Source organism: Kribbella sp. NPDC050241, from assembly GCF_044459685.1.
Classification (GTDB): Bacteria; Actinomycetota; Actinomycetes; order Propionibacteriales; family Kribbellaceae; genus Kribbella.
Genome location: NZ_JBITJE010000003.1, coordinates 1 through 57,211 on the forward strand (window position 1 = coordinate 1; position 57,211 = coordinate 57,211).

The 57,211-nt window shown below is 69.3% G+C and carries 50 protein-coding genes (1 of these 50 cut by a window edge); 23 read left to right on the forward strand and 27 right to left on the reverse strand.

Annotated features, from left to right (window positions below; translation table 11 throughout):
- The 4 genes from ACIBG5_RS14595 to ACIBG5_RS14610 all read right to left on the reverse strand — a co-directional run.
- The coding region (locus ACIBG5_RS14595; RefSeq protein ID WP_396392046.1) for a FecCD family ABC transporter permease at positions 1-845 on the reverse strand (845 nt) is incomplete at its 3' end.
- Complete coding sequence (locus tag ACIBG5_RS14600; protein ID WP_396392047.1) at positions 842-1,903, reverse strand: FecCD family ABC transporter permease; 1,062 nt, start codon at positions 1,901-1,903, stop codon at positions 842-844. The genes ACIBG5_RS14595 and ACIBG5_RS14600, both read right to left, overlap by 4 nt.
- A gap of 1 nt (position 1,904) precedes the next feature.
- Positions 1,905-2,930 carry a Fe(3+) dicitrate ABC transporter substrate-binding protein gene (locus ACIBG5_RS14605; RefSeq protein ID WP_396392048.1) on the reverse strand — a complete coding sequence of 342 codons (1,026 nt, stop codon included), beginning with the start codon at positions 2,928-2,930 and terminating at the stop codon, positions 1,905-1,907.
- Between the two features lie 43 nt (positions 2,931-2,973).
- Complete coding sequence (locus ACIBG5_RS14610; RefSeq protein WP_396392049.1) at positions 2,974-4,161, reverse strand: C45 family autoproteolytic acyltransferase/hydolase; 1,188 nt, start codon at positions 4,159-4,161, stop codon at positions 2,974-2,976.
- Positions 4,162-4,362: 201 nt separating this feature from the next.
- Between ACIBG5_RS14610 and ACIBG5_RS14615 the strand changes: the two genes are divergently transcribed.
- A complete protein-coding gene (locus tag ACIBG5_RS14615; RefSeq protein ID WP_396392050.1) occupies positions 4,363-5,304 on the forward strand; it encodes a MurR/RpiR family transcriptional regulator in 942 nt (313 codons plus the stop codon).
- A gap of 15 nt (positions 5,305-5,319) precedes the next feature.
- On the opposite strand, the gene ACIBG5_RS14620 is transcribed toward ACIBG5_RS14615, so the two are convergent.
- A complete protein-coding gene (locus ACIBG5_RS14620) occupies positions 5,320-5,895 on the reverse strand; it encodes a Chromate resistance protein ChrB (RefSeq protein WP_131362706.1) in 576 nt (191 codons plus the stop codon).
- 10 nt (positions 5,896-5,905) lie between these two features.
- The gene (locus tag ACIBG5_RS14625) at positions 5,906-7,711 is read right to left on the reverse strand and encodes an FAD-binding protein (RefSeq protein WP_396392051.1); all 1,806 of its coding nucleotides are present in this window, start codon (positions 7,709-7,711) and stop codon (positions 5,906-5,908) included.
- Between the two features lie 119 nt (positions 7,712-7,830).
- Between ACIBG5_RS14625 and ACIBG5_RS14630 the strand changes: the two genes are divergently transcribed.
- Positions 7,831-9,027, forward strand: a complete 1,197-nt coding sequence (locus ACIBG5_RS14630; protein WP_396392991.1) for an RNA-guided endonuclease InsQ/TnpB family protein — start codon at positions 7,831-7,833, stop codon at positions 9,025-9,027.
- A 36-nt stretch (positions 9,028-9,063) separates the two neighbouring features.
- Here ACIBG5_RS14630 and ACIBG5_RS14635 read toward each other — a convergent pair whose 3' ends face one another.
- The 4 genes from ACIBG5_RS14635 to ACIBG5_RS14650 form a co-directional block, all read right to left on the reverse strand.
- Positions 9,064-9,783: a VIT1/CCC1 transporter family protein gene (locus tag ACIBG5_RS14635; protein WP_396392052.1), complete on the reverse strand. Its 720-nt coding sequence runs from the start codon at positions 9,781-9,783 to the stop codon at positions 9,064-9,066.
- 73 nt (positions 9,784-9,856) lie between these two features.
- Entirely contained in the window at positions 9,857-11,620 is a 1,764-nt protein-coding gene (locus ACIBG5_RS14640) for an aldehyde dehydrogenase family protein (RefSeq protein ID WP_396392053.1), read from the reverse strand.
- Positions 11,621-11,628: 8 nt separating this feature from the next.
- Entirely contained in the window at positions 11,629-14,109 is a 2,481-nt protein-coding gene (gene acnA / locus ACIBG5_RS14645) for an aconitate hydratase AcnA (protein ID WP_396392054.1), read from the reverse strand.
- On the reverse strand, positions 14,106-15,173 hold the full coding sequence (locus ACIBG5_RS14650; RefSeq protein ID WP_396392055.1) for an isocitrate/isopropylmalate dehydrogenase family protein: 1,068 nt from the start codon (positions 15,171-15,173) through the stop codon (positions 14,106-14,108). The genes acnA and ACIBG5_RS14650 overlap by 4 nt, the downstream gene beginning before the upstream one ends.
- A 117-nt stretch (positions 15,174-15,290) precedes the next feature.
- On the opposite strand from ACIBG5_RS14650, the gene ACIBG5_RS14655 reads away from it, so the two are divergent.
- Complete coding sequence (locus ACIBG5_RS14655; RefSeq protein ID WP_396392056.1) at positions 15,291-16,004, forward strand: GntR family transcriptional regulator; 714 nt, start codon at positions 15,291-15,293, stop codon at positions 16,002-16,004.
- Entirely contained in the window at positions 16,001-16,996 is a 996-nt protein-coding gene (locus ACIBG5_RS14660) for a GDSL-type esterase/lipase family protein (RefSeq protein ID WP_396392057.1), read from the forward strand. Before ACIBG5_RS14655 ends, ACIBG5_RS14660 begins: the two co-directional genes overlap by 4 nt.
- Before the next feature lie 1,224 nt (positions 16,997-18,220).
- Here ACIBG5_RS14660 and ACIBG5_RS14665 read toward each other — a convergent pair.
- Both ACIBG5_RS14665 and ACIBG5_RS14670 read right to left on the reverse strand, forming a co-directional pair.
- Positions 18,221-21,208, reverse strand: coding sequence for a glycine--tRNA ligase (locus ACIBG5_RS14665; RefSeq protein ID WP_396392992.1), 2,988 nt, complete (start codon positions 21,206-21,208; stop codon positions 18,221-18,223).
- A 53-nt stretch (positions 21,209-21,261) separates the two neighbouring features.
- A complete protein-coding gene (locus ACIBG5_RS14670) occupies positions 21,262-21,798 on the reverse strand; it encodes a TetR/AcrR family transcriptional regulator (RefSeq protein WP_396392058.1) in 537 nt (178 codons plus the stop codon).
- Positions 21,799-21,885: 87 nt separating this feature from the next.
- Between ACIBG5_RS14670 and ACIBG5_RS14675 the strand changes: the two genes are divergently transcribed.
- The 4 genes from ACIBG5_RS14675 (at position 21,886) to ACIBG5_RS14690 (ending at position 25,357) form a co-directional block, all read left to right on the forward strand.
- On the forward strand, positions 21,886-22,422 hold the full coding sequence (locus ACIBG5_RS14675) for an LLM class flavin-dependent oxidoreductase (RefSeq protein WP_396392059.1): 537 nt from the start codon (positions 21,886-21,888) through the stop codon (positions 22,420-22,422).
- Between the two features lie 114 nt (positions 22,423-22,536).
- Complete coding sequence (locus ACIBG5_RS14680) at positions 22,537-23,544, forward strand: methyltransferase (protein ID WP_396392060.1); 1,008 nt, start codon at positions 22,537-22,539, stop codon at positions 23,542-23,544.
- Positions 23,541-24,350: an alpha/beta fold hydrolase gene (locus ACIBG5_RS14685; protein WP_396392061.1), complete on the forward strand. Its 810-nt coding sequence runs from the start codon at positions 23,541-23,543 to the stop codon at positions 24,348-24,350. The genes ACIBG5_RS14680 and ACIBG5_RS14685 overlap by 4 nt, the downstream gene beginning before the upstream one ends.
- Positions 24,351-24,730: 380 nt before the next feature.
- Positions 24,731-25,357: a superoxide dismutase gene (locus tag ACIBG5_RS14690; protein ID WP_360457298.1), complete on the forward strand. Its 627-nt coding sequence runs from the start codon at positions 24,731-24,733 to the stop codon at positions 25,355-25,357.
- 42 nt (positions 25,358-25,399) lie between these two features.
- Here the strand turns inward: ACIBG5_RS14690 and ACIBG5_RS14695 are convergent, their stop codons facing one another.
- Positions 25,400-26,188, reverse strand: coding sequence for an alpha/beta fold hydrolase (locus ACIBG5_RS14695; protein WP_396392062.1), 789 nt, complete (start codon positions 26,186-26,188; stop codon positions 25,400-25,402).
- Positions 26,185-26,958 carry an alpha/beta fold hydrolase gene (locus ACIBG5_RS14700; protein WP_396392063.1) on the reverse strand — a complete coding sequence of 258 codons (774 nt, stop codon included), beginning with the start codon at positions 26,956-26,958 and terminating at the stop codon, positions 26,185-26,187. Before ACIBG5_RS14700 ends, ACIBG5_RS14695 begins: the two co-directional genes overlap by 4 nt.
- A 209-nt stretch (positions 26,959-27,167) precedes the next feature.
- Between ACIBG5_RS14700 and ACIBG5_RS14705 the strand changes: the two genes are divergently transcribed.
- Positions 27,168-30,806 carry a GH116 family glycosyl hydrolase gene (locus ACIBG5_RS14705; RefSeq protein ID WP_396392064.1) on the forward strand — a complete coding sequence of 1,213 codons (3,639 nt, stop codon included), beginning with the start codon at positions 27,168-27,170 and terminating at the stop codon, positions 30,804-30,806.
- A gap of 9 nt (positions 30,807-30,815) precedes the next feature.
- Here the strand turns inward: ACIBG5_RS14705 and ACIBG5_RS14710 are convergent, their stop codons facing one another.
- Together ACIBG5_RS14710 and ACIBG5_RS14715 are read right to left on the reverse strand one after the other, a co-directional pair.
- A complete protein-coding gene (locus ACIBG5_RS14710) occupies positions 30,816-32,072 on the reverse strand; it encodes an RNA polymerase sigma factor (RefSeq protein ID WP_396392065.1) in 1,257 nt (418 codons plus the stop codon).
- A gap of 136 nt (positions 32,073-32,208) precedes the next feature.
- Positions 32,209-32,586, reverse strand: a complete 378-nt coding sequence (locus ACIBG5_RS14715) for a YciI family protein (RefSeq protein WP_396392066.1) — start codon at positions 32,584-32,586, stop codon at positions 32,209-32,211.
- 127 nt (positions 32,587-32,713) lie between these two features.
- Here ACIBG5_RS14715 and ACIBG5_RS14720 point away from each other — a divergent pair, with 127 nt between their 5' ends.
- Positions 32,714-33,124: an SgcJ/EcaC family oxidoreductase gene (locus ACIBG5_RS14720; RefSeq protein ID WP_396392067.1), complete on the forward strand. Its 411-nt coding sequence runs from the start codon at positions 32,714-32,716 to the stop codon at positions 33,122-33,124.
- A gap of 5 nt (positions 33,125-33,129) precedes the next feature.
- Here ACIBG5_RS14720 and ACIBG5_RS14725 read toward each other — a convergent pair whose 3' ends face one another.
- Together ACIBG5_RS14725 and ACIBG5_RS14730 are read right to left on the reverse strand one after the other, a co-directional pair.
- Complete coding sequence (locus ACIBG5_RS14725) at positions 33,130-34,575, reverse strand: LCP family protein (RefSeq protein ID WP_396392068.1); 1,446 nt, start codon at positions 34,573-34,575, stop codon at positions 33,130-33,132.
- A 129-nt stretch (positions 34,576-34,704) separates the two neighbouring features.
- Positions 34,705-35,379: an SDR family NAD(P)-dependent oxidoreductase gene (locus ACIBG5_RS14730; RefSeq protein ID WP_396392069.1), complete on the reverse strand. Its 675-nt coding sequence runs from the start codon at positions 35,377-35,379 to the stop codon at positions 34,705-34,707.
- Between the two features lie 135 nt (positions 35,380-35,514).
- Here ACIBG5_RS14730 and ACIBG5_RS14735 point away from each other — a divergent pair, with 135 nt between their 5' ends.
- A complete protein-coding gene (locus ACIBG5_RS14735; protein ID WP_396392070.1) occupies positions 35,515-36,465 on the forward strand; it encodes an NAD-dependent epimerase/dehydratase family protein in 951 nt (316 codons plus the stop codon).
- Here ACIBG5_RS14735 and ACIBG5_RS14740 read toward each other — a convergent pair.
- Both ACIBG5_RS14740 and ACIBG5_RS14745 read right to left on the reverse strand, forming a co-directional pair.
- Complete coding sequence (locus tag ACIBG5_RS14740; RefSeq protein WP_396392071.1) at positions 36,448-37,323, reverse strand: hypothetical protein; 876 nt, start codon at positions 37,321-37,323, stop codon at positions 36,448-36,450. The two genes, ACIBG5_RS14735 and ACIBG5_RS14740, sit on opposite strands and share 18 nt — an antisense overlap.
- A gap of 35 nt (positions 37,324-37,358) precedes the next feature.
- Positions 37,359-38,294 carry a TetR/AcrR family transcriptional regulator C-terminal domain-containing protein gene (locus ACIBG5_RS14745; RefSeq protein WP_396392072.1) on the reverse strand — a complete coding sequence of 312 codons (936 nt, stop codon included), beginning with the start codon at positions 38,292-38,294 and terminating at the stop codon, positions 37,359-37,361.
- Between the two features lie 97 nt (positions 38,295-38,391).
- Here ACIBG5_RS14745 and ACIBG5_RS14750 point away from each other — a divergent pair, with 97 nt between their 5' ends.
- The 5 genes from ACIBG5_RS14750 to ACIBG5_RS14770 all read left to right on the forward strand — a co-directional run bounded on the left by ACIBG5_RS14750 (position 38,392) and on the right by ACIBG5_RS14770 (position 43,614).
- Positions 38,392-39,207, forward strand: a complete 816-nt coding sequence (locus ACIBG5_RS14750) for an ABC transporter ATP-binding protein (RefSeq protein ID WP_396392073.1) — start codon at positions 38,392-38,394, stop codon at positions 39,205-39,207.
- 12 nt (positions 39,208-39,219) lie between these two features.
- Positions 39,220-40,191, forward strand: coding sequence for an ABC transporter substrate-binding protein (locus ACIBG5_RS14755; RefSeq protein ID WP_396392074.1), 972 nt, complete (start codon positions 39,220-39,222; stop codon positions 40,189-40,191).
- Positions 40,192-40,196: 5 nt separating this feature from the next.
- The gene (locus ACIBG5_RS14760; protein WP_396392993.1) at positions 40,197-42,281 is read left to right on the forward strand and encodes an iron ABC transporter permease; all 2,085 of its coding nucleotides are present in this window, start codon (positions 40,197-40,199) and stop codon (positions 42,279-42,281) included.
- Between the two features lie 43 nt (positions 42,282-42,324).
- Entirely contained in the window at positions 42,325-42,906 is a 582-nt protein-coding gene (locus ACIBG5_RS14765; RefSeq protein WP_360458196.1) for an HhH-GPD-type base excision DNA repair protein, read from the forward strand.
- Between the two features lie 117 nt (positions 42,907-43,023).
- The gene (locus ACIBG5_RS14770; protein WP_396392075.1) at positions 43,024-43,614 is read left to right on the forward strand and encodes a TIGR03086 family metal-binding protein; all 591 of its coding nucleotides are present in this window, start codon (positions 43,024-43,026) and stop codon (positions 43,612-43,614) included.
- On the opposite strand, the gene ACIBG5_RS14775 is transcribed toward ACIBG5_RS14770, so the two are convergent.
- Positions 43,564-44,802: an FAD-dependent monooxygenase gene (locus ACIBG5_RS14775; RefSeq protein ID WP_396392076.1), complete on the reverse strand. Its 1,239-nt coding sequence runs from the start codon at positions 44,800-44,802 to the stop codon at positions 43,564-43,566. The two genes, ACIBG5_RS14770 and ACIBG5_RS14775, sit on opposite strands and share 51 nt — an antisense overlap.
- A 267-nt stretch (positions 44,803-45,069) precedes the next feature.
- Between ACIBG5_RS14775 and ACIBG5_RS14780 the strand changes: the two genes are divergently transcribed.
- The gene (locus tag ACIBG5_RS14780; RefSeq protein WP_396392077.1) at positions 45,070-46,032 is read left to right on the forward strand and encodes a hypothetical protein; all 963 of its coding nucleotides are present in this window, start codon (positions 45,070-45,072) and stop codon (positions 46,030-46,032) included.
- Positions 46,033-46,131: 99 nt separating this feature from the next.
- On the opposite strand, the gene ACIBG5_RS14785 is transcribed toward ACIBG5_RS14780, so the two are convergent.
- Both ACIBG5_RS14785 and ACIBG5_RS14790 read right to left on the reverse strand, forming a co-directional pair.
- Entirely contained in the window at positions 46,132-48,153 is a 2,022-nt protein-coding gene (locus ACIBG5_RS14785; protein WP_396392078.1) for an FAD-dependent oxidoreductase, read from the reverse strand.
- Complete coding sequence (locus tag ACIBG5_RS14790) at positions 48,150-48,692, reverse strand: PadR family transcriptional regulator (RefSeq protein ID WP_396392079.1); 543 nt, start codon at positions 48,690-48,692, stop codon at positions 48,150-48,152. The genes ACIBG5_RS14785 and ACIBG5_RS14790 overlap by 4 nt, the downstream gene beginning before the upstream one ends.
- Positions 48,693-48,790: 98 nt before the next feature.
- Here ACIBG5_RS14790 and ACIBG5_RS14795 point away from each other — a divergent pair, with 98 nt between their 5' ends.
- Positions 48,791-49,309: a cation:proton antiporter regulatory subunit gene (locus tag ACIBG5_RS14795; protein WP_396392080.1), complete on the forward strand. Its 519-nt coding sequence runs from the start codon at positions 48,791-48,793 to the stop codon at positions 49,307-49,309.
- A gap of 1 nt (position 49,310) precedes the next feature.
- Positions 49,311-50,528: a cation:proton antiporter gene (locus tag ACIBG5_RS14800; RefSeq protein WP_396392081.1), complete on the forward strand. Its 1,218-nt coding sequence runs from the start codon at positions 49,311-49,313 to the stop codon at positions 50,526-50,528.
- Between the two features lie 445 nt (positions 50,529-50,973).
- Here the strand turns inward: ACIBG5_RS14800 and ACIBG5_RS14805 are convergent, their stop codons facing one another.
- Genes ACIBG5_RS14805 through ACIBG5_RS14820 form a run of 4 tightly spaced genes read right to left on the reverse strand, consistent with a single transcriptional unit; the run spans position 50,974 to position 54,114 of the window.
- Positions 50,974-51,531: a YdeI family protein gene (locus ACIBG5_RS14805; protein WP_396392082.1), complete on the reverse strand. Its 558-nt coding sequence runs from the start codon at positions 51,529-51,531 to the stop codon at positions 50,974-50,976.
- Positions 51,532-51,578: 47 nt separating this feature from the next.
- Entirely contained in the window at positions 51,579-52,064 is a 486-nt protein-coding gene (locus ACIBG5_RS14810; RefSeq protein ID WP_396392083.1) for a methylated-DNA--[protein]-cysteine S-methyltransferase, read from the reverse strand.
- Complete coding sequence (locus ACIBG5_RS14815; protein WP_396392084.1) at positions 52,061-52,615, reverse strand: GNAT family N-acetyltransferase; 555 nt, start codon at positions 52,613-52,615, stop codon at positions 52,061-52,063. The genes ACIBG5_RS14810 and ACIBG5_RS14815 overlap by 4 nt, the downstream gene beginning before the upstream one ends.
- Positions 52,612-54,114 (reverse strand): AlkA N-terminal domain-containing protein, encoded by a 1,503-nt coding sequence (locus tag ACIBG5_RS14820; protein ID WP_396392085.1) that lies wholly within the window; start codon positions 54,112-54,114, stop codon positions 52,612-52,614. Before ACIBG5_RS14820 ends, ACIBG5_RS14815 begins: the two co-directional genes overlap by 4 nt.
- A gap of 123 nt (positions 54,115-54,237) precedes the next feature.
- Between ACIBG5_RS14820 and ACIBG5_RS14825 the strand changes: the two genes are divergently transcribed.
- From ACIBG5_RS14825 to ACIBG5_RS14840, 4 genes are all read left to right on the forward strand, one after another.
- On the forward strand, positions 54,238-54,978 hold the full coding sequence (locus ACIBG5_RS14825; RefSeq protein ID WP_396392086.1) for an SDR family oxidoreductase: 741 nt from the start codon (positions 54,238-54,240) through the stop codon (positions 54,976-54,978).
- 31 nt (positions 54,979-55,009) lie between these two features.
- Positions 55,010-55,822, forward strand: coding sequence for an LLM class flavin-dependent oxidoreductase (locus ACIBG5_RS14830; protein ID WP_396392087.1), 813 nt, complete (start codon positions 55,010-55,012; stop codon positions 55,820-55,822).
- Positions 55,823-55,896: 74 nt separating this feature from the next.
- Complete coding sequence (locus tag ACIBG5_RS14835; protein ID WP_396392088.1) at positions 55,897-56,907, forward strand: LacI family DNA-binding transcriptional regulator; 1,011 nt, start codon at positions 55,897-55,899, stop codon at positions 56,905-56,907.
- Positions 56,908-56,949: 42 nt separating this feature from the next.
- A protein-coding gene (locus tag ACIBG5_RS14840) for a glycogen debranching protein (RefSeq protein ID WP_396392089.1) crosses the window boundary here: on the forward strand, positions 56,950-57,211 show its 5' end (the start). It continues 2,387 nt past the right edge of the window; 262 of the gene's 2,649 nt are visible here — the first part of the coding sequence; its start codon is at positions 56,950-56,952; its stop codon lies off the right edge, out of view.

The following is a 57,211-nucleotide window of genomic DNA, read 5'->3' on the forward strand; positions in this document are numbered from 1 at the left end:
CGGCGGGCCATGTGCGGGGCGATCAGTCCGACGAAGCCGATCGTGCCGGACACCGCGACCGCGGCCGAGGCCAGCGCGACCGCGAACAGCAGCAGCACCCGGCGGGTTTTCTCGACCGGTTCGCCGAGCCCGGCGGCCAGGTCGTCGCCGAGGCCGAGGACGTCGAGCTTGCGGGCCCAGATCACGATCAGCGGCACCAGCACCAGCACCCACGGCAGGATCTGCAGCACCGAGCCCATCGACCGGCCGAACAGGCTGCCGGTCAGCCAGATCAACGCCGCGGACACATCCAACGGGTTGCGCACCAGCAGGAACCGGATCCCGGCCTCGAACGCCGCGGAGACCGCGATCCCGACCAGCGCGATCCGTACCGGCGTCGCGCCGCGGCGATAGGCCAGCAGATACACCAACGCGGCCGCGGCCAGGCCACCCACGAACGCGGCCGGGACGACCGCGAACACCGGCACACCCGGAATCGCCAGCAGCAACACCATGCCCGCGAACCCGGCCCCCTTGGTCACACCGACCACATCCGGCGCGGCCAGCGGGTTACGGATCACACCCTGCATCACCGCACCCGACACGGCCAGCGCGATCCCGACCAGCCACGCCAGCAACACCCGCGGCAACTGGAACTGCACCACGATCTGCGCGGCCTGATCGCCGGTGTCACCGATCACCGCATGCATGACGTCACCCATCGACACAGCGGTCGCGCCGACACTGAGACTGTAGAAACTCAGCACCACCGCCAACACACCCAGCCAGGCCATCAAGGCACCCGGATGCCGCCTGGCCAGAGAAGTCCGGCGCACATGCTGGGCCACAATCGCCGTACTGGTCATGAGGTCACCTTCTGCCGACGGGCCAGATACACGAAGATCGGTGCGCCGATCAGGGCGGTCACCACACCGGCCGGGACCTCGAACGGCGGCTTGACATAGCGCGACAAGATGTCGGCATACAACACCAGCACCCCGCCGCCGACCGCACACAACGGCAACAAAACCGTGTAACTCGAACCCACAATCCGGCGCATGATGTGCGGCACGATCAACCCGATGAACGCCACCGGACCGGCCACCGACACCGCCGCGCCACACAACACGATCACCAGCGCCGACCCGATCATCCGGGTCCGTTCGACGTTCTGGCCCAGACCACGCGCCATGTCATCGCCCAGCGCCAGCAGATTCAGCGGCCGTGCCATCGAGAACGCACCGATCAAACCCAGCACCAACCACGGCAGCAGGTTGCGAACGTCCTGCCAGGTACCGAAGTTGACCCCGCCGACCAGCCAGAACAACACGCTGTCGGTCGAGTTCTCGTCGAAGATGATGAGCACCTGCGTCAACGAGATCAACAAGCTGCTGGCCGTGACACCTGCCAGCGCCAGCCGGACCGGACTGACCCGGCCGCTGCCCGACCCGGCCAGCAGCATCACCGACACACCGGCCACGGCCGCACCACCGAACGCCAGCAGGATCGTCGGCGCACCGCTCAGCGACGGCACCACGGTGATCGCCAGCACGACCACGAACACAGCACCGGCGTTGACGCCCATGATCTCCGGCGCCGCGAGCGGGTTCGCCGCGACGGCCTGCATCAGCGCGCCCGCCACCGCCAGGGCGGCGCCGACGCAGAGCGCCAGCACCACCCGCGGCAGCCGGATCGACTGAAGGATCAGCTCATCGGGCTGGTCGGCCTTGATGAGCGCTCCCGGCAGCCGCGCCAGCGAGATGTGCTGACTGCCGATCGACAGTCCCCACGCGACGCCGGCCACGACCACCACCAGCAGCACCAGAGTCACCCAGGTGACCCGCTGCTTGTTGGTGACGATCTTCGGACGCTTGTGTACGGCGTCCTCGGAAGGTTTGGGCGCAGTGCCCACGGACAAGGACATGTCACTTCCCGTAGAGGAGTTTGACGGCTTCCTGAGCGACCACTTCGGAGGCGATCAGACCTCGCGACCGGGACCACTCGTTCGGGTCGACGTCGAAGGTCGCGTTGTTCTTCACCGCCGGGATCTCCTTCCACAGCGGGCTCTTGGTCCACTGGTCGCGCAGCGTCGGTCCTTCGTTGGCGGCGATGAACATCACGTCCGGCTTGTTGGCGACGAGCGTCTCCAGCGTCAGCGAGACCGAGGCGTCACCGGAATCGTCCGGCAGCGACGACTGGATCCCGATCACCGACAGAACACCCGGCGTGTAGCCCTTCGGCGGGAACCCGGTGAAGCCCTTCTCGGAGGCGCGCACGAACAGCGCCTTGCGGCTCTCACCCGCGGGCGCCTTGGCCTTCAGGTCGGTCATCAACTTGGCGTGCTCGGCGAGCCGGGTCTTCATCTCGTCACACTTGTTCAACGCGATGGCGGTCGACATCTCACTGTCCAGCACCTGCTGGTAGTTCCCGTTCAGGCTGGGGTAGGCGATGGTCGGCGCGATCTTGGACAGCTGGGCGTAGATCGCCTTGTGCCGTCCGCTGTCGGCCACGATCAGGTCCGGCTTCAGCGCGGTGATCACCTGGATGTTCGGCGTCGCCCGCAGGCCGACCGACTTGTACTCGCCGACCTTGTCGCGCAGGGCGGCGATGATCCGCTTCGGCTGGTCGTCGTCGGCGACACCGACCGGCGACATCCCGACCGCGACCAGGGCGTCGACGAAGGAGTACTCCAGCGCCACCACCTTGACCGGGTTGCCCGTGATCGTGGTGGTGCCGAGGTCGTGCTTGACGGTACGGGTCGCTTTCCCGCACTGCTCCAGGTTGACATCCGGGCTGACGCCTTCGGCAGCCGCGGCGCGGTCGGCGTTCGGCGCCGCACCGGTGGAGGGTGAGGCCGCGGCGCCGCAGCCGGACAGGGCGACCGCGGCAGCAACTGCGGTCAGAGTGACGGCGGCGAGGACGCGCCGCAAACTCGAGGATCGGTGGACCATGGCATTCGCTCCTGATGTCGACAATGCCTTGCAGGGGTGGGTTTCATCCGGCCACGGCGAGGGACAGCGCCGGGTCGTCGACGTCCGGCCGGTCGGAGAGACCGGGGCCGTCGTAGAGGTTCCAGGGAGCCTGCTGATAGCTGTTGCTGCAGGGCAGGCCGGGGGTCAGCCGGTAGGTGCCAGTGGTCAGATCGACCAGGCTGGACACGATCGTGGCGTAACGGTTGAGCTCGTGCCGGCGCGGATCGACGTGCTGGCAGACGGCGTTGGGGTGACTGAAGTGGTCGCTCATCGTCGTTTGCACGATGGTCTCGACAGCCTTCTCGGTGGTGCCGTCGCGGCGGACCTGACGCAGGCCCTCCTCGACGCGCGGCACCCGGTAGAGCGAATCCACCGAGAACGGCTTGTAGGTCTCGTTGATCTGGGGTGGGACGAAGGCCTGGAAGTGGTTGCCGTGCACCAGCAACCCATCGGTCGGATACATCCAGCCGTGCCGGCCGGGTGTCGTCTCCACGTCGATGGCGAATCCGTCGCGGTGGGTGAGGAGCAGGTTGCTGGACAGGCTCTGCCGGGCGTTGAAGACCACCTGCAGCGCGTCGTACATGTCCCAGCTCTCCAGCACCATCCGGCGTACGAACGTGCCAGGGACATTGAGGCCTGAACCGAACCCGGCGCCGAGGCCGTTGGCGTTCAGCGCGAGGCCGATCGAGTTCGCACCGTGCCGGGCCAGTTGGCCGGCTTCGACATGACCGATCACGGTCGGCTTGCCCGGTTGGGAGATCCGCAGGAGTACGACGGTGTCCGCCACCCCGGCCCACAGGTCCCAGTTCTGCCCGGCCCAGACATGTCCGAGCGGGTTGGCCTGCTGGAGGATCGCGAACGACGTACAGCCGTCATCACGCTGTTGCGTCGCGGCGTCGTCCTCGAACGGGTTGCCCCGGGTCAGTTCGCCACGGCTGTTCAGCGCGAGGATCTCCGCGAAGGTGCGTCCGGAGCCCTCGGCGATGCCACGGACCTCGTCCAGCAGTTCGGGCGCGACTGGCTCGATCACCGGGACCCAGCGCGGAGCCCGCTCCAGTACCTCGGCCCAGGGCAGCCCGGTGGCGCGGGGAACGGACTCGGCGTAGAACGCCAGCGAGCGCTCGATCAGCGCTCGTGCGCCCTCGCCGTACTGCCGGCCGCGGTCGCGGGCGTCGGCGCCGGAGATGTCGATCGTCGGAAGCTGTGACACGGAAGTCGCTCCAGGGAGAGGACGGAAACCGGACTCGAACCGTTTGCCTGTTCGTTGTGTTCACTACGAATATTCGTCTGACGGTAGTGATTGCTACAATCGCTGTCAACGGGTCGCGACATCGTTTACCTGGCGGTGACAAACCGATCCGGGTGACATGATCTGCGTACTGACAGGCACAATTGGGAGCCGGAGGACACCGTGGCCAAGACAAAGGCACCCACCCTGCCGGAGCGGGTGGCGAGCCGGATCGACGCACTGACCGCGACCGAGCGGAGGATCGCCGAGTACCTGTCGGCCCACCCTCAGGAGGCCGCGTTCTCCTCCGCCGAGGAGCTCGGGCGCGCCACCGGCACCAGCGACGCCAGCGTCGTCCGGACCGCCAAGGCGCTGGGTTTCGACGGCCTGCCGGGCCTGAAGCGATCGCTACAGGGCGAACTGCAGGCCCTGCTGACTCCCGCCAACCGGCTCAGCAACAGCCTCGAGTCGTTCGACGACGGCGCCGAAGGGATCCTCACCGCGACCCTGCGCGACCACGTCGAGCGGCTCCAGCAAGCCGAACGTTCGATCGACCCACAGGCGTTCGAGCACGCCGTCGAGCTGATCGACCAAGCCCGCGAGACCGTGATCTGCGGCTTCGCCGGCCTGGACGGGATCTCGGCGTACACCGCGACCCACCTGAACCGCATCGGCCGCCGCGCACGGACCGCGACCGACACCGGCTACCGGCTGGCCGACCGGTTGCTGATGCTCGGCCCGGAGGACGTGGTGATCGTGATCGCCCACAACCGGATCATCGTGGAGACCCGCGTCATCCTCGACCTGTGCGCCGAGGTCGGTGCCCGCGCGGTGCTGATCACCGACACTCTCGGTGAGGCGTTGCGCGACCAGGTCGACGCGGTGCTGTCGGCGCCGACGAGCCGTCCGGGGACGTTCACCAGCCAGGCGACCGTGCTGATCCTGCTCGAGGCACTGGTGATCGCCGTGGCCGCACGCGACCAGAGCCGTTCGCTGGAGACCACCGACCGGATGAACCAGTTGCGCGAGGAGCTGATGGGCTTCTCCCGCGCCGACGAGGTGGCCCTGAATCTGCCGTCCCAACGGCGCGCCCGCAAGCGCACCAACCGGACCGAGAGCGCCTGAGCGCACCCGCTGCGGTCAGACCGTGCCCTCGGTGCGTTCGTAGACGTCCGCCTCGAACTCCTCCAGCAGACGCTCACAATCGGCCACCTTGGCCCGGGCCAGATCCTTGCCCTCGGCATCCATCCAGTCCCGGCCCTCCACCTTGGTCAGCCAGCGGCGGAGCTTCTCCAGGTCCTGGCGGATCTCCTCGGCCTCCTCGAAGGTGTAGTTCTCCCGGAACCGCTCGAACTCGATCTCCTTGACGAACTTGGTCTCGCACTCCTCGACGATCTCGGCGTACTCCTTCGCGGACTGGCCACGGAAGCCGTCCACGAACTGCTCGCGGGCGTCGTCGTCGACATCGGTCAGGGTGAGGAAGACGCTCGAGCCACCCAGCTCGGTCACCTTCTCCCGCACCTTCTCCATGCCGGCGCGCAGCTCGTCGCGGTCCGGCAGCACGCACACCGCCTGCTGCACGTAGAACCCGCCGAGCCGCTTCAGCTCCCGCCACACCGCCACCCGGGCCCGCGAGGACTCGCTCGGCACCTTGTAGATGAGCAGCAGCCAGCTCTCCGCTGCGGGACTCTTGGGCTTGGTACGACGGGTTGCCATGCCGGACAGGTTATCCGCTGACACGACTCCGGATCCCCTCGACGAGAAACGGCATCACCTCCCGCCAGTCCGCGACCAGACCGACGTCGCAGTGCGCGAAGACCTCCGCCGCCGGATCGGTGTTGATGGCCACGACGGTCCCGGCCCGGCTCGCGCCGGCCAGGTGGTTCAGGTTCCCGGACAGCCCGACCGCGACGTACATCCGCGGTGCGACGCTGCGTCCGGTGATGCCGATCTGCCGGCCGTGCGCCATCCAGCCTTGGTCGGTGACCTTCCGGGTGGCGGCGAGCTCGGCGCCCAGGAGGACGCGCATGGGCTCCAGTTCGGCGTACGTGTCGGGTGAGACGCCTCGGCCGACGCTGATGACGACCTCGGCCCGATCCAGTGCGTCACCTTCGTTGCCGGTACGGCGTTCTGCTCGGCGCAGTGCTGGGTCCGCGGCCACCGGCAGCGTGTGTTCCTTGAGTGTGCGGTCGGCTCTCGGCGTGCGCAGTGGCAGCAGACCGGTCCGGAGGGTGGCGATCTGTGGTGAGCCGTGGCTGATGATCTCGGCGAGGGTGCCGCCGCCCGACGGCTTCAGTCCGGCGAGGCGGGGCGTCGTACCGCCGGTGACGTTCAGGCTGACGAGGTCCGACATCAGCCCGGCCCCGGAGGCGACCGCGAGCCGCGCGAGCACTTCGCGATCCCACGGCAGCGCGGCGCCGAGCACGGCCCACGGCTGCCGGTCCGCGATCCAGTTCGCGAGTGCTGCGGCGACCGGCCGGGGCTCGTCAGCGGTGAGCATGACCACCGAGTCAGCTCCCCACCGTGCGAGATCGTCGGTGCTGTCGGCTGTTCTTACTGCGGTCACGGATCCGCCGACCTCGGCTGCAAGCGTCGCCGCCGCACCCAGCAGGGCCCGAGTGCCTGCTTCTGGTCCCGGCCCGACCAACACCATCACCTCAGCTCCCGGCCCTCCGGGCCGGTCGCCGGGAGAAGAGGAAGGAGATATCGCCGGGTGGGGTGCGTCCGGGACGGGGTCGGATGCGGCCGGGGCTTTGGGGGTGAAGGAGCCTCGGGACAGTAGCTCTGTGATGGCTCGGGTGGCTTGGGTTCGAGGGTTGCCTCGGAAGATGACGGGGTCGCGGGTGAGAGGGGCGGGGTGGACCTGGGCGACCTTGGTGGGGCTGGCGGAGAGACCCCAGTCGGCCGGGGCGAGGTCGGCGGTGGTGACTTGGCGGATCGTGTCCGTCGGCGGCCAGGTCTCGGGCGGCGCCTTGCAGGGGTCGCAGGAGCGTTCGGCTACTGCCACGACGGCGGGGAGGTCGACGACAACTGATTCGGTGCCTGTGTCGTACTGGACCGTGGTCCGAAGCTGCCTTCCGCTGGAGTCCGGCTCTAGAGTCAGGACCGGACCAGTGAACGGCAGACCCAGGATTTCGGCGAGCATCGCACCCACCGCGCCGGTGCTGCCGTCGACCGAGCTCGCTCCGACCAGGATCAGGTCCGGCGGTTCATCGAGCAGCGCAGCAGTCGACGCCAGAGCGCGAGCCGTGACAAGACAGTCCGATCCGGCCAACGCCGGATCCGTCAGGTGCACTGCATCGTCGATTCCCCAGGCCAGCGCCTCACGCAGTACGTCGGCCGCCACAGGCGGACCCATGGTGACAGCCGTACTGCGGCCGCCGGACTCCCGGGCCAGCCGGACCGCCTGAGCGACCGCCCGGCGGCACCACGGGTTCATCTCGGTGATCGCGCCGGCCCGTTCGAGCCGGCCGTCGGCGTCGAGGCGCCCACTGTGATCACCCTTCGGCACCTGCTTCACCAGGGCCGTCACGATTAATGACCTGCTCATCAATTGGGTCGCAGGAGCCTGTCTTTCAGGACTGGAGGCAACCGCGACTCCCTCCTCTCGGAGATCGGAGACTGTCGGTCCAGACTGATTGGGTGGGTCGTATGTCCCGGTTCCGCATTTACCCGACTCCCGCGCAGGAGACTGCGTTGCTGCAGCAGTGCGGACACGCCCGGTACGTGTGGAATCTGGCGCTTGAGCAGTGGTCGATGTGGACCCGCGACAGGAACGCGACGCCTGGTTACGTCGAGCAGGCTCGGCAATTGACCGAAGCACGAGCGATGTTCGGGTGGCTGCGGGCGGGATCGCAGACCGTCCAGCAGCAGGCACTGCGAGACTTCAGCCAGGCGGTGATGAACTTCTACGCAGGGACCCATCGGCGGCCGACCTGGCGGAAGGTCGGGAGGCACGAAGGGTTCCGGATCGTTGGATCCCAGGCTCGCCGGATCGTGAAACTGAATCGGAAGTGGGCCGCGGTCAATGTGCCGAAGGTCGGCTGGATACGGTTCCGGCTCTCCAGACCGGTTCCCGCCGCGAAGTCGTACCGCATCACGTACGACCGGGCACGTCGATGGCACGTCGCGTTCGCCGCCGTACCGCCGCCGGTGCCTGGACCAGGCACGGGAGAGGTCGCTGGCGTGGACCGCGGCATCATCGTCTCCGCCGCCGTGTCCACAGGTGAGCTCCTGAGCTGCCCTGGGCTGGCGGAGGTCGAGCAGAGGCGGCTCAAGCATCTGCAACGTCGCCTCGCACGATGCCGTCTTGGCTCCAAGCGCCGTCAGCGGGTGAAGGCTACGATCGCCAAGCTGTACGCGCGGGCTCGCGACCGTCGCAAGGACTGGGTCGAAAAGACCAGCACGGACCTCGCGCGAAGGTTCGACGTCATCCGCGTGGAGGACCTGCGGATCGCCCAGATGTCGAGGCGCCCCAAGCCCAAGCCCGATCCCTGCCGACCCGGCACCTACCTGCCGAATCGCCGCCGTGCCAAGGCTGGTCTCAACCGGGGGATCCTGGCCAATGGCTGGGGCCAGCTGGTGCGTCGTCTTGAGCACAAGGCCGCTGGCCGTGTTGAGAAAGTCAACCCTGCATACACGTCGCAGACCTGTAGCGTCTGCGGGCACCGCGCATCGCAGAACCGCGAGAGTCAAGCGGTCTTCCGGTGCGTAGCCTGCGGACATCGGGCGAATGCGGATGTGAACGCAGCAGTAAACATCGCGGCCGGACGGGCCGTCAGCGCACGTCGAGAGACGCCGGTCCGGGTCTCGCTGAAGCGTGAACCTCAACTCACTACCTCCGCGTAGCCGTTGGAATCCCAGCCCTGCAGGGCTGGGAGGACGTCAAGACAACCCGGTCCCTACTGCCATCCCGATCGCGAAGGTCACCGCGGCCGACACACCACCCAGGAGCAGTTGCCGCCCACCGCCGTACCAGAACGGCCGCGCGGTGATCTTGCCGACGATCCCGCCGGTGACGACCAGACCGAGCGCGCTCAGCAGCAGCGCGGGCAGCACGGACCCGGCCCCGAAGATGAACGGGATCAGCGGAACCAGCGCACCAAGGGCGAAGGCGGCGAACGAGGACCCGGCCGCCAGCCACGGCGACGGCAGGTCGTTGGGGTCGACGCCGAGCTCTTCGCGCACATGGACGTCGAGCGCCACGTCGGCGTTGACGGTCAGCTCGCGCGCCACCTGGGCGGCGAGCTCCGGGCGCAGGCCCTTCGCCTCGTACATCATCGCGAGCTCGCGCTCTTCTTCCTCCGGGTGGATCTGCAGCTCGCGCCGCTCCACCTCGATCTCGGCCTTCATCAGCTCGGTCTGCGACGAGACCGAGGTGAACTCACCGGAGGCCATCGAACAGGCCCCGGCGACCAGGCCGGCCAGTCCGGTCATGATCACGACCTTGCCGGTCGCCCCGCCGCCGACCACACCGGCGACCAGGGCGAAGTTCGACACCAGGCCGTCCATCACGCCGAATGTCGCCGGCCGCAGCCAGCCACCGGTCACGTCACGGTGCGAGTGGTGGATCTCCGACGGTGTCTCCGCAACTTCCGCGGTCATCTCCATACGTCCTTCCGAGTGAGGTGAGCGCAACCTTAGTTAATCTGCATCACCTGTTACATAAGTCTATTCGTTACTTTCCTGATGCGGCAACGGCTCCGCGGTCCGCAGCTGAGAGATGCGCCACCGTCACGCCGGTCGCGGTCATCGTCCGGGTCACCGCGCGGCCGCCGTACACCCAATAGATGGTCAGTTCGCCGTCGCCGCGGTTGATGAACTGGTGCGGTACGCCGGCCGGCACCCAGGTCGCGTCGCCGGCCTCCAGGTCGATCCGCTCGTCGCCGATCACCGCGGTCGCCTGCCCCGCGAACACGAGCACCGACTCCTCGACGTTGTGCGAGTGCAGCGGGATCCGGGTGCCGACCGCGAAGACCGTCGTACCGGTGGTGATCTTGTTCGACTCGCTGTTCCAGGCACCGACGTACGGAACGGTCCGGACGCCGCTGCCGCGGTCGAAGACCTCGACGTCGTCCGGCTTGATCACCAGCCGCGGCGCCGGATCGCCCGACCAGACGGTCTTGAGGTTCATGAACTCGCGCATCCCGTGCGCTCCGAGCTCGCGGCCGTAGCCGGACCGTTTGATCCCGCCGAACGGCAGCCGCGGATCCGACGCGACCATCGCGTTCACGAACACCGCGCCCGCGTCCAGGCGACGGACCAGCTCGGACGCCCGCTCCTGCGCGGTCCACAACGAGGCGCCCAGCCCGAACTCGGTCTGGTTGGCCAGCCGGATCGCTTCGTCGGCGTCGCGCACCCGCGTGATCGCCGCGACCGGCCCGAACGTCTCCTCGTCGAACGCCGCCATCCCCGGCAGCACGTGGTCGAGCACCGTCGGCTGGTAGTAGAAGCCAATCCGATCGGCCACTTCTCCACCGCGCACGAGCGTCGCTCCGGCCTCGACGGTACGGCGTACCTGATCGTGCAAGGTGTCGCGCAAACCAGCCCGGGCCAGCGGACCGATCGTGGTGCCGTCGTCGACCGGATCACCGACGACCAACCTGCCGACGGCAGCGGAGAAGCGGGCGACGAACTCGTCGGCGACGGACTCCTCGACGATGAACCGCTTGGCGTTGACGCAGCTCTGCCCGGCGTTGAGGAAGCGTGCGGTGACCGCCGTGGTCGCCGCGACCTCCAGGTCGGCGTCGGCCAGGACGATGAACGGGTCCGAGCCGCCGAGTTCGAGCACCTGCTTCTTCAGCGCCCGGCCCGCCTGCTCGGCGATGATGCTGCCGACCTCGGTCGAACCGGTGAACGTCACCGCCGCGACCCGATCGTCCGCGATCAGGCCGGCCACCTGGTCGGTCTCGACCAAGAGCACTCCGACCAGACCATCAGGCACTCCGGCGTCCCGCAGTACCGACTCGATCGCCAGCGCGCAGCGCGGGACCGAGTTGGCGTGCTTGAGGATCGCGCCGTTGCCCGCGGCCAGCGCCGGCGCGATGAACCGGAAGAACTGCCAGAACGGGTAGTTCCACGGCATCACCGCGAGTACGACGCCCAGCGGATCGACCTCGACCCGGCCTTCCGCGGTGATCGTCTCCGCGGCCAGGAACCCGGAGGCGTTCGTCGCGTAGTACTCGCAGTTGATCGCACACTTCTCGATCTCGGCCGCTGCCTCGGCCAACGGCTTGCCCATCTCGCTGGTGATCAGCGCGGCCAGCTCGGCCTTGCGATCCCGGAGTGTGCCGGCCAGGGACTCCAGCAGTTCGGTACGCCGCTGCACCTCGGACCACCGCCAGCTGCTCTGAGCAACCACCGCGGCGGTGAGCATGCGGTCGACACGGTCCGCGTCGTACGGATCGAAGGTGGCGAGTTGCTCGCCGCTGGCAGGGTTCATCGAGACGATCACTGGGCTTGTCCTTCGCTCAGTCGGTGCAGCACGTACGGCAGCACACCGCCGTGGAGGTAGTAGTCGTGTTCGCGAGGCGTGTCGAGACGGATCCGCAGCCGGTAGCTCTTACCCGCGCAGGACGCGGTGGCGAAGCCGTCCTCGCCGAGGCGGATGTCGATCGGGTCTTCGCCGGTCAGGTCGTCGCCTTCGCCCGGCAGGAACTCCAGCGGCAGGATGCCGAGGCCGACCAGGTTCGACCGATGGATGCGTTCGAACGACTGCGCCAGCACCGCCCGCACCCCAAGCAGAGCCGGGCCCTTCGCGGCCCAGTCGCGGGACGATCCGGTGCCGTACTCCTTGCCGGCGAGAACGACGACCGGTAGGCCGGCCGCACGGTAGGCCTCGGCCGCGTCGTAGATCGAGGTCAGCTCGCCGTCCGGTCCACGAGTGACCGGACCTTCGGTACCCTGGGCAAGCTGGTTGCGCAGCCGAACGTTGCCGAAGGCACCACGCATCATCACCAGATGATTGCCGCGCCGCGAGGCATACGTGTTCAGCTGGTGGCGCGGCACACCATCGTTCATCAGATATCGACCAGCGACGCTGTCCGGAGGGATCGCACCGGCGGGTGAGATGTGGTCCGTGGTGACCGAGTCACCCAACCGCACGAGTGCGCGGGCACCGATCAGGTCACCAGGGCTCGCCTCCCTACCGAAGTACGGCGGCCGCTGCAGGTACGTCGAATCGCCCCACGCGAAGGTTTCCCCAGCCGGAGCGTCCAGTCCTTGCCACCGCTCGTCGCCCGTGAACAGCTCGTCGTACGCGTGGTCGAAGAGGTCGGGAGTCACGGTCGCGCCGATCACCTCGTCGATGCCGGTCGGCCAGATGTCCTTCAGGAAGACCGGCTGTCCGGACGGGTCGGTGCCGAGTGGTTCGGTGAGCAGGTCGATGTCCATCCGGCCGGCGAGGGCGTAGGCGATCACGAGCGGCGGCGAGGCGAGGTAGTTCAACCGGACGTCGGACTGGATCCGGCCCTCGAAGTTGCGGTTCCCGGACAGCACGGCGGCGACGGTGAGATCCTGCCCGCGAACCGCCGCGCCGACCTCGTCGATCAGCGCACCCGAGGCCCCGATGCAGGTCATGCAGCCGAACCCGGCCAGGTGGAACCCCAGCTTCTCCAGGTACGGCGTGAGTCCGGCGGCGCCGAGGTAGTCCATCACGACCCGCGAACCAGGCGACAGGGTCGTCTTCACCCAGGGCTTGCTGGTGAGACCGCGCTCCACCGCGTTCCTGGCCAGCAGCCCGGCGGCGACCATCACCGAGGGGTTGGAGGTGTTCGTGCAGGAGGTGATCGCTGCGACGACGACCGCGCCGTGCCCCGGGACGTCCGTCGTACGCCTACCGGCGGGGAGTTCCAGAGCCGCCGCCTGCTTGGCGTCGGCCAGGGCGACGCGCTGCTGCGGACGGCGCGGACCAGCGATCGACGGCACCACGGAGCCGAGGTCGATGTCGACGTACTCGTCGTACCGAAGCTCCGCCGATGGGTCGTGCCAGAGGCCCTGTTCCTTCGCGTAGGACTCGACCAGCGCGACCTTCTCCGGCGAGCGGCCGGTGAAGCGCAGGTACTCCAGCGTGCGGTCGTCAATCGGGAAATACGCCGCGGTCGAGCCGAACTCCGGGCTCATGTTCGCGATCGTCGCCCGGTCCGGCACCGGCAAGCCGGCCAACGCGGAGCCGCCGAACTCGACCAGCTTGCCGACGACACCATGCGCGCGCAGTGTCTCGGTGATCGTCAGCACCAGATCGGTCGCGGTCGTCCCGACCGGCAGTGCACCGGACAGCCGCACGCCGACGACCGGCGGCAGCACCATCGACACCGACTGACCGAGCATCGCGGCCTCGGCCTCGATGCCACCGATCCCCCAGCCGAGAACGCCGAGCCCGTTGATCATCGTGGTGTGCGAATCCGTGCCCAGGCAGAGATCCGGGAAGACCCAGCCATCGCGCTCCTCGACCACCCGGGCCAGGTGCTCGAGGTTGATCTGGTGCATGATCCCGGCACCCGGCGGAACCACCTCCAGCTGCTGGAACGTGCGCTGACCCCAGCGCAGGAAGCGATACCGCTCGGCGTTGCGCTCGTACTCCAGCTCGACATTCAGCTGTAGTGCGTCCGGCCGTCCGAACACGTCCGCGATCACCGAATGGTCGACCACCAACTCGGCCGGGATCAACGGATCGACCAGCGCCGGATCGTTGCCGCGGGCCACCATCGCGTCGCGCATCGCGGCCAGATCGGCCAGCACGGGTACGCCGTTCGTGTCGTGCAGGAACACCCTGGACGGGAACACCTCGAGTTCACCGACCGCACCCGGCTCCCAGTTCCGCAGTACGTCGCTCGCCGTGCCGTGCCGCAGCGCGTTCTCCAGCAGGATTCGCAGAGTCCGCGGCAGGTGATCCGGAGCGACGCCCCGCAAGGACTGGGTCCGGGCGGTCATGCCGACTCGTTGATCGCAGCAACGACAGCGTTGGTGAACTCCGTCGTACCGGCGGTGCCGCCGAGATCCGCCGTACGGACGCCACGCGCGACTGTCGTCCGGAGCCCGCGATCGACCAGCGTCGCCGCCTGCTTGGTGTGCTCGCTGCCGAGCCAGTCCAGCAGCATTGCGCCGGAGGCGATCATGGCGGTCGGGTTGGCGAGGCCGCGGCCGGCGATGTCGGGCGCCGAGCCGTGCGCGGCCTGGGCCATCGCGCGGTCGTGCGAGGCGTTGATCGACGGCGCGATGCCGAGCGAGCCGGCCAGTTCACCGGCCAGGTCGGACAGGATGTCGCCGAACATGTTCTCGGTCACGAGTACGTCGAAGTCGGCGCCGTGCCGGACCAGGTGCACGGTCATCGCGTCGATGTGGAAGTCGTCCACCTCGACCTCGGGGTACCCGGCCGCGAGCTCGCGGCAGATCTCCAGGAAGAAGCCGGTGCTGGTGCGCAGCACGTTGGCCTTGTGCACGATCGTCAGGTGCCGGCGCCGACGGCTCGCCAACTCGAGGGCCTGCCGTGCGATCCGCTCGATCGCCGGCCGGGTGAAGATGCCCATCGCGATCGCCACATCCGCGGTCGGCATGAACTCGCCGGTGCCGCGATAGGTACTGCGGTCCGCGTAGAAGCCCTCGGTGTTCTCCCGGACCACGACCAGGTCGAGGCCAGGCACCAGCGCGGGGGTTCCTTCGAAGGCTTTGGCCGGGCGGATGTTCGCGAACAGGTCGAAGTGCTTGCGCAGGAACCCGCTCGGGTTCAGCTTGGCCCGGTGCTCGGCGGGGTACGCCGCGCTGTCGTGCGGGCCGAGCAGCCAGCCGTCGAGCTTGTCGAGCGTCTCGACCGTGACGTCGGGCAGCGCGCTGCCGTGCGTCTCGATCGCCGCGGCACCGACCGGGAGCGGAACCCATTCGACGGGTTCGGCACCGGTGGCGGCCAGCGCCGCGTCGAGCACCTGGACGGCGGCGGGAACGATCTCGGGTCCGATGCCGTCGCCGGGGAGCACGCCCAGCCGGTAGTGATCAGCCATGGGAAGGAGTGTGAGTCGTTATAACCTTCTACGTCAAGATCTCCCCAGGGATCGTCTCAAGGCTTGATCTCAAGGTATTCTCTGCCTCAGTTTTGTTATAACCACGGAGGTTCGCCTGTGTCCGAGGTCAAGACGGCCACCAAGGCCGAGGTCGCCTACGAGCTCGTCCGCGACCAGCTCCTGCGCGGCGATCTGGTCCCGGGATCGGTCATCCAGCAGGCCGCCCTGGCCCACGACCTCGGCATCAGTACGACGCCGCTGCGCGAGGCACTGCGCCGGTTGATGACCGAGGGCCTGGTCGAGCTGGACGCGCACCGCGACGCCCGGGTCACCCGGCTGACCGCCGAGGAAGCACGCGACCTGGTCGAGATCCGGCGGTCGCTCGACCCGTTGGCGGCCGGGCTCGCGGCCGAGCGTCGTACCAGGCAGGATCTGGACCGGATCCGGGAGACCGCCGACAAGCTGTTGCCGCTGCGGGCCGACCCGGCGTCGGCGGAGCTAGCGACCCACCGGCAGTTCCACGTCGCGATCTACACGGCCTCGCACAACCAGTTGCTGGTCCAGACCCTGGACGGCCTGTGGGACAAAGCGGACCGTTACCGCAGGCTTGCCCTCGAGGACGGCCGGACCGAGGAGGACCTCGACCGCACCCACGCCGAGCATCTCGCGATGGTCGACGCGATCGCGGCTGGAGACTCCACCACGGCCGCCGCGGTCATGCTCGCCCACGTCGACGCCAGCCTCGGTGCGCGCGCGGTCGCCCGCCTCACGTCCGCCGCCGCACAGCCTGTCGCCCGGTCACTCCGGGGCATCCGAGGAGCGCGCACATGACCGAGGCCCTCTGGACCGGCTACCAGCATCGTGAGGTCGACTCCGACGGCTGGACGACGTTCTGGCGCCTCGACCCGCGCGGCCACGACTTCCACCTCACCGACTGGACCGGGTATCCGGACCGCGAGGGCCACCGCCTCTGGGACCGCGCCGCGACGCCCGCGGGCGTCCGGGCCGCATGGAGTACGACGGCCTCCTCAGTGCGACTGGAGATCCGGGCGGCGCTCGGCATCTACGCGAAGCTGGCACCGGTGGACGTCCTGGTCGATGGCGAGCTGCATCGGCGCTGCGAGGTGCGGGAGGGCGAGCAGACTCTGACTGCCGACCTGCCGGGGCGGCCCGCCGAGGTGGAGATCTGGCTGCCGCAGGCCGGGATGATCGGCTTCCGCGGGCTCGCGTTCGACGGCGACGCCGAGCCGGTGGCGCCCAGCGGTCCGCGCTGGATCACCTACGGCAGCTCCATCACCCAGTGCAGCGGCGCGTACGGCCCGTCGGAGACTTGGCCGGCCTTGGTCGCCCGTCGGCACGGCTGGGATCTGGTCGCCCTCGGCTTCGCCGGCGAATGCCACCTCGATCCGATCGCGGCCCGCACGATCCGGGATACTCCGGCGCGACTCATCTCGATGTGCCTCGGCGTCAACATCTACGGCGGCGGGACCTTCAGTGGCCGGACCCTGCCCGGCCAGGTCGAGTCGTTCGTCTCGACCGTCCGCGCAGGTCACCCCACGACGCCGATCATCGTCATCACTCCCCTGCTCGCCCCCAACCTCGAGGGCAAACCCAACGCGGTCGGCCTCACCCTCGACGACATCCGCGACTGCGTCGAGCTCGGCGCCCGCGTCGATCCCGCCGTACGCCTCATCGACGGCCGCGACATCCTCACCACCACCGAGGCCCTCGCCCTCTACGCCGACGACCTCCACCCCGGCCCCCACGGCTACCACCTCATCGCCGACCGCCTATCCCCGCACCTCTCCCACCCCCTGACCTAACGCCCCACCCCACCCACCCGACGCGTCGAATCGTGGATTCCGGCGTCGAATCGGCGACGTTCGGGACCAAGATCCACGAATCGACACCGCGACCTTCCCGGTCTGCGGTCGCGAGCGGCGGCGGTCTCGGGGTGGCTGCGCGCGGAACGCGACCTGGGACAAGAGGCGGCCCCTGGGACAGGAAGCGGGGACCTCGGACAGGAAGCGGGGACCTCGGACAGGAAGCGGGGACCAGGGACAGCTGGTGATGTGGCCTACGCCGCCAGATGGTGTTCATGCCCCCGGCGGCAGCGCCGTACGGCGAACAAGTGGCGGCTGGGGAATCGCGAGGGGTGTCCGCAGATGCGCATGCGGTCGCGGCAGGGGTCGAGTCGTGGATTTCGGTGGCGAATCGGCGATGTCGGGGACCGCGATCCACGAATCGATACCGCGACCTTCCCGTCCTGCGGTCGCCAGCGGCGGCGGTCGCGGGGTGGCCTGCGCGCGGAACGGGAGCTGGGACAGGAAGCGGCAGCTGGGACAGGAAGGGGGGACCTCGGACAGGAAGCGGGGACCAGGGACAGCTGGTGATATGGCCTACGCCGCCAGATGGTGTTGATGCCCCCGGCAGCAGCGCCGTACGGCGAACAAGTGCCGCCGGCAGGCGTCGAGTCGTGGGTTTCGGTGGCGAATCGGCGATGTTCGGGACCAAGATCCACGAATCGACACCGCGACCGTCCCGCCCTGCGGTCGCGAGCGGCGGCGGTCGCGGGGTGGCCTGCGCGCGGAACGGGACCTGGGACAGGAGGCGGCCCCTGGGACAGGAAGCGGGGACCTGGGACAGGAAGTGGGGACCTGGGACAGGAAGCGGGGACCTGGGACAGGAAGCGGGACCTGGGACAGGAAGTGGGGACCTGGGACAGGGCGCGGGGACCAGGGACAGCTGGTGATGTGGCCTACGCCGCCGGATGGTGTTCATGCCCCCGGCGGCAGCGCCGTACGGCGAACAGGTGCTGGCTGGGGAATCGCGAGGGGTGTCCGCAGATGCGCATGCGGTCGCCGGCAGGGGTCGAGTCGTGGATTTTGGTGGCGAATCGGCGACCTCGGGGACCAAGATCCACGAATCGGGGCATGGGCGTGCGTCGGCCAGCGGGTCGCCGGTGGTGGGACTCGCGGTTGAGGGTTCTGGTTGTGGATGTGGGGGGATGGCAGCACCCGAGGGGGTGCCCTCGGGTGCTGGTGGGGTTAGTCGGTGGGGGTGAGGCTTGTGCCCAGGGCTTGCCAGTCGAGGACCGGGGCTGCTAGCTGGCTGATGGTGGCGAGGAGGCCGAGGCGCGCGGCCCGGATCTCCGGGTCTTCGGCCATCACCAGGATCTCGTCGAAGAACGTGGTGACGGGCTCGACGAGGACCGCGGCCGCGGTGGCGAAGTCGGCCAGGCCGGTCGGCGCCTGGCCCACCTTCTGGATCGCCTCGTGCAGGACGACCTCGGCCGGCTCGGTCAGCTTGGCCGGGTCGTACGACGCCTCGGTGCCCTCCGGGACGATCCGCCGTACCCGCTGCAGGACGGCGACCAGGTCGGCGAAGTCGCCGCTGCCGACCAGCTGCTGCAGGCTCGCCAGCGTCTCGTCGGCCACCGCCGGAGCAGTTGCCAACGGCAACACCGCGGCCACCTGCTGGTGGTCGTCGCCGCGGTCGAGCAGCTGCTGCTCGTACCGCCGTACGGTGAACTCGGCGACCTCGTCCAGCGACTCCGCCGGTACGTCGATGCCCTGGGCACCAATCTCCGCGGCGGCGGCGCGCAGGCCGACGGGGAGCGTGATGTCGCGAAGCGACGGGTGTTCGCGCAGGATCGCCACCACACCGGCGGCCGCCCGCCGCAGCGCGAAGGGATCGGAGCTACCCGTCGGCTTCGCGCCGATGCCGAACAGACCGGCCAGTAGGTCGAAGCGGTCCGCCAGTGCGAGCAGTGCACCCGGAGTCGTCGCCGGGACCGGATCCCCGGCCGACCGCGGCAACTCCATGTCGTACAGCGCCTGCGCGACCGCCTCGGTCTCGCCGGCACGGCGCGCGTACTCGCGGGCCATCGTCCCGGCCAGGCTGGTCAGCTCGACCACCATCTGCGATCCCAGATCGAACTTCGCCAGCTCCGCCGCACGGCGCAGCGTGGTCAGGTCGTCGCCGTCCAGCCCGACCGTCGACCCGAGGCTGAGCGCGATCCGGCCGATCCGGGCGGCCCGGTCGGCCATCGAACCGAGCCGCTGCTCGAACGCCAGCTTCTCCAGCTCGCTCTTCATCGACTCCAGCGAGGTGTCCAGGTCGGCCCGCCAGAAGAACGCGGCGTCCTCGTAGCGCGCCCGCAGGACGGCCTCGTTGCCCTCGCGGACGACGTCGTCCTTGACCGAACCGTTGGCTACGGCAACGAAATGCGGGAGCAGCTTGCCGTCGCCGTCCCGGACCGGAAGGTACCGCTGGTGCTTGCGCATCACGGTGGTGAGGATCTCGCCGGGCAGCGTCAGATAGTCCGCCGAGAAGCCACCGAGGATCGCGGTCGGTTCCTCGACCAGGTTGACGATCTGGTCGATCAGCGCGGTCTCGCCCTCGAGGTCGATCGTGCCGCCGGCCTCGGTGGCCAGCCTCTGCGCCGCCTCGACGATCTGCTCACGCCGCTTGGCGGGATCGGCCTCGATGCCGTGGATCCGGAGCAGGTCCAGGTACCCCTCGGCCGCGGCGATCTCGGCCTGCGGCGGAGCCGCGTTCCGATGCACCCGCGTCGTCCGGCCGGAGGCCAGCGTCGATACCGACACCGGCACCACCTGGTCGCCGAGCAGCGCGACCAGCCAGCGCACCGGCCGGGTGAACGACAACTTGGCGTCGTTCCAGCGCATGTTCTTGTCCGAGCGCAGACCGCTGACGATCTCGCCCAGTACGCCGCTCAGCACCTCGGCCGCCCCGCGACCCGGGTCCGGCTTGGTCACCGCGACGTACTCGACACCGTCCACGTCGAGATCGTGCAGCTCATCGGTGTCGACGCCCTGACCGCGGGCGAAACCGGCCGCGGCCTTGGTCACGTTGCCGTCGGCGTCGTACGCGGCCGACTTCCGCGGACCGCGGACCACTCGCTCCGCGTCCGGCTCACCGGCCTGCACGCTCGCGACGAACGCCACCACCCGGCGCGGCGTCGCGTACGTCGTGATGTCGCCGTGCCCGAGGCGCGTCGCGGCCAGCTTCTCGGTGAGGGCCGTCTTCACAGCCTCGGCGGTCTTGGTGACCTCCGACGGCGGCATCTCCTCGGTACCGATCTCGAACGTCAGCTGGCGGGTCCCGGTGGCCGTCGGGAACTCGGTCGGCTCGGGCGCCGGCGCAGGCAGCTCGGCGATGCCCAGCGGGTGCTCGAGCTCGGTCCGGCGTTCGGCCCACAGCTGGGCCACCTCGCGGGCCAGCGTGCGCATCCGGCCGAAGGCCTTGGCGCGTTCCGTCGTACTCACGGCGCCGCGTGAGTCGAGGATGTTGAAGGTGTGCGAGCAGCGCAGCACGTAGATGTGCGCTGGGACCGGGAGCCGGGCGTCGAGCATCCGGCGGGCCTCGTTCGCGTACTCCTCGAACAGCCGCTTCTGGGTGTCGACATCGGCGTCGTCGAGGTAGTACCGGCTCATCTCGTACTCGGCCTGGCCGAACGCCTCGCCGTAGGAGATGCCCGGCGCGTACGCGATGTCCTTGAAGTGCGAGACGCCCTGCAGCGCCATCATGATCCGCTCGATGCCGTAGGTGATCTCCACCGACACCGGGTCCAGTGTCATTCCGCCGGCCTGCTGGAAGTAGGTGAACTGGGTGATCTCCAGGCCGTCCAGCCAGACCTCCCAGCCGAGGCCCCACGAGCCGGTCGCCGGGTTCGCCCAGTTGTCCTCGACGAACCGGATGTCGTGGGCGTGGATGTCGATGCCGAGCGCGGTCAGGCTGTCCAGGAACAGCTCCTGCGGGTTGCCCGGGTCCGGCTTCAGGACCACCTGGAACTGGGTGTGCGTCTGCAGCCGGTTCGGGTTCTCGCCGTAGCGGCTGTCATCGGGCCGGACACTCGGCTCGACGTACGCGACCCGCCACGGCTCGGGACCGAGCACCCGCAGGATGGTGGCCGGGTTCAGCGTTCCGGCTCCGACCTCGGTGTTGAACGGCTGCACGATCATGCAGCCCCGATCGGTCCAGTACTTCGTCAGCGCGAGCAGCGCGTCCTGCATGGTGAGCACAGCAAACCTCGAGCCATTGTCCGGAGGGGGTCAGGGGACGAAGTCTATTCGCCCTGATCTGGTGCTACACCCCGGATTGCGAGGTCGAGGAGACGGTCCGCCTGATCGGTGTCCGGGTCGCTCGCCAGGCAGATGCCGTTGACCAGTTTCAGCAGGTCCTCGATCGCCACATCGCCGGGCACCGCGCCGTCCTTCTGAGCCCGGACGAGGAGACTGCCGCCGGCGTCGAGGATGCGTGCGTGGCACTCGGAACCTCGCTCCGCGCTCATCACCAGCGCCGGCCCCAGGCCGCGGGTTCCGGTGATGTGGCCGACCATGCCGTGCAGCCAGATCGTCAACGCCTGCAGGGATTCCGGGTGATCGCGGAGTTCCTCGCCCTGCGCGCAGACTGTGTCGATGCTGTTCTGGAACACCGCTTCCAGCAGAGCGCCCCGGCCGCGGAAGTGCCGGTGCAGAGTGGCTGATCCGATGCCGGCCCGGCGCGAGATCTCTTCCAGCGAGGCGTCGGCGCCCTGCTCGGCGACCACCTCGGCGGCGACCGCGACCAGTCGGTCGTAGTTCCGCCGCGCATCGGCTCGCATCTCATCTCCCTTGCCAACTGGGGTGGGCCCCCATATCGTAGCAACCCTTAACCGGGGGAGCGCCCCACTTACTTGAGGAGCTACTGGATGCGGATCGGACTGGCATTCGGGGACGTCCGGGGACAACGCGATCTCGCCGAGATCACCCGGCAGATCCGGGCGACGCGCGGCACGGCCTGGATCTCGCAAGGACCGAACCTCGACGCCCTCACCACTCTCGCGGTCTGGGTCGCGGGCGAACTGGCCGACGGCACGATCACCTGGATGACCGGCCCTCGTACTCTCGCCGGCCACGTCGTCCCTTCGATCACCAAGGCGGCGAACGGGCGTACACCCCGGATCGTCGCCGGCCTCGCGATCTGCGTGACGGAGGCGGAGGACGCCGTACGCGCCCGGTTCGCGACCGAGTACGCGCTGGCCGGGCAGGTCCCGGAGTACCGCGCCATGCTCGACCGCGAGGGCGTCAACGGACCGGCCGACGTACTGCTCGCCGGAGACGAGGACGCGATCGCCAAGCAGCTCGACCAGCTGCGCGACACCGGCATCACCGATCTGATGCTGGCCCCGATCGGTACGCCGGCCGAACAAGCCAGAACCGTGGAGTTCCTTAGACTGGTGCGGTGACCTCGCCGAAACATGCGGCGGTTGTCCGCTAGCTGAGTCGTCCGCTCCCCGGGCGCCGTACCGGCCCTCGGGTGAGCCGTGCTGCCCAACTCGAACTCCTGGCAGGGACGACTCATGACCGTCATCACGGTGAACGACACACTCTCCGCGGATCGGGCCCTGCGCCTGATCGACCGCGGTTCCACTCTTGTCTGGGACGGTGATTTCCAGAACGCGAAACAACTGCTGGCCGCGCTCGGCCGCCGGGTTCCGGCGGCCGCGGGAGGCAGCTTCCAGGAGCAGCGCCGGCGCCAGGCCCGGCGCGCGCGGGTGCTCAACTCGTTGCTGATAGCAACTCATGACCACACGATCCGCCTCCGCCGGGCACCGGACGTGCGGCAGGCCTGCCTGGAGGCGTACGGGCCGGCCGACGGCGAGCGGCTCGTGCCGTTGCGGGAGTTGCTCGGTGTCATCGGTGCGCACCAGTTGCGCCTCGAGGGAGTCCAGGTACCGGCCCTCGGCGCCCGGATCCATCCGCATTACGGGGTCTTCGCCCCGACGCGATCGGAGTACGTCGATCTGGTCGGCGACTGCCCGTTGCCGCACCCGGCGGTCGCCTTCGATATCGGGACCGGGACCGGAGTACTGGCCGCGGTGCTGGCCCGGCGGGGTGTTCCCAGGGTCGTTGCCACCGACAACAGCGTGCGGGCGGTCGAGTGCGCCCGGGACAACCTCCGGCGGCTCGGAGTGCAGGGTCGTGTCACGGTGGTCGAGACCGATCTGTTCCCACCAGGGCGGGCCGATCTGGTGGTGTGCAACCCGCCCTGGATCCCGGCCCGGCCGATCACGCCACTGGATCACGCGGTCTACGACGAGGACGGGCGGATGCTCCACGGCTTCATCGGACAGGTGCGCGACCACCTGAACCCGGGTGGCGAGGTCTGGCTGGTGTTGTCCGACCTCGCCGAGCACCTCGGCCTCAGGTCGCGCGCCGAGCTGCTGGACGGGTTCCGGTCCGCCGGTCTGCGGGTCGCCGGCCGGTCGGACGTCGTACCGCGGCACCGAAGGGCGCGGCACAACGAGGTGACCTCGCTGTGGCGGCTGTGTCCATCCGGCGGATCGCCGTTCGTGGAGAGGGCATGAACAACACATTGGTGGTTGAGGATGCCGAGTTGTACTACGAAGTGCGTGGGGCCGGGCCGTTGGTGGTGCTGGCCGGGGCGCCGATGGGGGCGGACTCGTTCGCGCCGCTGGCCGACCTACTGGCCACGGACCACACGGTTCTGACGCTGGATCCGCGCGGGGTGAGTCGCAGCACGCTCCGGCCTGGTGGGACCTCTACGCCCGAGCAGCGGGCCGACGACCTGGCCCGGCTGATCCGGCACGTCGGCGACGGGCCGGCTGCGGTGTTCGGGTCGAGCGGCGGGGCGGTGAGCGTACTGGCGCTGGCCCAGGCCTACCCGGAGCTGGTCAGCACGGTGATCGCCCACGAGCCGCCGCTCGACCGCCTGGTCGAGGACAGTGACGAGCTGCTGGCCAAGTCCGAGCGGATGATGGCCGACTACCTGGGCGGGGACGTGATCGGCGCCTGGAAGCAGTTCTTCGCGCTGGCGAACATCCAGGTGCCGGACGGCATGATCGAGGCGATGTTCGGCGGCGAGCGGGATCCGCAGCAGGTTGCCGACGAGCGGTTCTGGTTCGCCCACGAACTGCGCGAGACGGTGACCTGGGTGCCGGATGTCGACCGGTTGCGGAACAGCGGCGTACGGATCGTGGTCGGCATCGGCGCAGAGTCGACCGGTCAGCTCTGCGACCGGACCTCGACCGCGCTGGCCGGCCGGCTCGGCATCGCGCCGACCCGGTTCCCCGGCGACCACACCGGCTTCGCCGACCGGCCGGAGCCGTTCGCCACCGCACTGCGCGCGGAGCTGGCCGTCGAGGTGAGGTGAGACTCGCCGTAGGCCGTCAGGAGGAGTATGTGAAGCTGGAGGTGTCCGGTGCGTGCGGTGGTGTGAACGCGGTCGCATCGGGCACCGGTCGGAGGTGCCTGGCGGGTTCCGTTCACCGCGTGGCGCCTTGACCTCAACCGTGGTTGAAGTTTCAAGCTTGTGTCTCGTCAGAGAACGTTGGTGCCTCTAGCGGTGGTCCGGTCGTTCGCTGGCAAGGCGGAGGAGGAGAGCAATGCGGAGCATTGCGCGACGACGACAACGCCGCCAGCGGGCGTCCGGGGCGCCGCTAGAGGTGCCGAACGTTCCCTGACGAGACACTGAGCCGCTGACAGAGGACATCGCAGATATCGGCCCCCGCGGGCCCCGACGAAGGAGCAGAGTTGACCACGTACACGCTTCCCGACCTCCCCTACGACTACGGCGCACTGGCGCCGAGCATCGCCGGCGAGATCATGGAGCTGCACCACTCCAAGCACCACCAGACCTACGTGAACGGCCTGAACGACACCCTGGACAAGCTGGCCGCGGCCCGCGAGAAGGGCGACTTCGGCGCGATCGTCGGGCTGGAGAAGTCGCTCGCCTTCAACCTCGGCGGGCACGTCAACCACTCGATCTTCTGGAAGAACCTGTCTCCGGACGGTGGCGACAAGCCGGACGGCGAGCTGGGCGCGGCGATCGACGAGTACTTCGGTTCGTTCGACGGCTTCCAGGGACACTTCACCGCCAGCGCCACCACGATCCAGGGCTCCGGCTGGGCGATCCTGGGCTGGGACGCGCTGGCCGGCCGGCTCCTCGTCCACCAGCTGTACGACCAGCAGGGCAACCTGCCGGCCGGGCAGATCCCGATCGTGATGCTGGACATGTGGGAGCACGCGTTCTACCTGCAGTACAAGAACGTGAAGCCGGACTACGTGAAGGCCTGGTGGAACGTGGTGAACTGGGGCGACGCGCAGGCCCGTTTCGACGCGGCCCGCGCCGGAGCCGGCAACCTCATCGCCGGCGCCTGATCGCGGTCCGGGGTCCGGCGAGGTTTCGCCGGACCCCGGATCTCAGTGCGTGAAGAACCCGGTCAGTACCGGGGCGATCGCGGTCGCCTTGATCAGGTGGTTCTGACCGGGGACCTCGCGGTGCTCGGCGCCAGGTACGGCGTCGGCCAGCGCACGCACCGAGGTCTTCATCCAGGCCGGGCTCTTGCCGCCGTTGACGGCCAGGGCCGGTACGCCGATCGCCGCCCACTGCGAGGCGTCCAGCGGCCGGCCAGCCACATTGCCGCCGACGACGCGAGCGTCGTACGGAAGCGTGGGGGCCATCGCCTTCAGGTGCTTCCAGGCCGGCATCAGCTTCATCATCGTGACCATAGGGCCGGGCAGACCGATCACTGTGGTCATGAAGTACCGGACCGCGTCGGCCGGCTCGCGGGCCTCGAGGTCCTGCACCCAGGTCGCCGGGATCGGCTTGCGGCTGTCGTCGACCACGAACGGCGGCTCGAACGCGACCACCTTCTCGATCGCCAGCCCCGCCGCCGCGGCCCGCAGCGCAAGCGCCGCCCCGGACGACGAACCATAGACGTACGCCGAGCCACCGGCCGCCTCGATCACCGCAGCCAGGTCCTCGATCTCGCGCTCCACCTCGTAGGTGTCCGCGTTGCCGGAGTCGCCGCGGCCACGCCGGTCGTAGTTGTAGACCGTGAAGCTCGACGCCAGCGTGTCGGCCAGCGCGGGCATCGGGCCTTGGGATCGCCCACACAGCGCACCGTCGACCAGGACCAGGGCAGGCCCTTCTCCACGCTTGTCGTAGGCGATCGTCGTACCGTCCTTGGAGACCACTGTGCTGCTCATGCGAAGAACTCCTTCAGCGCGGGGGCCAGGGCGGCCGCGTCCACATTGTGCTGCTGATCGGGGACCAGACAGGCGGTGGCGCTCGGGATCGCTTCCACCACGGCTTGGTTGCCCTGCTTCATCCATTCCTCCGACGCTCCTCCGGTGAACACCCGGGTCGGCACGGTCACCGAGCTCGCCGCGGCCGGGATCGAGTAGTCGCCCATCACGGTCGCGTCGTACGCCAGCGTGTGCGCGATCGCCTCCTGAGCCGGCCACCACGGCGACTCCTTCGCCATCGCGACGAACTCGGCCGGCAGCCCGACCACCTCGGCCATGAAGTACTCGGCTGCCTTGTCCCGGCGACCCTCGGCGACGAACGCGCGATAGATCGACGCCGTGTCGGCGGGCGGCCGCTTCCGCGTGCCTTCGAGGATGTACGGCGGCTCCCACAGCGCAAGCTTGGTCACCGGCCGGCCGGCGGCAGTCGCGAGCAGGGCGAGCGCGGCACCGGACGACGTCCCGTAGAGGTGCGCCGGGCCGCCCGCGGCCGCGAAGATCGCGTCCAGGTCCTCGAATTCCCGCTCGATCGCGTACTCCGGTGCGTCGCCGGAATCGCCGCGGCCGCGGCGGTCGTAGTTGTAGACGGTGTGGTTCTGCGCCAGCAGGGCTGCCAGCGGGGCGTTCGACATCCGGTCCACCGAGCCGCCGCAGACGAGAACCACCGCGGGTCCTTCGCCGAGCCGGTCGTATGCGATGGCGGTGCCGTCCGCCGAAGTGACCTTCTCCATGACGTTCCTCCTGTATCGGTGAGGGCCACTCAGCTGGCCTCACCACTGCGTCGAACATCGGCAGCACAGATCGACCGCATGTGATCTACATCACTTCTTAACACTGATCGCGAACGTGGCATTTCTCCCTCGTGAAATGGATTTCCCAGCGGGGCTGAACGGCCTAAGGTGGCCTACCAAGAGATCCCGGCCGCCCCCTTGGAGATCCCATGGACCACACGCCCGACCTCAGCGAATGCTCCAATCCGGCGTGCGGTGGATCGTGCCCGCGGGCCGGGGTGGGACGACGAACCTTCCTGTCCATCAGCGCGGCCGGTGTCGGCATGCTCGCGGCGCCCGGGATGCTTCAACCTGCCCAGGCCATCACGCGGATGCCCGCGCTCACCCCGGAGCGGATCGCGGAACTGACGGACCGCGGTACGCCGACGGAGTACGCCGGTGCTGCGCTGGCGAAGATCGGTATGCCGGTCGGCGGCGGTTGCGCCGGCCAGGTGTACCTCTCCGGCGACGGACGGCTGTGGGCGTGGGACGTCTCCAACGCGCTGACCTTCCCGTTGGGCGGCGCGGACTTCGCCGGCACGCACTACGCCGTACCGCTGTCCGCGGACGCCGACGGCGCGACGCGGTTCCGGCAGGGCTTCGTACTGCGCGCCGGCGGCAGGACTCGGACCGTCGACGCCAAGGGCTTCGGCGATGTCCGGTTCACCGGGCAGTACCCGATCGGCCGGGTGGCCTACAAGTCGTCGGACAGTCCGGTCGAGGTGACGCTCGAGGCGTTCTCGCCGTTCGTCCCGCTGGCCACGGCCGACTCGACGCTGCCGGCCACGATCATGGCCTTCACGCTCCACAACACCTCCGCAGAGCCGGTCGACGCGACGCTGCTCGGGTACTCCGAGAACCCGGTCTGCCTGGACAGCAGGCGCAGCCAGCCGACCACTCAGCGCGCGACGGCGTACGCGTCCGGGATCGAGTGGTCGGCGGCGGACCCATCGGCTTCAAACAGCGACGACATCCTCTTCGAGGAGTGGGACAGCGACACGTACGACGGCTGGACCGCGACCGGTGACGCGTTCGGGACCGGGCCGGTGCGACCGGCCGACACTCCCTCGCTGATGCAGCGCTTCGGTGACCTGAACATCTCCGGCAGCCGTTTCGTCACGTCGTACAACTTCCGGCTGAGCGGCGGGCCGGACGACCGCACCGGCACGCTGACCAGCACGCCGTTCGAGATCACCCGCCGGTACGTCGCGGTCGCACTCGGCGGCGGCAATCAGCCTGGCAAGGTCTGCGTCAACGTCGTGGTCGACGGTGCGGTCGTGGCCAGCGCGACCGGCAGCGACAGCGAGCCGTTGGTCGGGCGGATGCTCGATGTCGGCGCGTACGAAGGGCGGACCGCGCAGATCCAACTGGTCGACTCGGCGACCGGCGCGTGGGCGCACCTCAACTGCGGCAGCATCACGTTCACCGACCGCGCCGACATCGTCTTCGAGAACTGGGAGCAGACGGACTACTCCGGCTGGACGGTGACCGGTACGGCGTTCGGCGCGGGTCCGGTCACGGTGGCAGAGACGCCGGAGAACTTCCGCCGGCCGTTCGGCAACCGTACTGAGTTGAACGTCTCCGGCAGCCGCTTCGTCACGTCGTACGACTTCCGGAGCGGCTCGTACGACAGCCCGCAGGGATCGCTGACCAGCCGGGTCTTCATCATCGACCGCGCGTACATCACCGTGTGGACCGGCGGCGGCAGCAACCCGAGCACCACCGCGGTCAATCTGCTTGTTGTCGACGGCGAAGTAGTTGCCACAGCCAACGGTAGTGACATCGAGCCGCTGGACGCGATCTGCTGGGCGGTCGGCCCCTGGGCCGGACGGTCGGCGCAGATTCAGATCGTCGATCGATCCAGCGGCGGCTGGGGTCACGTGAACGTCGACCGGATCATCCTCAGCGACCGCCCGATCCGCCGGCAGCCGGTGGCCGATCGCACCGACGCAGGCTCCTTCACGATGGCCACGCTGGAGAAGCAGGCCGTCGTCCGTCGATCAGTCGCGGCGTGGTCGACCCCGGACGAGTTGTTCGACGCCGCGGACGGACCGGCCGAGGTCGATGGTGCGGCCACTCAGGTCGGCACGGTCGCTGTGAAGGTCGCACTGCGGCCCGGTGAATCGCGCACGGTGCGGTTCGTCCAGGGCTGGTTCTTCCCGACGCCCGAACGCCGGCTGTTCAGCAGCCTGGTCGGTGGATCGACGCTGATGCGGCACTACAGCACCCGCTTCGGCTCCGCGCGCCAAGTGGCGCAGTACGTCGCCACGCACATCCAGCGGCTCGAATCCGGGACGCGCGAATGGGTCCGGACCTGGTACGGCGACTCGACGCTGCCGCACTGGTTCCTCGAACGCGCGCTGGCCACCGCGTCGACGCTTGCCACCGGCACCTGCCACCGCTGGCAGGACGGGCGGTTCTACGCCTGGGAAGGAACGTACTGCTGCTCGGGCACCTGCGAGCACGTCTGGAACTACGCCCAGGCGATCGCCCGGCTGTTCCCCGACCTCGAACGCGACACCCGCGAACGGGTCGACCTCGGCATCGCCTACAAGCCGACCGGTGAGATCGGGAATCGCGGCGAGTCGCCGGACGCCTCCTCATCGTTCGCCGACGGCCATTGCGGCACGATCCTGCGCATCTACCGTGAACACCAGATGAGCCCGGACGCCGCCTTCCTGACGCGGGTCTGGCCGAAGGTCAGGGTGTCGATCGACTACCTCGTCTCCGCCCGCGACGGATCCGACCAGGACGGCATCTTCCGCGGCGGGCAGTGGAACACCCTCGACACCGAGTGGTTCGGCGAGATCCCCTGGCTGAGCGGGCTGTACGTCGCCGCCCTGCGCGCCGCGGCCGCGATGGCCACCGAGGTGGGCGACACCTCCGCAGCCTCGAAGTACACCACGATCGCCGACCGCGGATCGGCGTACCTGAACGGACCGCTGTGGAACCAGACCTACGGGTACTACGTGCACAAGGTCGACCCGGCGCATCCGGTGCCGAGCACGAACAGAGGTGTGTTCGTCGACCAGCTGTACGGGGAGACGTACGCCGCTCAGCTCGGGCTGCCGCGGGTGTTCGAGGCCGACAAGGCGCGGACCGCACTGACCAGCGTCTACCGCAACAACTTCCAGCCGAGCCCTTCGGCGTACCGGCCGCCGGGGATCGGTCCGGGTCGCGTCTACAGCACCGACGGTGAGGCCGGCACGGTGATGGTGGCCTGGCCGAACGGCGGGTCCACGGAGAGCGGCGGGCACCCGTACTTCAACGAGGTCTGGACCGGGCAGGAGCACCAGTTCGCGGCCCACCTGTTCGCCGAGGGGATGGCGGCCGAGGGGCTCGCGGTGACACGGGCCGTCTACGACCGGTACCACGGCGAGAAACGCAACCCGTACAACGAGATCGAGGCGAGCGACCACTACGCGCGGGCGATGATGAGCTTCGGCACCTATCTGGCCGCATGCGGGTACGAGTACCACGGTCCACGCGGTCATCTCGGGTTCGCGCCGCGGCTGACCCCTGAGGACTTCGCCTGTGCCTTCACCGCCGCCGAGGGCTGGGGGCGCTACAGCCAGACGCGCGACACCGGAACACAGACAGCCGTCCTCGACATCCGCCACGGCCGCCTCCGACTGAACACCCTCTCCTGCGAAACCGCTACCCCAGCCACCTCCGTAGCCGTCAAGCTCGACGGCAAGCCCCACCCGGCCACCCTCACCACCACGGGCACCCGCACTGTCGTCACGCTCACCCGGCCGACGATGGTCACCCCCGGCAAGCCCGTCACCATCACCCTCACCACGGAGTGACACTGTCGGTCAGCAGGCGGCGGCGCGTTCGAGGAGGAGGGTGCGTTCGCGTTCGTTGCGGGTCAGGGCGGCGGCCTTCTCGAATTCGGCGCGGGCCTCGCCGAACCGGCCGAGCTTGAACAGCAGGTCGCCGCGAACGCTCGGCAGCAGGTGGTAGTCCTTCAGCGACGGCTCCTCGGCGAGCGCGTCGACGGCCGCCAGTCCGCGCTCGGGGCCGAACGCCATCGAGATCGCCACTGCCTGGTTGAGCTCGACCACCGGCGACGGAGTGACTTGCGCGAGTACGGCGTACAGGCCGGCGATGCGAGCCCAGTCGGTGTCCTCCGGGTCGGCGGCGCGGGCGTGGCAGGCGGCGATGGCGGCCTGGAGAAGGTACGCGCCGGGCGGCTTCTCCAGGGCCCAGGCACGGTCGAGACCTTCGAGGCCTCGGCGGATCAGCAGCCGATCCCACCGGCGGCGGTCCTGGTCGAGGAGCAGGACCGGCTCACCCTCGGGACCGATCCGTGCGTTGGCGCGGGAGGCCTGCAACTCCATCAGGGCGAGCAGTCCCAGAACTTCGGGCTCGTCGGGCATCAGCCCCACCAGCAGCCGGCCGAGCCGCATCGCCTCGTTGCAGAGCGCCGGCCGCATCCAGTCGTCGCCGGCGGTCGCGGAGTACCCCTCGTTGTAGATCAGGTAGACGACCTCGAGCACGCTCGACAGCCGCTCGAACAGGTCGTCGCCGGCCGGCACCTCGAACTCGACACCCGCCTTGGCGAGGTTGCGCTTGGCCCGGACGATCCGCTGGGCGATCGTCGCCTCCGGGGCCAGGAACGCGCGCGCGATCTCGTCGGTCTTCAGCCCGCCGAGGAGCTTCAGCGTCAGCGTCACCCGGGCGTCCGTGGTCAGCACCGGGTGGCAGGCGGTGAACACCAACCGGAGCAGGTCGTCCTCGATGTGGTCCTCGAGAATCGCTTCCACGTCGTCCTCGACACTGTCGCCGTCGATCTCCAGCTCGTGGCCCATCTCGGCCAACTTGCGCTGGTACGTCTCCTTGCGCCGGATCAGGTCGATCGCGCGACGCTTGGCGATCGCCATCAGCCAGGCACCCGGGTTGTTCGGTACGCCGGACTCCGGCCACTGCTCGAGCGCCGCCACCAGCGCGTCCTGGGCCAGCTCCTCGGCCAGCCCGACGTCCCGCACGATCCGGGCAACACCCGCGATGATCCGCGCCGACTCGATCCGCCATACGGCGTCAACCGCCCCGCGCGCCTCCGTAACCGTCACCCGCCGATAGAACAACACCGACAGGCCAACATCAACCCACCCCCCAGCCCGCCCCGGTCGTGTCCGGAGCGGGCAGGGCTTGTTTCCGGAATGTTTTGGCCGCTGGGCGCCGACTTGTTTCCGGAAACCTGGCGGATCAGGTCTGGAGGATGTCGGAGTCGGGGCCGAAGTCGGATTCTTCGACCACGCGGCGGACCTCGACCTCGCTGCCGAGGGCTTCGGCCAGGCGGGCGGCCCACTCGACCGCCTCGTCGCGGTTGCGGACCTCCACGACGATGACGCCGCCGATGAGCTCCTTGGTCTCGGCGAACGGGCCGTCGGTGACCGTGCGCTTGCCGTCGTCCACCTTCACCCGGGCACCGAGCGAACTGCGGTGCACACCCTCCGCGAACAGCAGGACACCCGCCTTGGACAGGTCCTCCACCACCTTGCCGACCGCCTCGGCCACCTCCGGCGGCGGAAACTTCCCGGCCTCGGTCTCGGCGTCTGCCTTGTTGATGATCATGTAGCGCATCGCTGCCGCTCCTCGTCGTCTCGGTCGATCACTTACTCTCACGTCGAGCGGCCCACCACCAGATCGACACACGCCGAGAGCAGACTTCCTTGACCTCAAGATTGGTTGAGGTATCACACTGTTGTTCATGACTTCGACGACGGAACTGATGAGCACGGACGAGCGAGAGATCCGTGATCTGGTGGCGCGGGCCGATCAAGCGCAGTCGGACGCGGTGGTGCTGCCCGACCTGCACACCGACGAGATGGTGATCGTCAACATCGCCGGGCGCCGGCTGTTCGGGCGGGAGGCGTTCGCTCAGGCGATGAGCGCGGCCCTTGACTCCGCACTCAAAGACGTCCGGACCAGTGTGGAGATCCTCGACGTCCGAGCCTTGACCACGGACGCCGTACTCGTGAGCTGCCTCAAGACGGTGCACGACAACCGGCCGGACGCCGAACCCGGCGCTCTCCCGGCAACAGGCGCACTGACGTACGTCGCGCTGCGGACAGCCGCGGGCTGGCGGCTCGCCCTGGCCCAGACCACTCCGATCCAGTAGGCGGATCAGTTCGGCTGGTCGCCGTTGGGCTGGTACGCGCAGGCGTCGGCGAGGTTCTGCGTCGGACCTGGCGGGTTCGTGGTCGTGCCCGAGGGCTTGGGGGTGGTCGGCGGGGTGCTGGGCGGGTCGGCGGGCTCCTCGAGCGCCTTCTCGATCGTCTCGCGCATCCCGTCGTAGTCCGGGTGCAGGTACTTCATCCGCAGCTTCGACACGTCGAGGTTCACGTTCGAGACAGTCCCCGACTTCACCCTGAGCGCGAGCTGGACCAGCGCGGGCAGGAGCTCCTGCGGGATGTCGGTGCGGAGCAGGTGCCGCCCGGCTGTCGCGATGGCCTTGTACTTCGTGGCCAGCGTGGCCGGGTCGGCCGCGTCGACCATGGCGTTGATCGCGCAGCGCTGCCGGACCTGCCGCTGGTCGTCGTCCGCGCCGTACCGTCCGCGCGCGAACCAGAGCGCGCGCCGGCCGTCGAGGTGCTGGCGCGGTCCCGGCTCGATCCATTTCTTCGGCGGGATGTGCGCACTGCTGATCCCGCCCATCGCGACGCGCTCGTTGACGTTGACCGTGATCCCACCGAGTGCGTCGACCAGCTCCGGGAAGCCGGTCAGGTTCACCTGCAGGTAGTAGTCGAGCTTCAGCCCGGTCGCCTCGCCGACGGACTGCTTGAGTACGTCGGCCCCCTCGTTGTCCGACGGCCCGAGAATGCCGGGGTGCGCGTCCGGGATGTTCTGGTACATCGCGGTCAGCATCCACTCCAGCCGACCCTCGAGACTCAGCCCTTCCTTGCCGAAGCCGTCCGGGTAGAACCTGTGCAGCGGCGAGTCCTTCGGGAACGGCATGAAGGTCAGCTGCCGCGGCATCGAGATCAACGCGGTGTTGCCGGTCTTGGTGTCGATGCTTGCCACGATCACCGTGTCGGTCCGGACGCCCGGCCGGCCCGGCTCATCGTCACCACCGAGCAGCAGCAGGTTGAGCCGCGGCTTGTCCTTCCACGGGTCCTCGACATCGGCGATCGTCGGCCGGGTCGCGCTCTTGCTCTCCTCCTGCGCGGCGAACACGTCCTGTACCAGGGTCCGCTGCGCCAGCACACTCTGTACGCCGAGCGCCGCCGGAGCCGCGATCGCGAAGCACAGCACGCCGACGAACAGCGCGCCGACCGCACGCCCGCCGGCACCGCCGGTTGCCGGACGCAACGACCGGTGCGATGCCACGATCACCACGATCCAACCGAACCCCAACGCCGCGATCGCCACCGACCCTGCCAGCAGCCGGCTCGGTACGACGGCTGCCGCGAGCACCTCGTCGCGCCGGGTCACGCCGACGTACACGCCGAGTCCGACCAGCCCGAGGGTGAGGATGAGAACGAACGCGCCAATGACGCGGCGCCCGCCGGCGATCAGTCCGGTCCCGGGCAACAGGGCGCCCAGTAGCGTCAGGCCCAGGAGGTTCGGCACTGATCGTGGCCGAGTCCCTACCGGGCGCGAACTCGTCCCCATGGCTCCCCTGTCCGCCGTCCCCAGGTCCAGTGTGCGTCAACTCCCGCACCTGCACCTCATCAGACGTGTTACAGGGTCGAACGGTTGTCATACGGGGAGATGACCGCCCGCGAATCCTTCGGTCTCGACGAGCGTCCGGACGACCACGGCGACCTGAGCCGGCGGGCTCCACTTGCCCGGGTCGGCCTTCGGCATCGCGGCGCGGTTGGCAGGGGTGTCGATGGTCGCGGGGATGATCGTGTTCACCCGAATGTTGTCACGCGCGTACTCCGCGTGCAGGGCGTCGGCGAACGCGAGCACGCCGGCCTTCGCGGTGATGTACCCGGCCGCCCCGGAGAACGGCCGCAGCGCCGCACCGCTCGCCGTACACACGATCGCTCCCCCGCCGGCGGCGAGCAGGTGCGGCAGCACCGCCTGAGTCATCAGGTACGTCGGTCGCAGGTTGAGCCGGAGTTGCTCCTCGAAGTCGTCGATCGGGGTCTCGTGCACCCGCGGTCCGGACGCGAAGCCACCGACCAGGTTCACCAGCGCGGTCAGTGGCGCGGCCTCGTCCGAGGTGGCCAGCGCGACGACGTCCGCCGTACCGGCCGGGTCGAACGGGTCGGCGAGCACCGGGTTGAGCGCCGGATGCGTCCCGAGCCGGGCCAGTGATTCCTCGGTCCGGCCCGGTACGACGACCCGCCAGCCGGACTGCAGGAACTCCGCCGTCACCGCGGCCCCGAGCGCACCGGTGCCCCCGGCAACCACCACCGTCCAGCTCATCGACGTCCTCGCTTCGCTCCGGGCGCCGATGAGGCGCGAAATGGGCTGTGCTTGATGATGAACTCGCTGCGCTCGTTCATGCGCCGAGCTTAATCGGGTGCGCGAGGGAGACAGCAGGGTCTACGGTCGTCGGTTGTGCGGATTCTGATGCTGGGCGGGAACGGGTTTGTCGGGCGCGCGATCCTCATGGACGCGCTGCAGCAACGCGCCGAGGTGGCGTCCTTCAGCCGAGGCAAGAGCGGGACCACCGAGCTGCCACCGGAGGTGACCCAACTGGTCGGGGATCGGGACTCCGGCGACTACGAGGCGCTGCGGACCGGCGAGTGGGATGCGGTCGTCGATCTCAGCGCCTTCCAGAGCAAGCAGGTCGACGAGGCGATGGACGTGCTGGGCGACCGTGTCGGGCGGTACGTGTTCGTCTCCAGCCATGCGGTCTATGTACGCGATCTGCCGCCGGGGACCACCGAGGACGCGCCGCGCCGGGCACCCATGCGGGCGGCCGACGTACTCACGAACGACACGTACGGCCCGTGCAAGGTCGCCTGTGAGGACGACGTGCTCGAGCGGTACGGCGAGCGCGCGACGATCGTCCGGCCGGGGAAGGTCACGGGTCCCGGCGACTATTCGGACACGGTCCTCTACTGGGTACGACGGGGTGCGCGGGGCGGCCGGGTCGCGTTACCGACACGGCCGGAGCAGCCGCTGCAGCTGATCGACAGCCGGGATCTCGGGCGGCTCGTGGTGCAACTCATCGTCGACGAACGGCCTGGTGCGTTCAACGGGATCGGCCCGGACAGCACGATCGGCGAACTGATCGAGACCGCAGCCGCTGTCGCCGGCACCTCGGTCGACCTGGTGCAGATCCCGGCGAACGCCGTACCCGAGCGCTTTCCCCTGATGGAGCCCGAGGCCGAGTGGCCGTCTCGCCAACGCGACCAGTCCAAGTCCCGCGCCGCCGGCCTGCCCGTCACTCCCCTACGCCGAACAGTCGAAGACCTCTACCGCTGGGACCTCAACCGGGGCACACCTCCCATCGAAGCCGGCATCACCCCAGAAGAAGAAGCCCAACTACTCAGGCAGAGCTAGCGTCCGGCCTGCGTCCCGAGCCGCGTTGATCGAACGGGTGAGCGTGTCCTTCAAAGCCGTGGCCTCGTCGGCGAAGCCTTGGACCACTGAGGTGTCGCCGGCTGGTTCGGTGCGGGCCAGGAGTTCGATGTAGCGGTCGCCGTCCTCCAGGGCGGCCTCGGCGCGGAGTGCGGCGTCGGCTGAGCGGACGCGGTCGGCGTACCGATCCAGCAGATCGACCTTGCGCTTGATCGCCTCGACCGACAATGCGAGCGCCCGGCGCTGCGGCCCGAGCACAGCCTCCAGCTCGGCCGTCGCCATCCCCCGGGCAACCTCACGCTGCCGAGCGCGCAGCACGGTCTGCTCACGCAACACCTGGGCGATCTCCCACAGCTGCTCCGGCAACACCAGTTCGTTCTTCACGTCATCGAGCAACCCACGCCGCGTAACCGTTGCCTCAAGCACCGTTCTGACCGCACGCTGCGCCCTCCCGATCAACCGGCCCGCGTCCTCGTCGAAGTCCTCCGGCAGCAGGTACTTCCCATGCTGCAGGCGGACCGCCTTGTGCCCGCGATCCTCCACCGCCGACTTCACGAAGACACCACCGGTCGCGAGTACGGCGGCCCCGGCCAGCGCGACCGCGCCCCACGCCGCGACCGCCGTCGGCAGGAAGCCGGCCATGAAGATCAGCGCGAGGATCCAGCCGCCGACGCACACCGCGATCCACACCAGCAGCGTGCCGAAGGTATTGCCGGGCGCAACCGACCAGGACGTCTGCCGCTTCGGGCGCGGTGCGTCGGCCGGGACGAACAGCTCGGGCCGGTGCTCGTGCAGACGCCGTACGCCCTCGGGCACGTCAGGCGCGAACACAGGCTCCACAGGCCACCTCCCGCAGACCTCAACACTGTCAGCACTCAGCGTAGCCGGGTGAGAGTCTTTTCCAGACCGTCCAGGACGAGGTCGAGACCGAACTCGAACAGGCGGTCCAGGTCGTAGTCGAACTCGAAGTCGTCCGCGAGCAGCTCGCGGAACGCGGTCAGGTTCCCCGCGCTGATCAGTGCGGCCAGCTGATCGCCCTGCCGGTCGGCCCACTCGTCCGCGGTCAGCCCGGTGTCCTGTTCGGCGTACGCCTCGGTCTCCATCGCCAGCGCGACACCACGGACGAACGCGAACACACTGATCGCGGCGTACAGCGCATTGCTCTTGTCCACGCCGAATCCGCTCACGGCCCGCAGGACGGCATCGGTGTGCGGGAGAAGGTTCGGCACCAGCTGCGGCCGGCCGAGACTGATCGCACTCGCCAGCCAGAGATGCCGCCGGTACGCCGCCCACTGCAGCCGCGCCGCAACGGCGATCCCGTCCCGCCAGTTCGCCGGCGGCTCCGCCGGGAGGGGGAACTCCGCCATCGCGGTGTCGACCATCTGCAACACCAGCGCGTCCTTGCCGCCGACGTACCGATAGAGCGCCATCGTCGACACCCCGAGCTCGGCCGCGATCCGCCGCATCGACAGCGCCGCCAGCCCTTCGGCGTCCGCGATCGCGATCCCCATGCGCACGACCTCGTCGCGATTCAGATCCAGCACCGGCCGATCGGCGACAGCAGGCTGCGCGGCCCGATCCTGACGACGGACGGCCCGAGGAGGGCCGACGACCGTACCGACGCCAGGCCGCACGTGGACGAGGCGTTCCTGCTGGAGCACCTGCAACGCCTTCGTCGCCGTTGCCATCGCGACACCGAACTCCCGGACCACGGCCCGGGTCGACGGCGCCCGCTCCTCCGGCACCAGCTCGCCCGCCTCGATCCGGCGCCGGATCTCGGCCGCGATCCGCAGGTACGGCGCGTCGTCCATCAAACCCCCTCAGCTAGAGCGTGTACATCGTACGCGCACTAGTCAGGCGTGGACTTGAGGCTGACACGTCAGGTTAGGTAAGGCTATCCTCTCCGCCATGCGGGAGATGGTGGGGCTGGCGGGCGACGAACTGCGGCTCGGATATCACGGCAAACGAGTCGTCGACGGCGCCTCGTTGCGGATCGAGGCCGCCGGCGTCACCGCCCTGGTCGGGCCGAACGGCAGCGGCAAATCGACGCTGCTGCGCGCGCTGGCCCGGCTGCACCATCCGGACGGCGGCCGGATCACCTTCCCCAACGGCGGCAACGCACTGGCCCTGTCGGCGAAGGAGTTCGCTCGCAAGGTCACGCTGCTGTCCCAGTCGCGGCCGACTCCCAACGGCGTGAGCGTCCGCGACGTGGTCGGGTACGGGCGTCATCCGCACCGCGGGCGGTGGCGCAGCGAAGACCCGGACGGCCATCGCGCGATCGATCACGCGATGGAGGTCACTGGCGTGACCACCATGGCCGACCGGGCGGTCGACGAACTGTCCGGTGGCGAGCTGCAGCGCGTCTGGCTTGCCACCTGTCTCGCGCAGGACACCGGCGTCCTGCTGCTCGACGAGCCGACCACGTTTCTCGATCTGCGGTATCAGATCGAGATCCTCGACCTGATGCGCGACCTCGCCGACGAGCACGGTGTCGCGGTCGGCGTCGTACTGCACGACCTGAACCAAGCCGCCGCGGTCGCAGACCGGATCGCACTGCTCGATCAGGGGCGAGTGCGTGCGACCGGTACGCCGGAGCAGGTGCTGGACGCGGATTCGCTGACTGCCACCTACGGCATCCGCATCGAGGTCGGCACCGACCCGGCCACCGGCCTGGTCACCACCCGTCCGATCGGCAAGCACCTGAGCCGCGTCACAACTATCTGAGGTCAGGACCCCATGAAGAGAACCACTGCCCTGCTCGCTGCTGCCCTGTTCCTGCTGACAGCCTGTGGAACCAGCGAACCGGCCGCCTCCGACGACACCAGCGACGCCGCGGCCCAGCCGGTCTCCGTCACCGACGCGCGGAACAAGAAGATCGACCTGAAGGCGGCGGCCACCAAGGTGGTCGGGCTGGAGTGGGGTGTGGTCGAGAACCTGGTCACCCTCGGCGTGATGCCGGTCGGCGTGGCCGACACCAAGGGCTACACGAACTGGGTCACCGCGGCGAAGCTCGACCCGTCGGTCAAGGACGTCGGCACCCGCGGTGAGTCCAGCGTCGACGCGATCGTCGCGCTCAACCCCGACCTGGTCATCACGACCACTGACGAGTCGGCGAACACGATCGCGCAGCTCGAGAAGGCGGCGCCGGTGCTGGTGGTGCGCGGCGCGGACGCGGCGAACGCGATCCCGCAGATGAAGACCAACCTCGACCTGGTCGCCGCGGCGGTCGGCAAGGCCGAGCAGGCCAAGCAGCTGAACGCCGACTTCGACAAGGCGCTGGCCGACGGCAAGCAGAAGATCGCCGACGCGGGCAAGGCCGGCGAGGGCTTCACGATGGCCGACGGCTACAAGCAGGGCAGCACGATCTCGATCCGGATGTACACCACCGGCTCGCTGCTCGGCGCGGTCGCTACCGAGCTGGGGCTGAAGAACGGCTGGACCGGCGCCGGGGACAAGGACTACGGACTGGCGCAGACCGATCTCGAGGGGATGACGAAGCTCAAGGACGGGAACTTCCTGTACATCGCGAACAAGAACGACGGCGGTGACGTGTTCGGCGGCGACCTGGCCGGGAACGCGATCTGGAAGAACCTCCCGTTCGTGAAGAGCGGTAACGTGCACCGCCTGCCCGACGGCATCTGGATGTTCGGCGGCCCCAAGTCCACCCAGCAGTTCATCGACGCCACCGTCCAGGCAGTCACCTCTTGACCCAGGTGACAGCCGCGCCGGCCGCCCAGGCCGCGGCGCTCCAGCAGCCGGTGCGGCGGGTTCGGGTGGCCGGGGTGTTCCTGGTCGCGGCAATGGCGATCGTCGTCCTGGCCGGCGTACACCTCACGCAGGGGACTTCGTCGGTCGGCGCCGGGGATCTCCTGCGGTTGGCGATCGGGCAGGGCACGGACGACGCCTCCAATGTCCTGATCGCCTCGCGCCTCCCCCGGCTCTTGGCCGGGGTGCTGGTGGGGGTGGCTCTCGGTGTCGCCGGAGCTGGCCTGCAGTCGCTGGCCCGTAACCCGCTCGCCTCGCCCGACACGTTGGGGGTCAATGCAGGGGCGTATTTGGCGGTCGTGGTGGTGGCCGCGTTCGGGATTCCGTTGCCCGTACTCCCGGCCGGAGGAATCGCCTTCCTCGGCGGGCTGGCGGCTGCTGTTCTGGTCCTCGCGCTCTCGGCCGGAGGATCGTCCGGACCGACCCGGCTCATCCTGGCCGGGTCGGCGGTGGCGATGGCGCTGGCCGGCGTGACCACACTGTTGCTACTGCTGTACCGCGAGGAGACGATCGGTACCTTCGCCTGGGGCGCGGGCACGCTGGTCCAGACCGACCTGAACGCGGTCACCCAGATGGCGCCGGTAGTTGCCGCCGGCATCGTCGCCGCGCTGCTGCTGGCCCCGAAGCTCGACATCCTCGCCCTCGGCGACGACACCGCCTCGGTGCTGGGAGTGCACGTACGACGCGTCCGCGTGATGATCACGCTGGTCACGGTGCTGCTGTCCGCGGCCGCGGTCACTGTCGCCGGACCGGTCGGGTTCGTCGGTCTGGTCGCACCAGTCCTCGTGCGGCTCGCGGCCCCACTCGTCCCCGGACTGCTACGGCATCGCGTACTGCTTCCACTGTCCGGGCTGGCCGGCGTACTGATCGTGCTCGCGTCCGATGTCTCGCTGCGAGCCGCATTCGGCGGGCAAGCCGGGGTGGAGATCCCGACCGGCATCATGACGATGATGGTCGGCGCGATCGTCCTGGTCTGGCTCGCACGGAGATACCGCGACTCCGGTCCGAGCAGGTCACCAGGCGGCACGAGCGCGGGGCTGCGCAGCCGGCGTACCTTCCTCGTCGTGACCGGCGTCCTGGTCCTCCTGCTGCTCGGTGGCGCCGTCTTCGCCATGCTCACCGGCGACGCCTTCCTCCGCACCGGCGATGTCGTCAACTGGGTCAACGGACGCTCCGGTCGCGCGATCACCTACGTCCTCGACCAGCGGTTCCCCCGGGTCCTGTCCGCCGTACTGTGCGGAGCGGCCCTCGCCATCGCGGGTACGGCGGTGCAGGCGGTGTGCCGCAACCCGCTGGCCGAGCCCGGCATTCTCGGAATCACCGGCGGCGCCGGCGTCGGCGCGATCGCCACGCTGATCCTCTTGCCGTCAGCAAGCATCTGGTTGCTGTCCGGCGTTGCCGCGGTCGCGGCCCTCGGCACCTTCGCGCTGGTCTACCTGGTGTCGTGGCGCGGTGGACTGAGTTCGGACCGGCTGGTCCTGATCGGCGTCGGCGTCTCGTCCGGAGCGACCGCGATCATCACTCTGCTGATCGTCGCCACCGACCCGTGGAACCTCAGCCTCGCGATGACCTGGCTGTCCGGCAGCACCTACGGACGCACCCCGCCGCAGGTGGCACCGGTCGCGATCGCACTGCTCGTCTTCACCCCGGTGATCGTCCATGCACGGCGCGAACTCGACCTGCTCGCGCTGGACGACGACGTGCCGCGGATTCTCGGCGTACGGCTGGAGCGGACCCGGCTGCTGGCGCTGCTGTGCGCGGCGTTGCTGACGGCGGCAGCGGTCTCGGCGATCGGAGTCGTCGGTTTCGTCGGCCTGGTCGCGCCGCACGCCGCCCGCGCGCTGGTCGGCGGACGGCAGTCGCGGATCCTGCCGGTTGCCGCCCTGCTGGGCGCAATCCTCGTCAGCCTCGCGGACAGCCTCGGCCGGACCGTGCTGGCCCCGGCCCAGATCCCGGCCGGCCTGCTCACCGCGCTGATCGGAGCGCCGTACTTCGTCTACCTGCTCTGGCGGACCCGCGCTCCCGCCCGGTAATCGGGGCTCGATGGACCTCGCGGTTCGTGTCAAGATGGGCGTCATGCTGCGCGAACTGCACCTCACCGGCAACCCGGCCGCGGACAAACTGCTGAACGACGACCCGTTCGCCCTGCTGACCGGGATGCTCCTGGACCAGCAGTACCCGATGGAGCACGCGTTCTCCGGCCCGCAGAAGATCGCCGACCGGATGGACGGTTTCGATCTGCACAAGATCGCCGCCACCGACCTCGACACCTTCGTCGAGCTCTGTGTCACCCCGCCGGCCATCCACCGGTACGGCGGTTCGATGGCCCGCCGGGTGCACGCGCTCGCCCAGCACATCATCGACAACTACGGCGGCGAGACGGCGGGGATCTGGACCGCGGGCCGGCCAAAGCCCGACGGTCCCGAGGTGCTCAAGCGGTTGAAGGCCCTGCCCGGCTTCGGCGAGCAGAAGGCCAAGATCTTCCTCGCACTCCTCGGCAAGCAGCGCGGGGTCGAGCCCAAGGGCTGGCGCGAGGCGGCCGGCGCGTACGGCGACCGCGGCGCCCGCCGCTCGATCGCCGACGTCACCGACGCCGAGTCCCTGCTCGAGGTCCGCTCCTTCAAGAAGGCCGCCAAGGCCGCCGCCAAAGCCGGCTGACCGCCTCGCCGCAGCGCCCGCCGGCCACGCGGGTTGTCCCTTGCGCCCACCGAGGTCCCTGCCGAAACAGGTTCGTCCGGCCTATGCTCGCCTGGGCAGGCAACGGGAGGAGCACGGATGGACATCCGGGATCTGGATCGGCGGGCCGGCGCAGTTCTGGGCGAAGTGGTGATGCAGATCCGCCCGGAGCACATGTGGTTCCCGACGCCCTGTCCGGACTGGACCGTCCGCGGACTGCTCCGCCATATCGTCAGCGAGAACGAGGGCTTCGCGGCCGCGGCCCTGAACGGCTCGGCCCCGGTCCAGGCCTGGAACGGCGGCCGCCTCGGCGACAACCCGGCCGGTGCGTACCGGCGGTCCAACGTCGGGGTGGCGGACGCCTTCGCCGACGGCGGCGCGCTGGACCGGCTGATGGAGGTCCGCGAGTTCGGCTCGTTTCCGCGCCGGATCGCGCTGACCTTCCACCAACTCGACTGCGTCGTCCACGCCTGGGACCTGGCCCGCGCCATCGACGTCCCGTACGACCCGCCGCCGGACATGGTCGAAATGGCGCTCGGCGTGGCCCGCCGGATCCCCGACACCGACGTCGCCCGCGGCCCGGGACTCGCCTTCGAACGCAGCGTCAAGGTCCCCGGCGACGCCTCCGACCTCGACCAGCTACTCGGCCTCCTCGGCCGCAATCCCGACTGGGCCTCCCCGTTCGACTGAATACTCCGGCAGGTCGATCGCGTCGGGCTTGGCGACCGCCAGCTTGGCCAGCAGGCCGGCGAACAGGCGCGACATCGTCAGCCGGATCGAGGTGTCCCGCAGGCGGATCCCGAGAGCCGTCATCGGCATCGCCATCGTGATCCCGCCGGGCGGCAGTTCCATCCGCTGGTCGACGTACGCCTGCATCCTGGCCTGGTACGCCGGGAACGCGCGGGAGTGATCGCCGTCCGCGATGGCTAGCTCCCCGGCCAGGACGTACGCGCCGACGAGTGACAGTGCGGTCCCGTGCCCGGCGAGGGGCGAACCGCAGTACCCGGCGTCCCCGACGAGGACCACCCGGCCGCGTGACCACTTCGGTACGACGACCCGGCTGGTGCTGTCGAAGTAGAAGTCGTCCGCGTCGCGCAACCCGGCCAGGATGCGCTCGGTGTGCCAGCCGAGGCCCGCGAACCGCTCCGCCAGCAGAACCCTGTGCGCGTCGAGGTCCCGTCGGTCGTAGCCGATCACCGGCGAACGGAAGCTCAGCAGCGCCTTCGCGACGCCCGGGTCGTGGTCGGGCCGCAGCCCGACCCAGCGCCCGCCAGGTGCGGAGTAGATCTTCATCCAATGGTTCAGCGGCTCCGGCGCCTCGACGGTGAAGTACGACGTGTAGCCGCCGAGGTGCTGCACGAACTGCTCCTCCGGGCCAAACGCGAGCCGGCGGACTCGCGAGTGCACCCCGTCAGCCCCGACGACCAGATCGAACCGTCGCCGCGTCCCACTCGTGAAGGTAACGAGTACGCCGGTCGCGTCCTCGTCGAGCGCCTCGATCGAGTCGCCGTACAGGTACTCGACGTCGTCGGTGGTCGCGTCGTGCAGGATCTGGGCCAGATCGCCGCGGAGGATCTCCACGTCGGCGACGGGTCCGGCGCCGTCGAGCAGTTCGGCCGGCATCGCCGCCGCCGTGCGCCCGCTGGCCCGGACGTACTCGAGACCGCGTTCGTGCAGCTGCCGCGCCGCGATCTGTGGCATCAGGCCCATCCGCTCGGCGACCTGCTTGGAGATCCCGCGAAGGTCCACGGTCTGCCCGCCGGGCCGCGGACCGGGCGCCACCTCGACGATCGCCGGCGTGAACCCCTGCCGGCGCAGCCAGTACGCCAGCGCCGGTCCCGCGATCCCAGCACCGGAGATCAGCACAGTCTTCGTCATCTCGTCCACCCTCTCGTTGGCTAGTGCGCGTACGCCGTACACAGTGCACTGGGTCGGGCGGCCTGGGCCAGCGCGCACTAGGGCACTCGGGGGTGGCGCCCTAGTGCGCCGCGACACTGGCCGAGGCGGCGAAATAAGGGCCTCAGGCAACTAACCGATGGTGCGGGTGCTCAAGTTTTTCGGCTGGTGTTGAACCGATCCCGCAGAGCGCACGTGTTCCGCCGTGACACAGACAGACAACAAACGCCTTACGGTTCGGAGGATCTGATGAAGAAGCACCTCGCCGCGACGTTGACCGCCCTTGCTGCCGTCGTGTCGCTGTCGGCCTGCGAGTCGCCGATCTACGGCGCGTTCACGAACGACAACCCCTCGGCCGGCAGCACGTCGCCCACTCAAGAACCCCAGCAGGACAAGCAGAAACCGGCGAAGGGTGCCCAGGGCATCAGTCAGGACGGCGACCAGGAACAGAAGGTGCTGAAGGTCCAGCAGGTGCCGGGCCTGACGCCGATCGTCACCAGCGCGACCGGCCGCACCGTGTACAGGTTCGACAACGACTCCGCGAACCCGTCGAAGTCCACCTGTCTTGCCGAGTGCCTGAAGCTGTGGGAGCCGGTGCTGGCCGGATCCGGTGTAGTGGTCGAAGGCGGCGGCATCGACGAGCGCCTGTTCAGTACGATCGACCGCCCAGAAGGCCAGCAGGTCACGCTGAAGGGCTGGCCGCTGTACTACTTCAAGAGCGACCTCAAGCTCGGTGAACTCGCTGGTCAGGGTCTGCGCGGACTCTGGTTCGCGGTCAACCCCGAGGGTGGCAAGGCGAAGTCGACGAAGCCGACCGAGACCACCACGCCGGTGCGGAAAGATGTGCAGACCTTGACGGTCAACGTGGTCGACGGGTTCATGCCGTTCGTCACCAACGAGGCCGGACGCACGATCTACCGCTTCGACAACGACTCCAACAGCCCGTCGCGGACCAGCTGCACGGGTGAGTGCACGAAGAAGTGGGAGCCGGTGCTGGCGGGCAAGAAGGGCGTCAAGGTCCTGAGCTCGAAGATCAACCGGGCGTCGGTCGGCACGATCGACCGGCCGGAAGGCAAGCAGGTCACCCTGAACGGCTGGCCGCTGTACTACTTCCACAAGGACAAGAAGCTCGGCCAGACAGCCGGCTACGGCGTCGGCAACCTCTGGTTCGCCATCGCCCCCGACGGCAAGAAGGCCGCGCGCTGTCTCTGACGGTGACCCCCCGCACGCACTCGTGCCGGCTGGCGGCTTGTTTCACCGCTGCCGCACAAACAACCCGCCAGCCAACAAACAACCCGCCACCCGCCGCAGTCAGAGGGTCGCGGCGAGGCGGGTGGCTTGGTCGATGGCGCGCTTGGCGTCGAGTTCGACGGCTACGTCGGCGCCGCCGATGACGTGGACCGGGCGGTCGGTGGCAGCGAGGGCCTCGGCGAGGTCGCGGACCGGCTCCTGACCGGCGCAGACGACGATCGTGTCGACGGCCAGCACGCGGGGCTTCTCGCGCTGCGGGCCGAAGGTCAGGTGAAGCCCGTCGTCGTCGATGCGTTCGTAGTTCACCCCGCGGAGTTGCTCAACCTGCTTGTTCTTCAAGGCCGCGCGATGGACCCAGCCGGTGGTCTTGCCGAGGCCCGCGCCGATCTTCCCGGCCTTGCGCTGCAGCAGGTACACCTGCCTCGGCGACCGCTCCGGCTTTGGTGTGGTGAGTCCGCCGCGCGCGAGGGTCGGATCGGCGACGCCCCACTCGGACCTCCACGCGTCCAGGTCGAGCGAGGGCGAGGACTCGGTGGTCAGGAACTCGCTGACATCCACGCCGATCCCGCCCGCGCCGATGACCGCGACCGTCGCCCCGACGGGCCTTCCGTCGCGGACGACGTCGACGTACGAGAGCACCTTGGGGTGGTCGATGCCGGGGATGGCCGGGACCCGCGGTACGACGCCGGTGGCGAGGACGATCTCGTCGAACCCGGCCAGGTCCTCGACGGTCGCGTGCCGGCCGAGATGCAGCTTCACGCCCGTCAGCTCGAGCCGCCGCCGGTAGTAGCGGATCGTCTCGGCGAACTCCTCCTTGCCGGGGATCCGCCGCGCGATCCCGAACTGCCCGCCGATCTCGTCGTCGGTCTCGAACAGCTCGACCCGGTGCCCGCGCTCGGCCGCCGTCACCGCCGCGGCCAGCCCGGCCGGCCCGGCACCGACGACTGCGATGCTCTTGGTACGACGGGTCGGCAGCAACTGGAGCTCGGTCTCGTGGGCGGCCCTGGGGTTGACCATGCAGCTCGCCTTCCGCTTGGCGAACACATGATCCAGGCACGCCTGGTTGCAGGCGATGCAGACGTTGATCTCGTCGGCCCGATCGGTTGTTGCCTTGCGCACCCACTCCGGATCGGCCAGGAACGGGCGGGCCATGCTGACCAGGTCGGCGTCGCCACGCGCGAGGACCTCCTCGGCGACCTGCGGAAGGTTGATCCGGTTCGAGGTGACCACCGGGATGGTGACGTGCGGCTTGAACGCCGCGGTCACGCTCGTGAAGGCCGCGCGCGGCACGGACGTGACGATGGTCGGAACGCGCGCCTCGTGCCAGCCGATGCCGGTGTTGATGATCGATGCACCGGCCGCCTCGATCTCGTTGCCCAGCGCAACGACCTCGTCCCAGCTCTGTCCGCCTTCGACCAGATCCGCCATCGACAGCCGGTAGATGATCAGGAAGTCGGCACCGACGCGCTCGCGGGTCCGGCGGACGATCTCGACCGCGAGCCGGCGCCGGTTCTCCGGGCTGCCGCCCCAGCGATCCGTCCGCTTGTTGGTGCGCTCGGACAGGAACTGGTTGATGAAGTAGCCCTCGGACCCCATGATCTCGACACCGTCGTACCCCGCCTCACGGGCGAGGGCGGCACAGTCGACGTACGCCTTGATCTGCCGGCGGACGCCGCGGTCGGACAGGGCGCGCGGCTTGAACGGATTGATCGGTGCCTTGAGCGCGGAGGCGGAGACGCTGAACGGGTGGTACGCGTACCGCCCTGCGTGCAGGATCTGCAGAGCGATCCGGCCGCCCTCGGTGTGCACGGCATCAGTGAGGACGCGATGCTTCCGCGCTTGGCGGCGGCTCGTGAGCACGGAGCCGAACGGCGTAAGCCAGCCGGTGCGGTTCGGGGCGTAGCCGCCGGTCACCATCAGGCCGACGCCGCCGCGCGCCCGCTCGGCGAAGTACGCCGCCAGCTTCGGCAGGTCCTTCGACCGGTCCTCGAGGCCGGTGTGCATCGAGCCCATGATCACCCGGTTCGGCAGTACGACGTGACCGAGGTCGAGCGGCTCCAGCAGATGGGGGTATGCGGTCACGACTTGTCCTTCCGCAGTGCGTCGATCACTTCGTCACACCAGGCCACGAACGACTCCTCGGCCCGGATCCCGCCGCGGAGCACGAGGTACTGATGCAGATCCCGGCCGTTCAGCTTGGCCGGCTTCGGAAAGTCCCGCCGCTGGATTCCGCAGTACAGCTCGAGCCGGGTCGCGTGCTCTGCCCGGTGCCGCTGCACCTCCCGCAGGACAGCGCCAGGTGGGGCGAGCGACGCACCGCGCAGCTTCACGCCCAAGCCGTCTCGCAGTACGGCGGGGTCCTCGGGTTCGGCCAGCCAGCGGGAGAGCTCGGTGCGACCGGCCGCGGACACGCGGTAGATCTTCTTGTCCGGGCGGCCCTCCTGCGCGATCTCGGTGTGCTTCACCCAGCCGGCCTCCTCCATCCGGCGCAGCACCCGGTAGATCTGCTGGTGGGTGGCCGGCCAGAAGTATCCGATCGACCGGTCGAACCGCCGGGCCAGCTCGTACCCGGACCCGGCCCGCTCGGTCAGTGAGACCAGAATCGCGTGCTCCAACGCCATGTGCGGCACCTTACCTATGCAACGAGTTGCACTGCAGCTGAGTGCAGGAAACATCACAGTCGGCGACCGGACAGGGGTTTCGGGGTTTGGGACAATGGTTGCCGACGCCAGCTATCGCGGATCGGAGCATCATGGACCAGCAGGCCCGCCCGACCAAGACGACGTTGCCCGGGATCGGCGCCCGGTACGACCTGATCACCGAAGGCGGCAAACACGTCTCCGTGGTGGTGCGCAACGACGGGCGGCGGTTCCTCGGCTTCCACGATCCCGAGGACGACGACAACTGCAAGGACTCGGTCCCGCTCGACCCCGGTGAGGCGGCCGCTCTGGCCCAACTGCTCATCCCCGCCCCGCTCGATCCGGTCCGCGGCGAGATCGAGATCGACCTCGTCACCGAGCACATCCCGATCACGGCCAAGTCGCCGTACGGCGGCCGCACGCTGGGTGACACCCAGGCCCGCAGCCGGACCGGTGCGTCGATCGTCGCCGTCCTGCGGCGGACCGGCGCGACCCCGTCGCCGACCCCGGACTTCCGCTTCGCGATCGGCGACACCCTCGTCGTGGTCGGCACCCGCGAAGGCGTGGACGCCGTCGCGGACCTGATCGCGGGAGGGTGAGATGCACGAGAACCTCACCGCCCTGCTGATCGAGCTGGGCGCGGTCATCCTGGCCCTCGGCATCCTCGGCCGGATCGCCGGCCGGCTCGGGTTCTCACCGATTCCGCTGTACCTGCTGGCCGGCCTCGCCTTCGGGCATGGTGGTCTCCTGCCGCTGGCGGCCAGCGAGGAGTTCGTTGCCACCGGCGCCGAGATCGGCGTCATCCTGCTGCTGTTGCTGCTCGGTCTGGAATACACCGCATCGGATCTGGTCAGCACGCTCAAGACGCAGTACGTCTCCGGCGCGGTCGACTTCCTGCTGAACGCGATCCCGGGCGCGGCGGTGGCGCTGCTGCTCGGTTGGGGGCCGACCGCCGCGGTCGCGCTGGCCGGTGTCACCTGGATCTCGTCGTCCGGCGTCATCGCGAAGGTGGTCGGCGACCTCGGCCGCCTCGGTAACCGCGAAACCCCTGTGGTGCTGGGGATCCTGGTCCTCGAGGATCTCTCGATGGCGGTCTATCTTCCGATCCTGACCGCGCTGCTCGCGGGTGTCGGGCTGGCCGGTGGCAGCATGACGCTGCTGATCTCGCTCGGCACCGTCAGCGTCGTCCTGTTCCTCGCGCTGCGCTACGGCCGGGTGATCAGCCGGGCGGTCTCTTCGGACAACCCGGAGATGCTGCTGCTCGTCGTACTCGGGCTGACGCTGCTGGTCGCGGGCATCGCACAGAAGCTCCAGGTGTCGGCGGCGGTCGGTGCGTTCCTGGTCGGGATCGCGCTGTCGGGCGAGGTGGCGCACGGCGCGCGGAACCTGCTCAGTCCATTGCGGGACCTGTTCGCCGCGGTCTTCTTCGTCTTCTTCGGACTGAGCACCGATCCGGCGAAGATCCCGCCGGTGCTCGCGATCGCCCTCGCCCTCGCGCTGTTCACCGCGCTCACGAAGATCTTCACCGGTTGGTACGCCGCGCGCCGGGCCGGCGTGGGATCGGCAGGCCGCTGGCGCGCCGGCGGCACGCTGGTCGCCCGCGGCGAGTTCTCCATCGTGATCGCGGGCCTCGCCGTCGGCGTCGAACCCAAGCTCGGCCCGCTGGCGACGGCGTACGTCCTGATCCTCGTCATCCTCGGCCCGATCGCAGCGCGCTACACCGAACCCATCGCCCGCCGCCTCACCACCCGCAAGCCTCCCCCCGCCGAAGCCCCCGCCGCCGAACGCCTCGACAACCCCGCCAACACCCCCACCTGACCCATCCCACCCCCGCGCGAGGCCCCGCCGACCCCACCCGACCCCGCCCGACCCGAGGTCCCTCCCCAGGCCGCCGTTTGATGGGTCAGCCCACCAGACGGTGGGTTGGCCAGCCGCGTGCGGTTGGCCAACCCACCGTCTCGTTGGTCAACCCAGCAGACGCGACTGCGGTGACCGCAAAGGTGCAGGTTTGCTGGGTCAGCCCAGCAAACCGTGGGTTGGCCAGCCGCGTGCGGTTGGCCAACCCACCGTCTCGTTGGCCAACCCAGCAGACGCGACTGCGGTGACCGCAAAGGTGCAGGTTTGCTGGGTCAGCCCAGCAAACCGTGGGTTGGCCAACCGCGTGCGGTTGGCCAACCCACCGTCTCGTTGGCCAACCCAGCAGACGCTGCGGCGGGGGCGGCGGGCGGGGGTGGCGGGAGGCGGGGGGCGGCGGGGGGTGGGGTCAGCGGGCGCGGTGGTTGTGGGCTGCTTGAGTGACTGTGTGCGCGATGCGGCTCGCGCGCGTCTCGGGGCGTTTGGCGAGGGTGATCCATTCGAGGATTGCGCGGCGGGTGGACGGCGGGAACGCGTGGAAGTGGTGGGCTGCCGTGGGGTTCTGGGCGAGGGCGGCCCGGAGGTCCGCGGGGACGACCAGGTTCTGCGCGTCGGCGAGCAGGTCCCACGTGCCGGTCCGCCGAGCGTGGTCGACGAGTTCCTGGCCGGCCGGCTCCATCAGGCCCGCCGTGGTCAACCGCTCGACCCGCTCGCGGTTGACCTTGCTCCACGTACTGCGTGGGTTCCGCGGCGTGAAGCACTGGTACGTCGTCCGGTCGTCACGCTTCATCGTCTTGCTGTCGATCCACCCGAAACACAACGCCTGCTCGACCGCATCCGCCAGGTTCACGCCCGCCGCATCCCGGCGAACGATCAGCCAGACGGACCGCTCGCTCCGGCCGTTCGTCGCCAACCAGGTGCGCCATTGCGTCACACCCGAACAGTTCAGGGCCGCGTCATCGTTCATACCACCGAGCATGCGCCCGATAAGTGCTCACCGATTGAGCACTTATCTCAGAAGAGTACGTCGCCTCGCTCGTGGTCGAGCAGCGCCTGCTTGCGTTCGAGGCCCCCGCCGTACCCGGTCAGGCTGCCCGTCGAGCCGACCACGCGGTGGCACGGGACGATGATGCTGATCGGGTTCTTCCCGTTCGCGAGCCCGACCGCCCGAGACGCGCCCGGCACGAGTCCGAGGATCGCCGCGAGTTCACCGTACGTCGTGGTCTCGCCGTAAGGGATGTCCTGGAGCGCTGTCCAGACCCGCTGCTGGAACGGCGTCCCGGCCAGCTGCAGTGGTACGTCGAACGTCGTCCGCCCGTGCTCGAAGTACTCCGTGAGTTGCTCGGCGACCGCGGGCAGCACCGAATCGTCGCGCTTGCCGAAGGTCTCCATCGGCGGGCGATGCCGGTGTTCGGCCATGTAGAGGCCGGCCAGCTCGCCGGCGTCGCTCTCCACCGCAGTGAGCGGGCCGAGCGGGCTGTCCACCACGGCGTACGTCACTGCGACGCCTCCCACTGGGCGCGGTTGATCCGGTAGAGCACATGCCGCTGCAGTCGATGCCCGGCGGGCAGACGGACGTGGTCGAAGTCGCCCGCCTCGTCGTGCGTCATGCCGATCCGCTGCATCACCCGCTGCGACTTCACGTTGGGGGTCGCGGTGAACGAGACGATCTCGTCCAGACCGGCCGGGCCGAAGCCGTGGGCCAGCGCCGCCCGGGCCGCCTCGCTGGCATAACCGTTGCCCCAGGCCCCCTTGGCGAGCCGCCAGCCGATCTCGACGGCCGGCATGAAGTGCGCCTCGAAACTCGGCACCGACAGCCCGGTGAACCCGATGAACTCGCCGGTCTCGCGGACCTCCAGCGCCCACAGGCCCCAGCCGCGTCCGTCGATCTCGGGGCGGTTCCGGTCGATCAGCGCGTCGCTCTGCTCACGCGTCTGCGGCGCCGGGAAGTGCTCCATCACCGCCGGGTCCGCGTTCAGCACCGCGAACGGCTCGCGGTCGCTGTCACGCCACTGGCGCAGCAGCAGGCGGTCGGTGGTCAGCTCGGTCATGCTCTCTCCGTCGAGGTCGGTTCCGGGATCTTGTTGATCGCGTGGTCACCAGTGGCCCACAGGTACTGCACCGCGTAGGCACGCCACGGCCGCCACGCACGCGCATGATCGATCAGGAGTTTGGGGGCCTCGGGCAACCCTAGGTCACGGGCGGCGTACCGGATGCCCAGATCGCTGGCCACAAAGGCATCCGGGTCACCGAGCGCCCGCATCGCGATCGACTCCACCGTCCACGGACCGATCCCGGGCAGCGCGGTCAGTTGCTCGCGCGCCTTGTCCCAGTCGGCGCCGGCACCGAGATCGATCTCACCCGCCGCCAGCGTGCCGATCAGCGTCATGAGCGTCGTACGGCGAGACTTCGGGAAGGCGAGCGATTCGGGATCGAGCCCAGCCAGCGCCTGCATCGTCGGGAACAGATGCGTCAGCCCGCCGCCCGCATCCTCGATCGGATCGCCGTGCCGCACCACCAACCGATGCGCGTGGGTCCGCGCGGCCGCCGTCGACACCTGCTGCCCGAGCACCGCCCGTACGGCGAACTCCTCGCCGTCGACGGTGTGCGGAACCCGGCGTCCCGGCGCCTTCGCGATCAGCGGCGCGAGCACGGGATCGGTCTCGAGCAGGTCGTCGACCGCGATCGGGTCGGCGTCGAGGTCGAGCATCCGGCGGCAGCGACTGATCGCGATCGCCAGGTCGCGCTGGTCGGTCAGCGAGAGTTGGCAGGCGATGTGATCAGGCATCGGCTTCAGCGCTACCACGCCATGCCCGTGCGGAAGTCTGAGCGTGCGGCGATAGTGACCGTCGCGCCACTCCTCGACGCCGGGTACGCCGGTCGCGATCAGATGACCGAACAGGTTGTCCGGGGTCAGCGGCGCCCGGAACGGGAGCCGCAGCGAGATGGTGCCTGGGGCAACGGTCGCCGTACCGCGCCGGGCCCGGCGACGCAGCTCGGTCGGTGAGAGCGCGAACACCTCCTGCACGGTCTCGTTGAACGTCCGCACACTGGAGAACCCGGCCGCGAACGCGACATCGGCCATCTGCAACTCGCTGGTCTCGATCAGCAGCCGCGCGGTCTGCGCACGCTGGGCACGAGCCAGCGCGAGAGGACCGGCGCCGAGCTCGGCGTGCAACTGACGCTGGACCTGACGGACGCTGTAGCCGAGGTGAGTGGCCAGGCCCGGTACGCCGTCGCGGTCAACTACACCGTCTGCGATCAGCCGCATCGCGCGGGCGACCAGGTCGGCCCGGTCGTTCCACTCCGGTGAACCCGGGCTCGCGTCCGGTCGGCACCGCTTGCAGGCCCGGAACCCGGCCTGCTGGGCGGCCGCCGCACTCGGGTAGAACCGCATGTTCTCGACCTTGGGCGGCACCACCGGGCAACTCGGCCGGCAGTAGATCTTGGTGGTCAGCACCGCGGTGAAGAACCAGCCGTCGAACCGGGCGTCCTTGGACTGGACCGCGCGGACACATCGCTCCCTGCACTCGTACACGTCCTCCAGCATCCCTGGCCGCACCGACAGTCGCTAGCGAATTTGCGCCATCGAGGTATCGCGGAAAAACGACGCCGGGATCTCGGGTCGGATTTCCGCCAGCTCCGCCCCGGATCACCGGCTGGACTTGAGGACATGAACGAACTGGTTGGCAAGAAGGCATTGGTGACGGGCGGAAGCCGCGGGATCGGCGCGGCGACCGCGATCGCCTTGGCAGCGAGTGGAGCGGATGTCGCGGTGACGTACCACCGCTCCGCGGATGCCGCGGCCGAGGTGGTGAAGAAGATCGAAGACCTCGGGCGGCGGGGGTTCGCGTTCGAGGTCGACGCCGCGGACGCGGTGGCCGTGGCCGACGGTGTGCAGCGGGCCGCGGACCAACTCGGTGGCCTGGACATCCTGGTCAACAACGCGGGGGTCGGGGCGGTCGGTCCGATCACCGACCTCACCCTGACCGACGTCGACCATGTGCTCGCGGTCAACGTCCGTGGGGTGTACGCCGCCACGCAGGCCGCCGTACCGCGACTGTCCGACGGTGGACGGGTGATCCACCTGGGCAGCTGCGTCGCGGCCCGGACCGCCCTCCCCGGGATGACGCTCTACGGGATGAGCAAGGCAGCGCTGGTCGGTCTGAGCAAGGGCCTCGCCCGCGAGCTCGGTCCGCGTGGCATCACGTCGAACGTCGTTCAGCCCGGGCCGATCGACACGGACATGAACCCGGCGGACGGCCCGTTCGCCGAGCCACAGGCGGCTTTCGTGGCGCTCGAGAGGTTCGGCACCACGGCCGAGGTCGCGGCGGCCATCACCTACCTGGCCGGCCCGCACGCGGCGTACCTCAGCGGCGCGGAGCTGACCATCGACGGCGGTTACGCGGCCTGACTTGTCGGTGCCCCCGACTACCGTCACGGGCATGCGATTCTCGGTGACGGTCGGGGCGGTCGGGCACGGACGGGATCCACGCGGTCTCGCGGACCTCGCGCGCGCCGTGGAGGACTCCGGCTGGGACGCGTTGTTCCTGGAGGACTACCTCGTCTACCAGGGCGACGCGACCGAGCCGACCTACGACCCGTGGATCTGTCTGGCGGCGATGGCGACGGCGACATCACGGATCACGATCGGTACGACGGTCACACCACTGCCTCGGCGGCGGCCCTGGAAGGTCGCGGCCGAGGCAGTGGCGCTGGATCACCTGTCCGGAGGGCGGTTCGTGCTGGGGGTGGGGATCGGCGATCCCGGCGATCCGTTCCTGGGCCGCGTCGGTGAACCCACCCAGCCGAAGCAGCTCGCGGAGATGCTGGACGAAGGCCTCACAGTGATCGACCGGCTGTGGAGCGGCGAGCCGGTCACCTTTGCCGGCAAACACTACCGGCTCGATGACGTGCAGCTCACCGCACGGCCGGTGCAGGCGCCGCGCATCCCGATCTGGGTCGGAGGAAACCTGCTGGTGCCCGCCGTCCGCCGGCGGATCAGACGGTGGGACGGGAGCTGTGCGTACAAGGGCAGCACGGACGCGCCGCAGCAGATCATGCCCGACGACGTCCGCGGTCTGCTCGCGGAAGTCGGGGCCGAGCGCGGGACGACCGACGGGTTCGACCTCAAGGTCAGCGGTGGAGATCCCGAGGCCTTCGCGGCAGCCGGCGCGACCTGGTGGGGCCGCTGGATCCCGCCACTCCCAGCGGCCGAAACGCTGGCGATCGTCACGCAGCGTCCACCGGCACTCTGAGCCGTTGACACGGACGGGGACCGGAGGGAGACTGCCGGTGTTTTTAACGTTCAAAGCCTCGGTGGGAGGTCTTCGTGGCTACGTTGAAGCAGGTCGCTGCGCACGCGGAGGTCTCCGTGCAGACCGTGTCGAACGCGTTGAACGCCCCGCACCGGCTGCGGCCGGACACCCTCGAGCGGGTCAACCGGTCGATCGAACTGCTCAACTACCGGCCCAACCGTAACGCCCGCAGTCTACGCACGAGCGCGGTCGAGCTGATCGGCTATTGCGTCCCCAACTGGCCGAACCAGACCCATCTCGTGATGGACCAGTTCCTGCACGCACTCTGCGCCGCGGCCGAGCGCACCGGCCGCCACATCCTGCTGTTCACCGCCCCACCCGGCGTCGACGGCATGCCCGTGTACGACGACCTGCACGCGCGCCGGCTCGTGGACGGGTTCGTCCTGTCGCAGACCGAGACCCACGATCCGCGGCACGGCTGGCTGAAGGAACAGAAGATCCCGTTCATCTCCTTCGGCCGGGTCTGGAAGGAGACCACGCAACCCGGTCCGTGGGTCGACGTCGACGGCGCGGCCGGCTCCGCGATGGCGGTCCGGCACCTGCACGAGGCCGGGCGCCGCCGGATCGCCTTCCTCAGCTGGCCGAAGTCGTCCGGGCTGGCCGAAGACCGGCTCGGCGGCTGGCGCACGGCCTGCAAGGAGCTCGGTCTGCCCACCTCGGATCTGGCCGTCCGCTGCCGCGAGGACGGCATCGCCGAAGGCGCCCGGGCTACCGCCGAGCTGCTCGACGCGGACCCGTTCCTCGACGGAATCGTTGCCTTGAGCGACATTCTCGCCCTCGGCGCGCTGCGCGAACTCGGCCGCCGCGGCCTCACCCCGGGCGTCGACGTTGCCGTCACCGGCTTCGACGACTCCCCACTGGCCGACGTGGTCTCCCCCGGCCTGACCAGCCTGCGGCAACCGATGGACGACATCGCCGCCGAACTGATCTCCATCCTCACCGACCCGGACGGCCCGCCGGACGCGTCGACCGAACGCTTACTGCACCCCGAACTGGTGATCAGGGGCAGCTCAGCCCCTGGCTGATGCGGTGCGCACCCAACCGCGCCGCGAGAAGGAGGAACCGCCATGACTCCCCGCCCGACCGTCCGACGCAGCACCGCCCCACCACGCCGGGTCAGACGCCGTACCGTCGGCGTCGCCCTGCTGGCCGCTGCAACTGTCCTCGCCGGCTCAGCATCCGCGACCGCCGGCTCAGCACCTCTCAGCACCGGCGGCTCGCCGCAGAGCGTCGTACCGTCGGAGCTGTCCGAATCGACCCGGCTGGCGGATCGTCGGTCGCTTGTCGTCGGTGATCGCGCCTACGCGATGGGCGACGAGACCGGTCTCT

Bases quoted from the DNA above. Each gene is read 5' to 3' on its own strand.
- ACIBG5_RS14700 (WP_396392063.1), bottom strand. From the start codon at position 26,958: ATGGAGAAGGTCACTTCGGCGGACGGCACCGCCATCGCATACGACCGG.
- ACIBG5_RS14600 (WP_396392047.1), bottom strand. From the start codon at position 1,903: ATGTCCTTGTCCGTGGGCACTGCGCCCAAACCTTCCGAGGACGCCGTA.
- ACIBG5_RS14635 (WP_396392052.1), bottom strand. From the start codon at position 9,783: ATGACCGCGGAAGTTGCGGAGACACCGTCGGAGATCCACCACTCGCAC.
- ACIBG5_RS14630 (WP_396392991.1), top strand. From the start codon at position 7,831: ATGTCCCGGTTCCGCATTTACCCGACTCCCGCGCAGGAGACTGCGTTG.
- ACIBG5_RS14770 (WP_396392075.1), top strand. From the start codon at position 43,024: ATGGACATCCGGGATCTGGATCGGCGGGCCGGCGCAGTTCTGGGCGAA.
- ACIBG5_RS14800 (WP_396392081.1), top strand. From the start codon at position 49,311: ATGCACGAGAACCTCACCGCCCTGCTGATCGAGCTGGGCGCGGTCATC.
- ACIBG5_RS14620 (WP_131362706.1), bottom strand. From the start codon at position 5,895: ATGGCAACCCGTCGTACCAAGCCCAAGAGTCCCGCAGCGGAGAGCTGG.
- ACIBG5_RS14830 (WP_396392087.1), top strand. From the start codon at position 55,010: ATGCGATTCTCGGTGACGGTCGGGGCGGTCGGGCACGGACGGGATCCA.
- ACIBG5_RS14715 (WP_396392066.1), bottom strand. From the start codon at position 32,586: ATGCGCTACATGATCATCAACAAGGCAGACGCCGAGACCGAGGCCGGG.
- ACIBG5_RS14820 (WP_396392085.1), bottom strand. From the start codon at position 54,114: ATGCTGGAGGACGTGTACGAGTGCAGGGAGCGATGTGTCCGCGCGGTC.
- ACIBG5_RS14680 (WP_396392060.1), top strand. From the start codon at position 22,537: ATGACCGTCATCACGGTGAACGACACACTCTCCGCGGATCGGGCCCTG.
- ACIBG5_RS14705 (WP_396392064.1), top strand. From the start codon at position 27,168: ATGGACCACACGCCCGACCTCAGCGAATGCTCCAATCCGGCGTGCGGT.
- ACIBG5_RS14805 (WP_396392082.1), bottom strand. From the start codon at position 51,531: ATGAACGATGACGCGGCCCTGAACTGTTCGGGTGTGACGCAATGGCGC.
- ACIBG5_RS14815 (WP_396392084.1), bottom strand. From the start codon at position 52,615: ATGACCGAGCTGACCACCGACCGCCTGCTGCTGCGCCAGTGGCGTGAC.
- ACIBG5_RS14720 (WP_396392067.1), top strand. From the start codon at position 32,714: ATGACTTCGACGACGGAACTGATGAGCACGGACGAGCGAGAGATCCGT.
- ACIBG5_RS14640 (WP_396392053.1), bottom strand. From the start codon at position 11,620: ATGAACCCTGCCAGCGGCGAGCAACTCGCCACCTTCGATCCGTACGAC.
- ACIBG5_RS14685 (WP_396392061.1), top strand. From the start codon at position 23,541: ATGAACAACACATTGGTGGTTGAGGATGCCGAGTTGTACTACGAAGTG.
- ACIBG5_RS14825 (WP_396392086.1), top strand. From the start codon at position 54,238: ATGAACGAACTGGTTGGCAAGAAGGCATTGGTGACGGGCGGAAGCCGC.
- ACIBG5_RS14660 (WP_396392057.1), top strand. From the start codon at position 16,001: ATGACCGAGGCCCTCTGGACCGGCTACCAGCATCGTGAGGTCGACTCC.
- ACIBG5_RS14750 (WP_396392073.1), top strand. From the start codon at position 38,392: ATGCGGGAGATGGTGGGGCTGGCGGGCGACGAACTGCGGCTCGGATAT.
- ACIBG5_RS14755 (WP_396392074.1), top strand. From the start codon at position 39,220: ATGAAGAGAACCACTGCCCTGCTCGCTGCTGCCCTGTTCCTGCTGACA.
- ACIBG5_RS14745 (WP_396392072.1), bottom strand. From the start codon at position 38,294: ATGGACGACGCGCCGTACCTGCGGATCGCGGCCGAGATCCGGCGCCGG.
- ACIBG5_RS14730 (WP_396392069.1), bottom strand. From the start codon at position 35,379: ATGAGCTGGACGGTGGTGGTTGCCGGGGGCACCGGTGCGCTCGGGGCC.
- ACIBG5_RS14665 (WP_396392992.1), bottom strand. From the start codon at position 21,208: ATGCAGGACGCGCTGCTCGCGCTGACGAAGTACTGGACCGATCGGGGC.
- ACIBG5_RS14605 (WP_396392048.1), bottom strand. From the start codon at position 2,930: ATGGTCCACCGATCCTCGAGTTTGCGGCGCGTCCTCGCCGCCGTCACT.
- ACIBG5_RS14790 (WP_396392079.1), bottom strand. From the start codon at position 48,692: ATGGCGTTGGAGCACGCGATTCTGGTCTCACTGACCGAGCGGGCCGGG.
- ACIBG5_RS14695 (WP_396392062.1), bottom strand. From the start codon at position 26,188: ATGAGCAGCACAGTGGTCTCCAAGGACGGTACGACGATCGCCTACGAC.
- ACIBG5_RS14765 (WP_360458196.1), top strand. From the start codon at position 42,325: ATGCTGCGCGAACTGCACCTCACCGGCAACCCGGCCGCGGACAAACTG.
- ACIBG5_RS14650 (WP_396392055.1), bottom strand. From the start codon at position 15,173: ATGGCTGATCACTACCGGCTGGGCGTGCTCCCCGGCGACGGCATCGGA.
- acnA (WP_396392054.1), bottom strand. From the start codon at position 14,109: ATGACCGCCCGGACCCAGTCCTTGCGGGGCGTCGCTCCGGATCACCTG.
- ACIBG5_RS14780 (WP_396392077.1), top strand. From the start codon at position 45,070: ATGAAGAAGCACCTCGCCGCGACGTTGACCGCCCTTGCTGCCGTCGTG.
- ACIBG5_RS14775 (WP_396392076.1), bottom strand. From the start codon at position 44,802: ATGACGAAGACTGTGCTGATCTCCGGTGCTGGGATCGCGGGACCGGCG.
- ACIBG5_RS14670 (WP_396392058.1), bottom strand. From the start codon at position 21,798: ATGCGAGCCGATGCGCGGCGGAACTACGACCGACTGGTCGCGGTCGCC.
- ACIBG5_RS14675 (WP_396392059.1), top strand. From the start codon at position 21,886: ATGCGGATCGGACTGGCATTCGGGGACGTCCGGGGACAACGCGATCTC.